The sequence below is a fragment of the Microcoleus sp. B7-D4 genome (assembly GCF_036705125.1).
In the GTDB taxonomy this organism is placed as follows: domain Bacteria; phylum Cyanobacteriota; class Cyanobacteriia; order Cyanobacteriales; family Microcoleaceae; genus Microcoleus.
Window position 1 is genome coordinate 1 of record NZ_JAUBTT010000067.1, and the last position, 50239, is coordinate 50239.

The 50239-nt window shown below is 44.6% G+C and carries 27 protein-coding genes and 3 pseudogenes; 12 read left to right on the forward strand and 18 right to left on the reverse strand.

The annotated features are described in order from the left end of the window. Positions 1–128, reverse strand: a pseudogene (locus QUB12_RS24710) (photosystem II D2 protein (photosystem q(a) protein)); the annotation flags it as partial. A 124-nt stretch (positions 129–252) separates the two neighbouring features. On the opposite strand from QUB12_RS24710, the gene QUB12_RS24715 reads away from it, so the two are divergent. The 8 genes from QUB12_RS24715 (at position 253) to QUB12_RS24750 (ending at position 9723) form a co-directional block, all read left to right on the forward strand. Continuing rightward, positions 253–423: a hypothetical protein gene (locus tag QUB12_RS24715; RefSeq protein ID WP_333139181.1), complete on the forward strand. Its 171-nt coding sequence runs from the start codon at positions 253–255 to the stop codon at positions 421–423. A gap of 32 nt (positions 424–455) precedes the next feature. Continuing rightward, positions 456–1022, forward strand: a complete 567-nt coding sequence (locus tag QUB12_RS24720) for a photosystem I assembly protein Ycf4 (RefSeq protein ID WP_333139179.1) — start codon at positions 456–458, stop codon at positions 1020–1022. Positions 1023–1338: 316 nt separating this feature from the next. Beyond that, entirely contained in the window at positions 1339–2124 is a 786-nt protein-coding gene (locus QUB12_RS24725) for a peptidylprolyl isomerase (protein ID WP_445252062.1), read from the forward strand. A 247-nt stretch (positions 2125–2371) separates the two neighbouring features. Continuing rightward, positions 2372–3685 (forward strand): beta-ketoacyl synthase N-terminal-like domain-containing protein, encoded by a 1314-nt coding sequence (locus QUB12_RS24730; protein WP_333139175.1) that lies wholly within the window; start codon positions 2372–2374, stop codon positions 3683–3685. Positions 3686–4020: 335 nt separating this feature from the next. Beyond that, on the forward strand, positions 4021–5130 hold the full coding sequence (locus QUB12_RS24735) for an ATP-binding protein (protein WP_333139173.1): 1110 nt from the start codon (positions 4021–4023) through the stop codon (positions 5128–5130). Between the two features lie 182 nt (positions 5131–5312). Further along, positions 5313–7211, forward strand: a complete 1899-nt coding sequence (mutL, locus tag QUB12_RS24740; protein WP_333139172.1) for a DNA mismatch repair endonuclease MutL — start codon at positions 5313–5315, stop codon at positions 7209–7211. A 401-nt stretch (positions 7212–7612) separates the two neighbouring features. Next, positions 7613–8437, forward strand: coding sequence for a SirB1 family protein (locus tag QUB12_RS24745; RefSeq protein WP_333139169.1), 825 nt, complete (start codon positions 7613–7615; stop codon positions 8435–8437). A gap of 599 nt (positions 8438–9036) precedes the next feature. Continuing rightward, positions 9037–9723, forward strand: coding sequence for an alpha/beta hydrolase (locus QUB12_RS24750; RefSeq protein ID WP_333139167.1), 687 nt, complete (start codon positions 9037–9039; stop codon positions 9721–9723). 311 nt (positions 9724–10034) lie between these two features. On the opposite strand, the gene QUB12_RS24755 is transcribed toward QUB12_RS24750, so the two are convergent. Then, positions 10035–10499 carry an SRPBCC family protein gene (locus QUB12_RS24755; protein ID WP_333139165.1) on the reverse strand — a complete coding sequence of 155 codons (465 nt, stop codon included), beginning with the start codon at positions 10497–10499 and terminating at the stop codon, positions 10035–10037. Between the two features lie 147 nt (positions 10500–10646). Between QUB12_RS24755 and QUB12_RS24760 the strand changes: the two genes are divergently transcribed. Both QUB12_RS24760 and QUB12_RS24765 read left to right on the forward strand, forming a co-directional pair. Continuing rightward, positions 10647–11846: a transposase gene (locus QUB12_RS24760; RefSeq protein ID WP_333139163.1), complete on the forward strand. Its 1200-nt coding sequence runs from the start codon at positions 10647–10649 to the stop codon at positions 11844–11846. A gap of 101 nt (positions 11847–11947) precedes the next feature. Then, complete coding sequence (locus tag QUB12_RS24765) at positions 11948–13624, forward strand: mechanosensitive ion channel (protein ID WP_333139161.1); 1677 nt, start codon at positions 11948–11950, stop codon at positions 13622–13624. A 1010-nt stretch (positions 13625–14634) separates the two neighbouring features. Here QUB12_RS24765 and QUB12_RS24770 read toward each other — a convergent pair. The 16 genes and pseudogenes from QUB12_RS24770 to QUB12_RS24845 all read right to left on the reverse strand — a co-directional run. Then, positions 14635–16161, reverse strand: coding sequence for a response regulator (locus tag QUB12_RS24770; RefSeq protein ID WP_333139158.1), 1527 nt, complete (start codon positions 16159–16161; stop codon positions 14635–14637). An 84-nt stretch (positions 16162–16245) separates the two neighbouring features. Beyond that, the gene (locus tag QUB12_RS24775) at positions 16246–17295 is read right to left on the reverse strand and encodes a chemotaxis response regulator protein-glutamate methylesterase (RefSeq protein ID WP_333308828.1); all 1050 of its coding nucleotides are present in this window, start codon (positions 17293–17295) and stop codon (positions 16246–16248) included. 225 nt (positions 17296–17520) lie between these two features. Continuing rightward, positions 17521–20640, reverse strand: a complete 3120-nt coding sequence (locus tag QUB12_RS24780; protein WP_333308831.1) for a hybrid sensor histidine kinase/response regulator — start codon at positions 20638–20640, stop codon at positions 17521–17523. A gap of 18 nt (positions 20641–20658) precedes the next feature. After that, positions 20659–21387 carry a chemotaxis protein CheW gene (locus QUB12_RS24785; RefSeq protein WP_333308833.1) on the reverse strand — a complete coding sequence of 243 codons (729 nt, stop codon included), beginning with the start codon at positions 21385–21387 and terminating at the stop codon, positions 20659–20661. Between the two features lie 32 nt (positions 21388–21419). Further along, positions 21420–21704 carry a hypothetical protein gene (locus tag QUB12_RS24790; protein WP_333308835.1) on the reverse strand — a complete coding sequence of 95 codons (285 nt, stop codon included), beginning with the start codon at positions 21702–21704 and terminating at the stop codon, positions 21420–21422. A 30-nt stretch (positions 21705–21734) separates the two neighbouring features. Beyond that, positions 21735–23333 carry a methyl-accepting chemotaxis protein gene (locus QUB12_RS24795; protein ID WP_333308837.1) on the reverse strand — a complete coding sequence of 533 codons (1599 nt, stop codon included), beginning with the start codon at positions 23331–23333 and terminating at the stop codon, positions 21735–21737. A 16-nt stretch (positions 23334–23349) separates the two neighbouring features. Continuing rightward, the gene (locus QUB12_RS24800) at positions 23350–24669 is read right to left on the reverse strand and encodes a CheR family methyltransferase (protein WP_333308839.1); all 1320 of its coding nucleotides are present in this window, start codon (positions 24667–24669) and stop codon (positions 23350–23352) included. Beyond that, positions 24650–25129 (reverse strand): chemotaxis protein CheW, encoded by a 480-nt coding sequence (locus QUB12_RS24805; RefSeq protein ID WP_333139145.1) that lies wholly within the window; start codon positions 25127–25129, stop codon positions 24650–24652. The genes QUB12_RS24800 and QUB12_RS24805 overlap by 20 nt, the downstream gene beginning before the upstream one ends. Before the next feature lie 259 nt (positions 25130–25388). Beyond that, positions 25389–26474: a hypothetical protein gene (locus QUB12_RS24810; protein WP_333308841.1), complete on the reverse strand. Its 1086-nt coding sequence runs from the start codon at positions 26472–26474 to the stop codon at positions 25389–25391. Positions 26475–26529: 55 nt separating this feature from the next. Further along, on the reverse strand, positions 26530–28149 hold the full coding sequence (locus tag QUB12_RS24815) for an NHLP bacteriocin system secretion protein (protein ID WP_333308843.1): 1620 nt from the start codon (positions 28147–28149) through the stop codon (positions 26530–26532). A 5-nt stretch (positions 28150–28154) separates the two neighbouring features. Continuing rightward, positions 28155–29186, reverse strand: a complete 1032-nt coding sequence (locus QUB12_RS24820) for a cyclic nucleotide-binding domain-containing protein (RefSeq protein WP_333139139.1) — start codon at positions 29184–29186, stop codon at positions 28155–28157. A 752-nt stretch (positions 29187–29938) separates the two neighbouring features. Continuing rightward, entirely contained in the window at positions 29939–32686 is a 2748-nt protein-coding gene (locus tag QUB12_RS24825) for an NHLP bacteriocin export ABC transporter permease/ATPase subunit (protein ID WP_333308845.1), read from the reverse strand. Then, complete coding sequence (locus QUB12_RS24830; protein ID WP_333308847.1) at positions 32676–34925, reverse strand: NHLP family bacteriocin export ABC transporter peptidase/permease/ATPase subunit; 2250 nt, start codon at positions 34923–34925, stop codon at positions 32676–32678. The genes QUB12_RS24825 and QUB12_RS24830 overlap by 11 nt, the downstream gene beginning before the upstream one ends. Before the next feature lie 238 nt (positions 34926–35163). Further along, positions 35164–36036 carry a hypothetical protein gene (locus tag QUB12_RS24835; RefSeq protein WP_333308849.1) on the reverse strand — a complete coding sequence of 291 codons (873 nt, stop codon included), beginning with the start codon at positions 36034–36036 and terminating at the stop codon, positions 35164–35166. Positions 36037–36130: 94 nt separating this feature from the next. After that, positions 36131–43873 (reverse strand): amino acid adenylation domain-containing protein, encoded by a 7743-nt coding sequence (locus tag QUB12_RS24840; protein ID WP_333308851.1) that lies wholly within the window; start codon positions 43871–43873, stop codon positions 36131–36133. Beyond that, positions 43870–47283 (reverse strand): annotated as a pseudogene (locus QUB12_RS24845) (amino acid adenylation domain-containing protein); the annotation flags it as partial. The gene QUB12_RS24840 and the pseudogene QUB12_RS24845, both read right to left, overlap by 4 nt. Before the next feature lie 1340 nt (positions 47284–48623). On the opposite strand from QUB12_RS24845, the pseudogene QUB12_RS24850 reads away from it, so the two are divergent. Both QUB12_RS24850 and QUB12_RS24855 read left to right on the forward strand, forming a co-directional pair. After that, positions 48624–48776 (forward strand): annotated as a pseudogene (locus QUB12_RS24850) (Uma2 family endonuclease); the annotation flags it as partial. Between the two features lie 925 nt (positions 48777–49701). After that, on the forward strand, positions 49702–49920 hold the full coding sequence (locus tag QUB12_RS24855; RefSeq protein ID WP_333308855.1) for a hypothetical protein: 219 nt from the start codon (positions 49702–49704) through the stop codon (positions 49918–49920). Positions 49921–50239 lie beyond the last annotated feature (319 nt).

Sequence of the window (50239 nt, forward strand, 5' to 3'; positions counted from 1 at the left end):
AGGTAGGCGCAGGGGAATAGCAGGATGCCAGACCAGCCTACGAAGACGAAGCGATCGCGTTTGAGCCAGTCGTCGAGGACATCAAAGATGCCTCTTTCGTTCTGGGCGCGTCCGACTGCGATTGTCATTGGGGTAAAATCCTTTTGCTTGTTAAAAGACCAAGGTTTCTAATTAAAGTTAACATAACTATATATTAGAAGTTCATAATTTTTCAACTAGAACAGTAGAGTTCCCCCACTAGAGGCGTAGTCGATGAAAGCGTGGTTGAGAGGAAGGCCATCTTGGTTGACGATGCTCAGCAACAATCCAACTGACCCTTCGTCGCCAAGCGGCGAGGTGGCGGTGGTTGAGGAGTTGATACACAATCCCGATCAGTCGATCGCGATCGCCTCAGCGAAGCGTCACGCTCGGTGGACTAATTGAATTAAGATTTGGCTTTAAGGCTGTTTAATTTTATGACTGCAAAAACAATGACCTCGATCGATCCTGTCCTGCGCTACCCGGTTTTGGGCTCCCGCCGCTTCAGCAATTACTGGTGGGCGACGGTGGTCAGCATTGGAGGGACTGGTTTCCTGCTGTCGGGCATTTCCAGCTACTTGCACGTTAACCTGCTGCCTTTTGCTGACCCGACTCAGCTTGTTTTCATCCCCCAAGGCATTGCGATGGGTTTCTACGGTGTCTGTGGCGTGCTGTTGGCGCTTTACCTGTGGCTGACTATTCTCTGGGATGTCGGTGGCGGTTACAACGAGTTCGATCGACAAACTGGTAACATTCGGATCTTTCGCTGGGGATTTCCCGGCAAAAACCGCAAAGTTGATTTTACTTGCAAGACATCGGACGTGCAATCTGTGCGGGTGGACATTAAAGAAGGTCTCAATCCCCGCCGCAGTATTTATCTTAAGCTCAAAGACCGCCGTCAGTTTCCCCTGACTAGAGTCGGACAGCCGATTGCTTTGTCTGAAGTGGAAAATCAAGCGGCCGAATTGGCTCGATTTTTGCAAGTTCCCCTAGAAGGACTTTAGGGATTTTCGATTGGCGATTTGATATCTGAGATTGGTAATGTCTCGTAGGGTGCGCCGGGCCGCGCACCTTACCTACCTGGTAAGTGAAAAAGATTGATCGGCGAGTAAGCCCGTTACCAATTTTGGAATCTATCAATTAACCATACTTGCGAAAGTTTTTGATTGCCAACCGTAGAATAAGGGTTTCAAGGCTCCAAAGCAAGTTCGCTATCCAAGGAAAATCGCTGGTTTTAGACTACGAACTAAAAACAGTTCGGACTATTGAATTAAAATCTTTAGTTGCAAAGTCCGTAATTGACTCAAAGTGAAAATACAAATGCAAATGCAAATCAAAATTCAGCGGTGGTTGTTCTCACTTTTAATAATTGGCGCGTTGTTTGTCGGAGGATGCAGTAGTTCCCCTGTGGCAAACTCGACTCCGACACCGAATCCGGTGTCGGGTGAAAATATTTCTTTGTCTCCGTCTCCTTCTCCTGCTGCTGTAGCGGCGAGTTCGCAATTTAGCAATTTGCCACGATTGCAAGGAAAAGCAACGGTGGTGATGACGGTTAAAGGTGCTCCAATTACGATCGAGCTCGACGGCACAAATGCGCCAATTACTGCGGGCAATTTTGTCGATTTGGTTCAGAAAGGAGTCTACGACGGGCTGGTATTTCACCGAGTCGTGCGGGAACCTCAGCCTTTTGTAGTTCAGGGCGGCGACCCCCAGGGTAAAGACCCTAAATTCCCTACGGCGCGGCTGGGAACTGGTGGTTTTATTGACCCGAAAACTACTGTAGAACGCAGGATTCCTCTGGAAATTAAAGCTAAAGGTGCTGCCAATCCGACTTACAGCGCGACGCTACAAGAAGCTGGGGTTAAGGAAAAACCCGTGTTGATGCACAGTCGTGGGGCTGTTGCTATGGCTCGATCGCAAAGTCCTGATTCGGCTTCTTCTCAGTTTTACATTACTTTGACCGATGTACCGTTTTTGGACGGTAGCTATGCGGTTTTTGGGTACGTGAAGCAAGGGATGGATGTGATTGATAAGATTGAAGCGGGCGATCGCATTGAGAAGGCTACTGTTACTCAGGGTTTGGAAAATTTTAAGCCGGTTAGCTGAAGGTAGTCATTAGTGATTAGTCATTAGTGATTAGTCATTAGTGATTAGTCATTAGTGATTAGTCATTAGTCATTAGTCATATCAAATCCGGTAGCATCGGAATTAATCTTACCCACAGTCAGGACACGGCACTGCCGTGTCCCTACAATTAATCTGGCGCGCAAGAAACGGCACTGCCGTGTCCTCTATACCATTCCGGTGTAACCGGAATAGATATCATTAGTCATCAGTCATTAGTCATTAGTGAATGGATGTTGTTGTTACTGGAATTGGTCTAGTTTCGAGTTTAGGCAGTCTGGAAACTAGCTGGATAAGACTGCTGTCTGCAGAGTCGGGAATTCGGGAACATCAACCTTTTCTAAAAATTGAGCCGCAACCTTTGGCTTTAATTCGCACAAAACCTGCGGATTTAATAACTTTAATTCGGCAGGTTTTAGCAGATGCTTTGCAAGATGCTAATTTGACTTTGCCTTTGCCAGATTGCGGGATTGCGATCGGTTCTAGCCGAGGTTTCCAGGCAAATTTGGAACTGTTGGCGAGGGAAGGAAGAGGGAAGAAGGAAGAAGGAAGTTCAGCAACGAGCACTGTACAAGATGTAACGGATGGATGGAAGACCGAAGTTGGAAGACCGAAGTTGGAAGAAGGAAGAGGGGAGAAGGAAGAGGAAAGAGAATTCTCAATTACCGATTCTCAATTCCCTATGCCCCATGTCCTATGCCCCATGCCCCATGCCCTATGCCCGATTCCCAATTCTCAATTTGTGAATTTTTTGCCTCACATGGGGGCGATGGCGGCGGCGAGGGCAATTGGCTCAATGGGGCCGGTGCTGGCGCCGATGGCTGCTTGTGCGACCGGCCTACAGTCGATCGCCCGTGCTGTTGATTTAATCCGCACTGGTGAGTGTCAGCGGGCGATCGCAGGTGCTGTGGAAGCGCCTATCACACCGCTTACTCTGGCTGGATTTAGCCGGATGGGTGCTTTGGCAAACAATGGGTGCTATCCCTTTGATGAAAATCGGGAAGGCTTTGTGCTCGGTGAAGGCGGGGCTTTATTTGTATTAGAATCTGCCGAGTTGGCAAGGCGTCGTGGCGCTAAAATTTACGGTCGAGTTTCCGGTTTTGGCTTGACAAATGATGCTTGCCATGCTAATGCCCCGGAGCTGGGGGGGAAAAGTGCGATCGCGGCGGTAAATCAATGTTTGAAACGCAGCAATTTATCGGCGATTGATATAGATTTTATTCATGCTCACGGTACTGCAACTGAGTTAAACGACCGACACGAAGCACTGTTAATTGAGAAGTTATTTCACCCAGGAGTTGCTGTTAGTTCGACTAAGGGGGCGACGGGTCATACTTTGGGAGCTTCGGGAGCTTTGGGCGTGGCTTTTTGTTTGATGAGTATTAAATATCAGATGTTGCCGCCTTGCGTGGGAATGAAAAAACCGGGGTTTGAATTAGATTTTGTTCGCTGTGCGCGATCGGCTATTGTCAGAAATGCGGTTTGTTTAAGTTTTGGCTTTGGCGGGCAGAATGCTGCGATCGTTTTAGCGGGCGATCGTTAATTTTTGTAAACTCGGTCGATCGGCATTTAAATTACACGATCTCTCTACAGTTAAAATCTTCTGAGGAGGCCGGAGAACCCCCGCACATCCAATTTAAATCTCAAAAATACTACAATACTTATGTATTTTAGTCAATTAACTGAGAATTTTGGTGAGATTGCTGGTGCTGCTATGCTAGTCTGGCTCTGCATCCCGACGCTAATCCTTGCGTCAAAGCCTCGGAGGCTAGAAAAGAGAGCCAGATTAAAGCAGTATTGTATTTTATTAACGCACCGATGGTGATCAGCGAAAATAGAAGAAAGAAACTGTTTAAATTAAGTCTCAGGTATTTTCACATGGATCTGGCCTCTCATCGATTTATGTCTTATTTTGAACCAGAGCAAGCTGCTCACCTTTGCCAAATAGCTGTTTTGGAGAGTTTTGCTGAGGAAACGCTGGTTTTTGAAGAAGGAGAAACAGCGGATTTTTTATATCTAGTTTTAGAAGGTAAAGTCGAGTTTAGCAAGCGGATCGAAAATCATAAATATCAAACTGTTGCTGTCGCTAACCCAGACGATTATTTTGGCGAACTCGGAGTTTTAGACGGAGAGCCTCGCAGTGCTAGAGCTGTGGCAGTTACCGGCTCGACTTTGGCCAAAATAGACCGTGAAGAACTAATAACAACTCTCCAGTTTGCTAAAGGCAGTTCGGTACTGCAAATGTTTAGTTTCATTACTAAAAATTTACGGGATACCACGGATCAATATGTTAGCCAGTTGGTACACAAACAAAAAATGGTATTGGTAGGAGAAATGGTGAGTACAATTATTCACGATTTCAAAAGTCCTTTTACCGGAATTAAACTCTCCAGTGAAGTGCTCAAAGAAATGCACCCGGATGAGGAAACTCAGGAGTGGTGCGAACTTATTCAATTGCAGGTTCAGCGAATGTTGGGGATGGCTGAAGAAGTGTTAGAATTTTCGCGCGGCAATTCTGTATTAAATAAAAAACCAGTTAATCTAATTCAGACGTTGCAGCAGTTTCAAAAGTTGAACCGAGTTTATTTTGAAGCAGCAAAAGTAGATTTGGTAGTACGGGTGACAGAAGTGATAGTGGAAGCGGATGAAAATAAGATTTTGCGCGTTTTACAAAATTTAGTTGGGAATGCTGTTGAGGCTTTTGGCGGACGAGGGGGGCGGGTGGAGATTGCTGCGTGGCAAAGTGAGGATTGGGCAGAAATTAGCATTTACGATAACGGCCCCGGCATTCCACCTGCAATTAAGGAAAAGTTATTTGAACCGTTTGTGACCTATGGTAAACGGACTGGTACTGGGTTGGGAACGGCAATTGTTAAGTCGATGGTTGAGGCTCACAAAGGGCAAATTACTTATGAGTCGGAGGACGGAAAAGGGACAACTTTTTACATCCGCTTGCCGAAAACCGAGGCTTTAGCAGATCAAAATTAAGTAGGTTAGAAGATATATACTGAGGACTTTTTCACTAAGCCTCAGAGACTTGGTTGATGAGTAGATATTTTGTAATCAAACAATATTTTTCTAAGAAACCGGCTGGAAGAGCGTAAGTCCTAATACTGTGTAGCGACTTGCAGAATAAAGTAGAATTGAATTAACGAAATGCTAAAAATCTGATGCCAGTTACTATTCAAACCTTACCCACAGAAGTTATCAATTTAATTGCCGCCGGCGAAGTGATTGACTCGATCGCCGCAGCGGTACGAGAATTAGTTGAAAATTCTCTGGATGCTGGCGCAACTCGCATCGTTGTTTCTGTCTGGCCCGAACAGTGGCGGGTGCAAGTTGCAGATAATGGTACAGGAATGGATCTGGAAAATTTGCGGCAGGCGGCTTCCCCTCACAGTACGAGCAAAATTACCACTGAAGCTGACCTTTACAAAATTGATACTTTGGGATTTCGTGGGGAAGCTTTGCACAGTTTAGCTCAGTTGGGCTGTTTGGAGGTTTTGAGCCGATCGAATGATTTGGGATTAGGGGATTTTTCGGAAAATCGAGATTCGGCGCAAACCCCCGCTAAATCTTCCTTTAACAAGGGGGGAGTTGAAAATGCTCGATCGGGCTGGCGGGTGGTTTACAATAACGCAGGCGTTGCTGTAGAGCTGGAAACAGCGGCGATCGCTCCTGGTACGGTGGTGACTGTTGATAATTTGTTTGGCAATTGGCCTGTGCGCCGCAGTTTTTTGTCGCCGGCACAGCAAATGCGATCGATCCAATTAACCCTTCAGCAAATTGCTATTTGTCACCCGCACGTTAATTGGCAGTTGCGTCAAGGAAATACGCCTTGTTTGCACGTAACTCCTGGTAGCACAGCGGAACAACTTTTACCTCAATTCGTGCGGGGAATTCGCTTGAATGATTTGCAGTATTTAAAAGTAAATTTGCCTTCATTTCCTGAAAGGAATAAATCGCCAGATTATTTCGCACACACGCAATTGTTTTTGTCAAAAACACAGCCGAGTTACCCATGCCCAATTCCCGATGCCCAATGCCCAATGCCCAATGCCCCATGCCCAATTCCCAATTCCCAGTTTTTAGAATTAGTAATTGGTTTGCCCGATCGCTGTCACCGCAGGCGGCCGGATTGGGTGAAGGTTGGGGTAAATCGGCGAGTTGTGCGATCGCCCGAATTAGAGCAAACTATTCTCAGCGCCTTTGCCCGCACTTGTCCGCGCGATCGCTATCCCGTGTGTTTTGTTCACCTGCAAATCTCCCCTTCGGAAATCGACTGGAACCGCCACCCGGCTAAGGTTGAAATTTATCTGCACGATCCGAGTTTTTGGCAAGAACAAGTTAGCGCGGCAATTGCTCGTGCTTTGCACCTGAACGATGAAGTTTTGCCGTCTGCCCCAATTCCCGATCGAGTGGGAAAATTGCTGAAGGCATCGGAACAAAAAAGTGCTTACAGTGTCGGGATTTCGGCTATACAAAATGAGGAAGGCGACGAACAGGAAAAAGCTAATAAAATAGGATTGATGGAATTGAGGGCGATCGCTCAAGTTCACAATACTTACATTGTTGCAGAACATTCCAGCGGCATGTGGTTGGTGGAACAACACATCGCTCACGAGCGCGTTTTATACGAGCAATTATGCGCGGCTTGGCAGCTAAAATATCTGGAAAAACCAGTAATTCTCAGTCAATTATCGGCGCTGCAAATTGAGAATTTATCCCGCTTGGGTTTGGAAGTAGAAAGTTTTGGCGAACAGCTATGGGCTGCCCGCGAAGTTCCTGAATTGTTAGCCGAGCGAGATGACTGTGCGGATGCGCTGTTTGAGCTCAGTAAAGTCGCAGATTTACAAGCGGCTCAAGTTGCGACTGCTTGCCGTAGCGCTATGCGAAACGGTACTCCTTTGAGTCTTTCCCAAATGCAAAATTTGTTGGATGAATGGCAGCAAACTCGCAATCCGCGCACTTGTCCTCACGGCCGCCCTATCTATTTTGCTTTGGAAGAATCGACTCTGGCTCGGATTTTTCGCCGCAGTTGGGTGATTGGTAAAAGTCACGGGATTTGAAAGTTCATTTGACATCCGAGGGCGTTCACGTCAATCTGGCTCGATCGAAAAAAACATCGTGAAGCTTTATTAAAAATAGGGGCTGATTTAGATAAAACAACTTAGAATATATTAAAATTTAAATAATGCAGTGTTTTTAATATCTTTTGGGCAACAGGCAAGATGCCTGTTCCACAAGAAAAAATGCCTCTATTACCAGCATAAAAAGTTTCATTGTACTACAAAAAGCTGCAACAGGCAAGATGCCTGTTCCACAAGAAAAAGTTCCTGCTTTACCATGAAAAAGGTTAATTATACTACAAAAAAATGCCGATTTACCCGAATAATCTTTGTTGTGGAACAGGCATCTTGCCTGTTCATGATATTAGTCCAATAAGTAAATTAAAAATAAATCAATAAATATGGATTTTCCGATCGCCCGACAACTCTTTTATCGAGAAATAAATCAGCCTGATGGCTCGATTGACCTGGCGAAAGCTGCTCTTTACATGGCTTTGGAAGAATACCCAAATTTAGATCCACACGAGTATCTCAACGCTCTCGACACGATCGCAGATGAGGTGCGCTCACGCCTGCCGGCACAGAATTATCCGCTGCGGATTATTCAAACTATTAATAGCTATTTATACGGGGAGTTGCAGTTTGGGGGCAATGATGCGGATTATTACGACCCCCGCAATAGCTTTTTGAATGAAGTGATCGATCGGCGTACTGGCATTCCCATCTCTTTATCTTTGGTTTATTTGGAGGTTGCTAAGCGCATTGATTTTCCGATGGTGGGAATTGGGATGCCAGGACATTTTTTAATTAGACCGGATTTTGAAGATGCTGGTATTTTTGTTGATGCGTTTAACGGCGGCGAAATCTTGTTTCCTGAAGATTGTCAAGCCAGACTTTCTCAAATTTATGGTCAACCTATGGAGTTGCAGCCGGCTTTTCTCGCCCCGGTAAGTCGCCGACATTTGTTGGGGCGAATGCTGGGAAATCTGAAGGCGATTTACTTGCAACAGGGAGATGCTGTGAGGGTACTCTGGGCGATCGAAAGGATTTTGCTGCTGTTTCCCGAGGCGCTGGGGGAACGGCGCGATCGCGGAATTCTCTATTATCAACTGGGACGCTTGGTCGAAGCGCGCCACGATTTGGAACTATACCTGAGAAATGCTCCGAATGCTCCTGATGCTGCTAGAATTCGCCAATTGGTCGATCGGCTCGATCGGGATCTGTGAACGTGAACAAACCTGACGGTCAACTGAGTACAGTTAGACTGCAGGCTTCTTTTTCCTTTTTTTTCTCATGCTTTTTATAGTGAGGTAGTTCCACCCCCACTTGCTAATATAGTATCAGAGTATTTCCCGATCATGAAGGGGTATAAAAGAATAATTGTCGCTTTGGGTCCCTACACCCGACGAGCCTTTCATCACGCGGGCGTAATTTATTCGGGCTACGGGGCTCCGCGCTCAGATTAATCCCCTCTAAATATACGCCCGGGACTTCCCGGCTGGTAGTTAAATTTGGTATATGTCGCACAGCACACTATAAGACATAAAAGTGAGACTCAATAAACTGCTGACCGACGACCAAATTTCGCTTTTATAATTTTTGCAAAGGTATCTAAAATTGTCAAACAGCTAATTATAACATATTAATTCTCAATTAATACCTATCTTTTGATAGGTTAAATTTGCTTGACATGACTGTAAAATCATAGGTCATTTACCGAACTTCCGAGTCCACTTTCCCGACTGATACCCGCACTGATACCTGCACTGATACCCGCAATGACGAGCGATCGAAAAAGTATTTTGACGTAAAGAGGCACAAACTCATGAACTTTCAGTTTCAACAAGGTTATCTCAACGGAATGCAACCGCTGTCAGCCAATTTAACCAAAAGAATGTCAAAGTCTTTATCATTTGGTTTGGCGCTTTTGTTGGGAACAAGTGCAGTATTCCTAAGCAGCGGCAAAGCCTTGGCATTAGATAATGTCACCGTAAAATACGGTGCTGTTGACGTAACATTACCGATGAGCGACTTACAAAGCTTTGCACAAACCGGCAAACCATCATCTCAACTGCAAAGCGTTCTGAGTCTTGCGAAACAAACTCCCGAGTCGGTGCGCCAAATATTAACGCAAGAAGTCCCTTTAGATTCCCAATTAGTAGCGGGGCTGGCAAATACTTATTTTGGGGAAATTGTTTTCAAACAATTGGGGGAGGTTGCTTATACGCCGGCCACTCGTCTTCAAAGCGCGCCCGCACTGCGCGATGCTTTAGTCGCAGCTTCCAAAGATGGCAAAATATCGCTGATTGAAGTGATGCAAAATTACGGCCCTGCGGCCTTAGAAGTTGACGGGAATCAAGCTATGGCTATTTACCAACGAGTGATTAAAGACTTGCAAAATTTGCAAGCTATGTATCAGAATTCCCCTGCTTTGCAAAATACCGCCGGCCAAGCGGTGAATTCGGCCCGACAAATGATTTGTCAGCCCAGTCCATCAGGAAGTGCGAAATAAATAACTGAAGTTGGAGGGAATTGGGAATTGGGAATTGGGAATTGGGAATTGGGAATTGGGAATTGGGAATTGGTGCTTTTTTTCCTATTAGCTCTAGCTTTCAGCTATTACCAATTACTCATGACCAATTACCAATTATTCGGCTACGCGAGGGTAATAGTTTCCCAGGGAGCATCTCATATTTGCAAAAACACTTCTTTCTTCTTCCTTCTGACTCTTTTCTCCTGGCTCCTGACTCCTGACTCCTAATTCCAATTTCGAGCTTTGCTGCTTTCATTGAGATGCTCCCGTTTCCCATTACCCATTATCCATTACCCCTTACCCATTCTTTGAGATAGTTGCTCGGCTACCCGCTTGAGTCGGCGGAGTTGGTCTTTCATATCTTTTTCCGTCCAAGGGGCGGCAAAGCGATTGAAACCAAATCTAATTAAACGATTGGGAATTTGAAATTCAAAGCGGTTAATCAAGAGAGTTCCTTGGATTTGCGGCTGGCATTCCCAACGATCGCATCCTTTGAAAAATCCGTCAAACCCCCAAACAATTAAACCTGGTTGTCGCTCCAACACAACACTCTCTAAAGAGGGTTGCAAAACAGGAATTTTTATGATAAACAAGCTGCGACTTCCTACGGCAGTATCCCATTCGCCCTGGGGATCGCAGCGTAGCAAGGGATTGAGCCACTTGTGCATTAAAGTACGATCGACTATACAGCGCTCCACCAGAGTAGCAGCAGCCTGAATTTCAATGGATTGCTCGAAAACTTGACGAATTGACATGAGAACCTGCAACAACGAGGGTATTACAAAACTTTGCTTACTTGATAGTCCTTTATTTACTTGTAACGTCAATTTTTCCAGAAATTAAAAGATTGACACACTCATAAATACAGTGTATCATCTTCAAATAAAGTATATATACTGATTATGGAGTTAGTCGAAAGGCACATCATTAAACCAAATCATAGGTTTTATCGAGAAGGCGATCGACTGTCTTGGCTGTGCAAAAATCTTTACAATAGCGCTAACTACATCTACCGTCAAAACTTTTTCGCCAGCCAACAAACAAATGCTCTGGCTGTTTATCTCGCGCTCAAAATAAGTCCTGATTACAAAGCACTGCCCGCAAAGGTAGCACAAAGCACGATCGGCTTAGTCCTCAAAGCATGGACTAGCTATTATCTGGCGGTGCGAAACTATCAGGAATACCCAACTAAATTTAAAGCCGCCCCGAAAATCCCTCATTACAAAGGTTCAAGAGAGCGAAAAAGAGAGGACGGGCGCTATGTAGTTGTATTTAATTGTCAAGCTGTCAGCAAAAGAGCCTTAAAAAAAGGATATGCTCGTCCCTCTGGGACTAATATTTGGTTGCCCTCAAAAGTCAGCTCGATTCTGGAAATCCGGATTGTTCCCAAAGTAGGTTGTTATGTTGTCGAGGTGGTCTATGAAAAGTTAGAACAGCCTTTACAAGTTAATCAGAGAGCAGCAGCCATAGATTTAGGATTAAACAATCTGGCAACATTAACTTACAATGTTCCTGGGTTAGTACCGACAATCTTCGATGGACGGGCTGTTAAGTCAACCAACCAATACTGCAATCAAGTTTCATCGGCATTGAAATCATTGCTGCCCGCAGCGCAAAAAAACAGTAAAAAACTTGCCCCATTGTGGCACAAGCCTAACTGTAAAGTGGATTACTACCTCCACACGACGAGTTCCGCAATTATTAAAGAACTCGTTAATCATCAAAGGGGCTTGCTAGCGATAGGCTGGAACCATGATTTTCAAGATGGGATTAATACTGGTAAGGTTAATAATCAAAATTTTGCCTGTATTCCCCATCGCCGATTCGTGCAAATGTTGCAGTACAAAGGACAACTTGCGGGAATTAAAGTTGTGTTAGTTGAGGAGAGTTACACATCCAAATGTTCAGCTTGGGATTTGGAACCAATTCAACAACATTCCGACTACATTGGCAGTAGGGTAAAAAGAGGATTGTTCAGAACCCAAACTGGACACTTCATAAAGGCCGATGTAAACGGTTCTTTGAATATTGGCACAAAAGCAGTCGGAGATGGGTTGATCCCAAATTCGATAGAGGGTTTTGTAGTTAACCCAGTACATTAAAAGTGTACAAACATTAAATTTAGGCGATGTCTAGATTTTTTGGAACTATTATTAAAGTTTCGTCTTCTCCTTGTCAAATGTGACGTTAACCTGAGAAAAAAATGAATGAAACTTGGCAAGAAATAACTCAACCGATATCGGGCCCCATAGCGGCTTTGTCCGATCGCCTTTTGGCACAGGCCCAGCCCGCAAATCCGCTGGCACAAGCCGAACGCGGAATTAACAATCTCTTTCAGGGCTCAAACATTGAAAATCTCCTCTGGGCCGTCGGTATCCTGCTAGTTGGCTTGATAGTATCAGCCGTCGTCTCATCTATAGTCGGGGGATTGCTCAAGAAGACGACGATCGACAATCGGCTGGCGGCTTGGATTACCGGCCGCCCGGAAGGAGCTGAAACCCCGCAAGTGGAAAAATGGATTTCCACAGCGGTGTTCTGGATCATTTTTATCTTTTTCCTAATTGCCTTTTTCGATCGCCTGAATCTAACGGCTGTCTCGCAACCGCTCAATACTTTTCTCAATCAAATTACCGGTTTCTTGCCGAAGTTAGCCGGCGCGCTAATTTGGTTGGGGATTGCTTGGGTGTTGGCGACAGTCGCCAAAATGGCCGTATCGCGCGTGATGCGGACTTTTAGCGTAGACGAGCGCTTGAATCAGGAGGTGGGCGCAGCGCCCACTGAGCGCCCTTTGCTGCTGAGCGATACTGTGGCGAATGCGCTGTACTGGTTCATTTTTCTGCTGTTTTTGCCGCTGATTCTCGACTCACTGGAAATGCAGCAGGCTCTGCTGCCGGTTAATAATTTACTCAACCAAATTCTGGCGGCAATTCCGAAAATTCTGGAAGCTGTGCTGATTGGGTTTGTGGGCTGGCTACTGGCTATGGTGGTGCGGCGGATTGTCACGAATCTGTTGGCTGCTGCTGGGGCGGACGGTTTGGGCGCTCGGTTTGGAATTTCGCGGACTTCTGGCGGACAATCGCTGTCGTGGATTGCCGGGACGATCGTCTATGTTTTGATTTTGATTCCAACCGCGATCGCAGCTCTCAACGCTTTGGACATTCAAGCGATTTCGCAGCCGGCAATCGCGATGCTCAACGACATTTTGGGCGCGGTACCCAAAATCTTCACGGCAGCCCTGATTCTGGCGCTTGCTTACATTTTGGGGCGCTGGGTAGGCGATTTGGTTACTAATATCCTGACCGGAATTGGCTTTAACAATGTCTTTTCTTGGTTGGGAGTGCAGGCACCGAAACAGTCGCTGAGGCTACCGCCAAGTTCGATCGATCCGGAGGCAACGATTCTTCAGGAACCGGAACTTCCGGCCCGCACACCTTCTGAGTTTGTCGGTATTGTGGTGCAGGTGGGCATCATCCTGTTTGCTGTGGTGGCAGCTACCGACGTGCTGCAAATTCCCGCGCTGACGGCGATTGTTAGCGGTATTGTCCTGGTTGCAGGTCGGGTGCTCGCCGGTTTGGTGGTATTTGCGATCGGCTTGTATTTGGCGAATCTGGCGTTTAGTTTGATTGCCAGTTCTGGAACTCGTCAAGCGCGGCTTTTGGGCCAAGCGGCTCGGATTGCTATTATTGCCTTTGTTTCGGCCTTGGCGCTGCAACAGATGGGCATTGGCAGCGATATTGTGAATTTGGCTTTCGGGCTGCTGCTTGGGGCGATCGCAGTTGGTATTGCTCTAGCTTTTGGTTTGGGCGGGCGCGAGATTGCGGCCGACCAAATTCGCGAATTGTTAGCGTCGTTTAAACAAGATAAGACGCCGCGTTCGTAACTCTATAAAATGGCGTTTGTCAAGTACAAACGCCATTTTTTTATGATTAATTTCATTGTAAGGGTCGCGAACCAATCGCAAAGCCTTTGAATTTGAGGATACAGCTATAGCAATCCTCGCATCATTTGCATAATTATTGTAGGGGCAATCCCACGCCCGGTTGCCCGATAGATAGGGGGTAGGCACTCTTAGCACTACCCGTACAAATTTATCTGAATCATTTAGGATTGCTATAGCGCGTCGCGTGAGAACCCCGGTCTTTCCCGCAGGGTATGAAACGCAGTTGCAGCCTTTAGGCTGCGAGTAATCTGTGTTATAATCTAACAATGCGGAACAAGTAGGCGTATCAACTACGTGTTGAACCATTCCTAGAACGGTGAAATTCCGGGCAGTAAGACACCCTCAGCATTTTTGACCGAAGAACGAGCCCGCCTGGCCCCTGGCTTTAGACGGGGGGATAAGTCGGTAGCGGTTTCAACCGCCTTCAGTTTTTGATATAATTCAAACAGCAAGTAAGAATAACCATCTACGCGAAGAATCATCAAGCGTGCGGAGAAATCCCGGCAACGGAGACATCCGCCTTTGATGCGGAATACTTAAAGGGCGAATAATGGCAGGGTGAGGAGCGTACCTATCTGGCTCGTGCGATGGACTCTGAAAGTAAGAAAAACTCTAAAAGTAAGCGCAATTGCAATATCTTTGATACGGGTATTGTTTTGAGCGTCTAGGGGGACTTTTGCCTGTCCCTTCCAAGTTTAGCTTGGAGAATCCCCAGGCTTCAGCCGTGGGGAGTGTCAAATCACCATAATCAGTGGTTTTTATTAGCCCGTTTGGAGCGAGCCTTTGGGAGGGTTGGGTAATTTTTGATTTTAGATTGACCAGCGCAAAAGTTGAGGTAGAGCAACTCAACCATTCTTAGGCCGCTTTTTGACAATTTTTTCAACTTTCAGGTCCATCAAATTAAGGAAGTATTTATTACGTTCAGATAAATTTAATTCAATCCTCACAAATCACTTTTCTGTAAAACTCCAAACACCATTCCAGTTATCAGGCACACCCTCCCTCATCAATTGCTCAATCCTCTCCAAATAAAGGAGAGCAGTTTTATCAGCAGGATGTACAGCAATCACCTTCTCAAAACTTTCTCTCGCAGATTCCAGCCGATCTTTGTGCCGATATAATTCCAATCCTTGTTCAAAATCCAGTTTGGTTTTCAACTTCAGTACCCTGACATCCTCATGTTCTGCATCCAGGACCTCATAAACCGCAATCGGCTCATTTCGTCCCTTCACAATCGCCCGGTCTAAAAAGCGCAATTGGTATTCATCGGCATTAGTTGAATCGTCTAGCACTTGCTGAGAAATCAGAAGAGAAACGCCGTAAAACTTTGTTAGCCCTTCCAACCGTGCCGTTAAATTAACATTGTCAGAAAAAGCATCACCCTGCATCCGGTTCTCTTCGCCGACCATGCCCAGCATCATGTGACCCACATGAATACCAATCCCAATCTTAATAGGTTGCTCACCTGCCTGAAGTCGCCCCTGATTAAATTGCTCAACGACTCTAAACATAGCAACGCCCGCCGCCAAAGCATCATTGCCTCCATCTGGAAAAACAGCCATCATACCGTCCCCCAGAAACTTGACAATCAAACCATGATTAGTACGAATTTCTGGACTAACTTTCTGCAAATAAGTATTGACAAAAGCAAAATTTTCCTTGGGAGTCATTTTTTCAGACAGCGTAGTAAAGGAGCGAATATCAGAAAACATCACTGCCATAACTTTGCTGACATGATCCCCTAATTGCACATTAGTAATACTTTTCTTCCGCAGAAAACGCAGATAATCATGAGGAACAAAGCGACCATAAGCTGTCAGCAGCTCTTCCAAATTTTGATTTGCCCTGGTCAATTCCTTCTCTCGTGCTTTGACCGTATTGACCATCTGAGTAAAGACTCGTGCCAGTTGTCCTAGTTCGTCACTGCGTTTAGCAACCTCTGTTAGTGCATCCGGTTGAAAAGCATCTCGTTCCACCTCAGAAGCAGCACTTGTCACCTTACCAACTTGCTCAATATATGCTGCTTGACGTAAAATTTCAGCTTTGAAAAGTCCTTCAGCTTCCTGTCGCTTGAGGAAATTCAAATAGGCATTGGAGTGATAGCGGATGCGAGCGATCAGTTCCATGCGATCTGGCAGTTTCACTAGGTAGTCATTGGCGCCAAGTCCAAAGGCCTTAGCTTTGATAGTAGGGTCTTCTTTACTGGACAGCACAATTAGCGGAATATTACAGGTAAAACTGTCTTTGGATCGTAGAAATCGAACTAACAGCAAGCCATCCATTTGGGGCATAACCAGGTCTTGCAGTATGACAGTTGGCTGGCACTCCTCCGCAATGTCAAAAGCTTGAGTTGGATCGCTACAGTAGTGAAATACGATGTCCGGTTCGGAAGCCAACATTCGACGAATGGCTTCACTAATGATGGGTTGATCGTCAATTAATAAAACTGTTATTTGCTCGTGTATCAAAGTTGTCATAAGTGGTAAAAAGAATAAAGTCAGTATAGAGAGCCAGCTTTTAACTAATCCGTGTTTGACGTTTTATTAGATGTATTTACTTAATTAGCGGTTTAGTATGAGATTTTGGCGGAGGGTAGTGCCGATCGCATCTGGTGATAAAACCTCTACAGCAGCATTCAACTCAACCGCTGCTTTAGGCATTCCATATACCACACAACTGTCCTTATTTTGAGCAATCGTGTGCCAACCTTGAAGCTTCAATACGCTTAATCCCTCCGCCCCATCTCTACCCATTCCTGTTAGCAGAATCGCAGTTCCCTTGCGCGTCCAATGTTGAGCAACACTCTTGAAAAATACGTCAACTGATGGACGATAGGGATAATTAATCGGCTCTTTGGTGTAGCCGAGAGTCAAGTCCGGTTTTAAATACAAATGATCGTTAGTACCTGCCACTAAAATAGTTCCCTTTTCCAATCGATCGCCCGCAACCGCAATTCTTATGGGCAATACTGTTTGTTGTCTCAACCAATCAACCAATCCACTAGAAAACTGATCGTCTATGTGTTGGACGATCGCGATCGCTGCACCAAAACTAGCAGGTAGCTGCGAAAGGATGGTTGCTAATGCTTTCGGGCCACCTGTAGACGATCCAATCGCCACTAACGGGACAGTAGATACAGTAGATGAAAGTCCACTTCGTCGATCCAATTCCAGCGATGAAATGGACTTTTTTGCTTGTATCTTTGTTGAAGAAGGCTGTTTTAGCAGTTTGCGAATTGTGCCAACTTTAGCGAGTAGCGCGTTTGCTGTATTAACGCTGTCTGCTCCACTCAAAACGGGTGTATCAACTGCATCTAAAGCGCCGTGTCCCATCGCTTCATAAACTTTTGCAAGATTTTTATCAGCACTGGCTGTAACAATCAGAATGCGACAAGGAGAGTGTTTCATAATCTGACGGGTTGCTTCTACTCCATCCATGACAGGCATCAGTAAATCCATTAAGATTATGTCGGGCGTATCTTGAGCGCACTTAGCAACTGCTTCTGCTCCATCCCGTGCAGTCCAAATCACCTGGTAGTCAGAAACTGTCTGCAAAACCCGTCGGAGTGCAGCAGTTGCGATCGCCAAATCATTAACAATTGCAATTCTCATCAGCAAATCCCCCTAAATTAAACGTAAAACACGGATGAGTCAGTCGATTTTAGATTTTAGATTTTAGATTTTAGATTTACCCCACAGATAAATCAGGGATCTTGAACTTTGGTCTAAATTTTTTATCTTTCCACGACAGGAGTACGTGGCACGGTATCCGTTTTTGGGCTGGGTCAAAAGCTCGGTGTCTATGCCTTCTTCCTTCTGCCTTCTTCATTCTACTTATCAACGCCCAATTAAATTCACGACGGCATCAATCAGGGTGGCATCATGAAAACTACTTTTAGTTAGATAGTAATCTGCACCCGCTTCTAAGCCCTGAATCCGATCCTCCTCGCGATCGCGATAAGACACAATAATCACAGGAATGGAATACAAACGGGAATGGTTCTTCATTTGCTTCACCAGTTCAATCCCATTCATGCGTGGCATATCAATATCACTAATCACTAAATCGTAGTGGTTAGTCCGAACAGCATTCCATCCCTCCATCCCATTGACAGCAATATCCACGCTATAGCCGCGATTTTCTAGCAGCTTACGTTCCATTTCCCGCACCGTGATCGAGTCATCCACAACCAAAACTTTCTTGCGTTTGTCTTTAACGACATCCGTTACCTCGCCTCCCACCTTTGTTAATCGTCCGGCGTTGAGGATAGCATCGATCGATCGCACCAGATCCGATACATCAACAATTAGAATCGGCGAGCCATCTCCCATTATAGATGTGGCACTAATATCAGGTACTTTGCCCAAACGCGGATCGAGTGGTCGAACCACTAAATCGCGCTCACCTAAAAACTTGTCCACCACCAAACCATAGGGATTAGATTGATCGCTGATCACCACCACAGACAGCGAACCTGGATTAGAGGATGGTTCAGGTAATTCTAGAACTTGATGGGCAGCGATTAAACCAATATTTTGTTGATTCATCGTAAAGTATTGGCGATTTTCCACCTCCGAAATGTGCGATCGCTCCACAGTAACAATCTGATCGATGCGAGCCAGGGGCACCGCATACGGCTTGCCAGAAACTTCCACCAACAACGTGCGAACCACCGACAGCGTTAGCGGCAGTTGAAAGTGGAAACTCATTCCTTTGCCCGGTTGCGATATAGCACGCACCGTTCCGCCTACTTCCTGTGCCATACTTTTAGCAATATCCAGACCCACACCTCTTCCAGAGATTTCCGTTACCTGTTTAGCGGTGGAGAATCCAGGTAAAAACAGAAACTCCATCAATTCAGCATCCGTAAGCTGGGCTGCCATTTCCGAAGTTGCCAGGTTTTTGTTAATCACCTTTTGGCGCAACTGCTCTGGATTGATACCTCGCCCATCGTCGGAAATGGTAATTGCTAGCATTCCACCTCGATGAAATGCCTCCAGTCGAATCATACCCACCGCCGATTTTCCAACAGCAGTCCGTTCGTCTGGTAGTTCAATTCCGTGATCCGTTGCATTTCGCAAGATATGAGTCAGGGGAGCTTCCAGCTTTTTGAGAATGTCGCGATCGACCGGCGTTGCCTTACCTACAATTTCTAACCTAACTTGCTTATTCAACTTGCGTCCCAAGTCGCGGATCATGCGCGGAAAGCCTTGTACGCCATCCACAAAGGGACGCATATGCGAGGTAATGACTTCCCGGTAGAGGCGATCGGACAGATTAGCAGTCCGTTGGGCATATAGCTCCAGTTCCCCCAAGCGCTCGCCCAGAAAGTCTAGACACTCTTGTTCTTGGTTTCTTGCTGTTTCTAGATACTCCTTTCCTTCTGGCTGATAGGCACCGTGTTCAAGGCTATCCTGCAACTGTTCTAGCGTTCTGGAAATTTCGACCATCCGCCGTTTCAGGGACATCATGGAGTCTGCGTAGGGTTGCAGCCAGTTGGCTTCAATCAGTGACTCACCTGCGAGCCCCATAATTCGATTTAAGTTCTCAGCACTGACTCGCACTACGCGATCTTGAGTAGCCGCGTGTTCTGATTCTGAAGAGGAAGATTTACCCCGCTCTGGACTTTCCTGCACCATCACGTCTGATGGCGATGATTCAGCTTGATCGATCGCGATCGCGGTATATGAAGATGTGGACTGAATGCTAGATTGGTTGGAAATTTCTAGGGATGATTCGGAAACTGTAGAAGCGACTGAAACACGGGACTGAGAAACTATATTTTCCTCTTCTCCATCTCTAACTCTCGCGCGATCGAGTTTGGGTGCAGATTCTGGGGTCAAAATAGCAGTGATCGCCCCTCTTGTTATTTCAAATTCGGCATTATGTTCTGCTAACCAACTGGCTAATTCTACATCGCTTACTTGACCTATACCTTCGAGCAAATCCACACCTTGAAGCAGCACATCGACACAATCGGGATTCAGTACCACTGTCTTGTTCTGTGCTGCCACAAAACAGTCCTCCATCACATGAGCTATATTGACTAACGCATCGAGCCCAACAATGCGAGCAGCCCCCTTAATCGAGTGGGCTGCTCGCATTAATGTTTCCAATGCCTGCGTCGATTGAGAATTGCTTTCCAATGCCAGCAATCCCTCATTCAAGATAGCAACCTGTGCTTCTGCTTCCAGGCGAAATAAGTCCATCATGGAGTCATCGCCAGTCAGCGTCGCTGTTACATCTGGGGGTGCTGTAGGGGTTGTTTTTGTAGTATCCAGTGCCGCTGACACAACTGGGGGTGCTGTAGGCGTTGTTTTTGTAGTATCCGCTGCCACTGTTACATTTGGGGGTACTGTAGGCGTTGTTGTGATAGTTGGGTTGGAGGAAATGGCGATCGCCCTTTCTTCGTGTCCTGCGTTATCAGAAGGGATAAGTTCAGAAGGGACAACTAAAGTTGTCTTCGGTACAGACTCAGAAGATGTTGTCTCCTGACTAAATGAAGACACATCAGTACCCACTTCGTTCGCCTGAACTGAAGGAACAGCCATCATGTTAACTTCAGAGGACAAGACGATCGAAATAGCTTTTTGGGTCGTTGCCAAATCCCAGGAATGCTCCCTCATCCACCGCTCCTGCTCCTCCTCTGTCACTTTGCTCATACCCAAAAGTAAATCACCCGCATGAAGTAAGACATCAATTTGCTCATCACCTAGGGTAACGGTCTTGTTCTGAGCGGTAATCAAACACTCCTTAATGAGTTGTGCCAGATGGGAAATCGCCTCCATCTTTACAATTCGAGCAGTTCCCCATACCGAGTGGGCTGCCTGAATTGCTTGCCCAAGTTCGAGCATAGAGAATGGTTGCGTTTTGAGTATAGGAAGCACTTCCTTGAGGATGGTGACCTGAGTTTCAACTTCCTGACGAAATAGCTCCAACTTCGAGTGATCGCTCATAATCCGCTCCGTGTTCTGCTACAAAATTTTGTGATTGAGGGTGTAGAACAACAATTCAGAATCGAGATAATTGACTTGATTGCCATGCCAATGAATAATTCCCTGGGTGTAAGCCTCAGTGGCTTTAGTAATCACAATAGGGGCATCTCGTAATTCATTTAGGTGGAAGCGGTAAACTCCATGAACTTCATCAACCGGAAAGACCCACTTATCGTTTCCCTGCCCTGCCATTATCATTCGTTTGGCATTGGCGGATGTGACAGTGGAGGAAGTCTCCTTAGCCGATTCTAAATTCAACAAATGACTCAGGGAAGCACAAAGCAACGTTTCCCCGCGAATGTTCACCAGTCCCAAAAATAACTCGTTGCTGCGATGGGGCAGGGGTTGAATGACACAAGGAGGGGTCACTTCTTGCAGAATTCGGACTGGAAGAGCTAATCGCTCATTCCCAAGTCGAAAGATCATGACCGAAATAGCATCCGCTGTGTGGATGACTATTTCATCGCCTTCTACATCCTCGTGGTCTACGGGTGTTTCTGCCAGAATATTGAGCCACTCATCTAAGTAATTCAGTGGTGGTTCGCGTTCTAGCAAACTATCGCCAGCTTCTGCATAAACTGGGCATTCATAGCAATGTATCACAGTTGCTAATTGACCGCATGAGCGATCGCCCATGACCCCAATTTGATTCCAGCAGTCATTCAGGGAGCTTTCTACAGTCAATGGTTCACTCCAAGGGTTAGTCATAACTAATTTGGTTGTTAAGTAAATCCACCTAATTAAACGTAATGTCGGGCTAAATGTCGGGCTAAAAAGTTTGCTGTATAAGCATTCTTCACCTCGATATTCTTCCTCATTCCTTCTATAGCGGTTCTCAAGCGTTGTGATGTATGGGGGCGAGTCCAATGCCTATGCCCCATGCCCGATGCCCCATGCCCCATGCCCGATGCCCCATGCCCCATGCCCCATGCCCCATGCCCGATGCCCCATGCCCCATGCCCGATGCCCCATGCCCCATGCCCCATGCCCCATGCCCCATGCCCCATGCCCAATGAGTACCTCATGTTACTGAGAAAGGCTATAGTTAACCATCTTTACCGATAAGTCTTAGACCGGGATATCTCTTTCCGTAATCCTTGGGCTGCATCATCCAGTTGTTCCAAGGCACTATTCGTTTCACGTAAAGCATCCACTGTTTGATGAGAAGCTTGACCGAGTTGCTCCATTGCCTCGCTAATTTGCTGCGCCCCCTCCGATTGGTCTTCAATGCTTTGACTGACTTGTTCAAATCGAGGTGGCAAACTCTGTACTTGAGTGATGACTTTCGCAACTTGGTCGCTAATCTTGCTGACTCGATCTACACTATTGTTCACCGAGTTGTTGAATTTATCCATTTCCATCACACCAACCGTAACCGCCGATTGCATATCTTTTACGATTTGCTCAATTTCGAGCGTAGCGACTGCCGTCTGATTGGCAAGTCGTCGAATTTCTCGCGCAACAACCGCAAAACCCGCACCATATTCTCCCGCTTTTTCTGCTTCGATAGCTGCATTCAGTGACAGGAGGCTGGTTTGGTCTGAGACCTTTGTGATTGTGGTCACAACATTGCTGATGTTTCCGGCTTTTTTATTCATCACTCCTAGTTTGGAGGAGATAGAAGTCGTTGCCTCCGCCAGTTGCCTCATGACATTTTCCATCTCGGCGAGTTCATCCTGACTGTCGTTTGCAGAGATGGCGGTTGTTTGAGCCATCCCAGCAACTTGTTCCATTGTCTTTACCAAAGTTCTGGAGGTTGCAGCAATTTCCTGTGCAGTGGCGGTGACTTCATTGGTGGAAGCAAGTTGTTCAGCAACAGTGGCCTCTAATTCTTTACCAGATGCTGCAATTTGAGTTGCAGAGGTTGTAATTTGCACCACTGACTGTTGCAAGCTCTGAATCAGCGCATTACTGAGAAATCGGCCTAAAAGAATTGCTACCCCAGGGCCGATCAGCATAGCAATAATTGTCCAAAACTGTGATTGGCTAATAGCTTGAGTGGCATTTTTTTCGGCTATAGTAGCAGTGTCTTCATTAATTCTCAGTGCTTCTAGAATCGCTGCTGTTGCAGTATCAAAGGAGGCACGATTGGTCTTGGCACGATTGCGTAGCTGCTCGAAAACACCAAGGGCTTTTCGAGTATTGGCTATTTCTAGAGGATTAATTGGTCTCTGACCAATTAACTCCACCTCTCTGGCATAGGGATGCAGAATTCCTAAACTTTCAAATTGCTGGTTTAGTTTGAGAAAATCTTCATGATCGTTTTTCCATCTATCCCAGTTACTCTGAAGGTTTTTATAGTTTCTATTCTCTTCTTCCGTTCGAGGAGTGGCTTCATACTGCTTAAACCCTTCCTCGATTTGATTCCAAGCTTTTTTGATTCGCTCTAACTCAGCTTGTCGTTCCTGGGCGGTTAGTCCAGCAATCAATAAAGCTCGTTCTGACGATTCAATCTGGGTTTGGCCTTCGTTGACTTTCCACAATCCAACCAGGCTCGGCAAACTATTATTGCTTAATGTATCGATGTTACCACTTAAGCGCAACGTAGAGATTAAGCCCACTAGCCCTACGATAAGAACCAATGCTCCCATGAAATTGAAAGCGGTCTTAATGCGACCTTGTAAAGATTGATCTTTGAACACGTTATTCACCATAAATACTGCCTCATTGTTATCCGCATAATTGGGTATTTTGCTGTATCTTCTGAACTCGCTGCTTAAGAATTTCTGCACCCACAATATCGCCCCGATGTTCTTTCAAAAGAGATAGATGTATCAGGGCTTCGTAGCAGTTAGGATTAAGGTAAAGTGCTTTCTGAAAATATCGCTCAGCTTGAGCATTTTCAGTTTTTGCTTGATACAATGTACCCAGTAAAGTATAGGCTTCAACATTAGTAGAGTTGCCAGCCAAATATTCTTGGCAATGATTAATTGCCTTTTCTACTTGCCCGACATCCGCTAATTGTCTAGCCAGTTCCAGCCCCGAATGAGTTTTTGTGCTGCTGACTTTATCTGTTGATTGGATTGCTTTAGAAGGCAATTGAGAAGTAGACTGACGGGTAACGATCGCGGTAGATGAGGTATTGCCTGCTAGAGTTCGGGGCTGTTCTATCTGGGTTATGTGACTTTTGTTCAACGGTAAGCTTTGCTTTAATTCAGTAGATGCTGAAGTCTCTCTCAATGGCGACTGCAATTGAATGATATCAGATTTCCGGTACGCAAATGTAAAGGATTGTCGAATTGAAATAAAGGGATGGCTGGGAACTTTTCCGGTTTCAGCCGATCCGACGCAAAGTAATCCGTTTGGAAGTAACAAACGATCTAGGGTATTGAAGACTTGAGTACAGGCAGTGGGTTCCAAATAAATTAATAGATTGCGACAGAAGATAATGTTATACTTGGTTTCGGCATCAGAAAACACATCTAAAAGGTTGCCCTGGCGAAACTTAACGGTATTCCGAACGGGTGCAATGACTTCATAGCCGGCTACTGTTTGTTGAAAATAACGATCGCGCTCAATCCAGTCTTCGCCCCGAAATGAGTTTTTCCCATAAATGCCTCGCTGCGCTTTGGCGATCGCCTGTTTGCTAATATCGATCGCATCAATGCTGAACCGATTTACAGACAAGCCAGCCTCCAGTAGCGCGATCGCCATTGAATAAGGTTCTTCGCCACTGGAGCATGGTACGCTTAACAGACGCAGTTTGGTCGAACCTGATTTGTTTAACCATTCAGAGCGGACGTAGTTGATCAGGAAATCAAAGGGTTTGCGATCGCGAAAAAACCAGGTTTCTGGAACTACAATTTTTTCAATGAGTTCTTCTAATTCTTGGCGTGAGGTTTGTAAAACTTTGAAATAGGTATCAAAATCGGGTAAACCACAAGCTGTTTGACGAGTTTGGACGGCTTTGGCAATTTTGTGAGAGCCGATGATATTAGCGGCAATTCCAATTTTTTGACTTAACAAGGTTTCAATTTTTGCTAGGCTCATCAGTATTGGGCGCTCCTGCTGCTAAATAAAGGTGTCGTGCATCAGTGAATAGTTGCTCCAGATGAATCCGCTGAATCATGCCGTTTTGATCGAGAATCATTCCGCCTAAGTAAGGTGCTACGTTCATGCGAGCATCGGAATTTACTAATTCAGTTTCTGGCTTATCCAATGTCTTGATTACCCGTTCCGCCATCAATCCCAGGTATTGCAGCCTATTATCATTAGTGGAAGAGCTGACCATAATAATCCGCGTACTCAATTTAAAGCCGCTTGGTTTTCCCTGAATCAGATGGCAAAGGTCAATAACAGGTGCGATTTTACCTCGGTAGTTAAATAATCCTGCGACATACTCCGGTACATGATTCATCTTCCTGAGAGGAACTCTAGGTATTACTTCTACCACGCGAGAACTCTCGATGGCATAGGAATCTTTTCCAATATAGAAGAGTAACATTAACATGGTAAGACCTCTTGCTTCCTCAAATAGTAGGTAAAAATACAGAAGTTTTGAAGTTAAAAATTACACATAAAACTGTTTAAAGTCGGCTAAGTTTTTGACTGTAGTCGGGAGCATATCACTTGTGCAGCCCAGCTAGAAATTGGAGTTTGGAGACACGAGACAGGAGGCAAGAGTCAGAAAGAAGGAGCCCGAAGAACTGTTTTTACAAATATGAGATGCTCCTTGTAGTAACCAATATAGTCAATATTAATTGTTACACTCATTCCCTAGGAATGTCAAGGATATTCTGGACATTTTGACCACAAATAATGGTGAGCTCGTTCTCAACACCTGTCTTTTCAATTATACTACTTATGTAATGCTCCAACTTGAAGAATGTAATCAATGCTTCAAGTGGTGTATCTTCGGCGGTAGGAGTCCTTGAATCAATCTCTTGAATCGTTGTCGGATTTAAATATTGAAAGACCTGATAAGTCAGAACTTCAATTGCATCTGCTGGCAAATGTTCAATCTCACGGGCATATCGAGTCAGCCGTGACTTGGCAAAGCTGATTTGGAAGCGAGCACGCCTCAGAAGGCGCTGCCGGATATTCTCATAAAGTTCTGGATTTTCCGAAGCCAAAGTTTTATGATTTAATAAGATGGGAATGACATCGGGATTTTCTTCTAAGAACAAAAGACTACCTTCTCGCTCATAGGCGGCTACTCCTTCCATTCCCAATGCTCCAATATCTGCTAAGGCAATAATTATCGCTAGAGGTGATAGAGGTTTGCTGGAGTCATAAAGAGCAGGTTGATAAATCGCTTGCTCGGATGGTTCGTATATGCAAATGGTGGCTTCGATGGCGTCTTGAATAATCAATAAGTCTGCATCCGAGAACCGTGCAAGACTATTCAGATTTTGTTCGCATTGCTGTTGATTTAGGATGTTAATGTATTCAAACAACTTTTCAATTGTTGCTGCCTCACTTACACCCATCTCGCGTCGTCTGGACTTGTGAGGTTGGGTTTCAGGAACAAAAAGTTGCAGCATATCATGGGCAGTTGCACAAATATCTAGTAGAAGTTGCATTCGTGCCATATAATCTGGCGCAGCATTGTCCTTTAGGGATGTTTCCCAATGAGGACGGATTGCTTGAAAAATAATGTTCGCTCGGTGCTGTACGTTATTAATATGCTCGCGGGTGTGATAGTAAAGCTGCTTTTGAGCAATTTCTCGATCGAACTCCTCAAGAGCTAAGTTTGTGAGTTTAGCAATCGCCGACGCAAAGGTAATGGGAGTCCGTTCTAAGTTTTCTTCAGAGTGGTGTGGTGATTTAAAATTTTGAGAATTTAACGAACTCATGTCAGGTCAACTCCAAAACTAAGTTGGCAAAAATAAATTTATTAACAGCTATCATCTATTGAATTCCGGTCCACTCGCGTAAGAACGGTAGCAAAAAGGTAATCGGCGCTTGTTCTTCCACCTTTACCCGCAACGCTGTTGTAGTTCCCGGTGTCAACTTCATATCTGGTCCCTTCGACGATGACCACTGGTAGCCGCTGACATTACTGGGTTCTGATATTAACTCTGCAATCACCTCCACCTTGGCGGTTTTTTCGGTAAGCCTATCTGCCAGTTCAGCATTACCTAATTTTGAAGCTGCTCCGGTTGAGGTAACAGGATAGGCAGACACGGATTTCACCATTGCGACAATACCTCCAAATCGCTCCCGCTTGACCGTATCCGGTGTAATTTGAATTTTCATTCCGGGCTTGATCCGCTTACCATTTTTCACATCAAAGTAGGCGATGCTAGTCAGATGAACTTTTCCTTGCTCTTGAGTTTGCAGAGCACCGAAGCGCATACCCGGACTGACAACTTGTCCAACTACAATACTGACTTCTAGAATGCAACCTTCTTGGGGACTTTGAATTAAGCTCCGCTCCTTAATTTGCTGTTCTAGTTGGGCAACAGCGCGAGAGCTCTCCGCAATTTCGTTTTCTCGATCGTTAGATGCTTTTAAATTGTCTTGTTCTAAGCGTTTGCTGCGGGTGTTTAACTCTTGTAGCTGAGATTGAATTTCTGAGATTTGACTGCGATTTTCTCTAAAAGAATTTTCAACTATAATCTCCTGGCTATTAAGTTGCTGCAATTGAGCTTGAATGTCAGAAATTTGGTTGAGATTCTCTCGAAAAGATTTATCAATCCCTACTTCTTTACTGCTTAATTCTTTTAACTGAGTTTGAATACTAGAAATTTGAGTACGGTTTTCTCGATAATCATTTTCCGCCTCCAAAACTGTATCCTGTGATATCGCGCCTTCAGTTAGAAGAGCCTTTCGACCGTCTAACCTCTTTTTGAGCACTGGATTTATCTTAGAAACATCCTGAAGACTTTCCTCAAGGGAAAGACGCTGCTGTTTAATAGCACTTAACTCTCGTTCTTTAGAAACAGACGCTAATGCCTGCGTATTCTGAAACCTTTGTTGCAGAGTTTGGCGTTGCTGCCCAATAGTAGCTAAAGCTCGCTCCTTGAGAACCCCAGACATGGCTTGAACATCTTGCAACCGTTGGGTCAGATTTGCTCTCATTGCTGCAATCTCTTCTTGCTCCAGTTGGGTACGCTGCTTTTGGAGTGAATTAGTTTTGATATTTTGTACAATTAATTGCTGGCGTTTAGCTTGTTGTAGTTTCAGTTGTTCCTGTAACTCGGTGGGTTTAATCGTCGCTATAATTTCTCCTTTTTTGACGCATTGATTATCTTTAATGAGTAAAGATTCTAACTGTCCGGCAATCGGTGATTGTAATTCTACAACTCGTTGCGGTGAAATCAATACTCCTTGTCCTGTCACAGTGATAGGAATTCTACCAACCACGCTCCAAACTAGCGCCATCACCATAAATCCCCCCACAGCTATAGCTGGGATAAAGTCTTTGGTTTTGACCACTTGCATGAGTTGGTCAAGGCGTTCTGGGGAAGCAACAGATTCTAGAGATTGCTGTTGCTCTGGGGTATCATTTATATCTGAAGCAGTCATAACAATTAATTCCTTTGTAGCCGATTCATCATCCACTTAAACCGAGTACCTGCCAGGAGGGTTGGTTCTAGCACGTCGAGAGGAATTTCATCTTCATACTCAATGTCCTCGGCTAGTTGTTGGTCTTGGCTGTAAGCTTTTTGACCAAAACCACGTTGTATTAAGCCTTCACGCAACCGATCGATTAACACCAGAGAAATGGCGCGATAAAAGCGAGTTGCAAATCCGCGATCGCGTTGTATTTTCTCTCTTAGCATCTGTTGCGGTACGGCTAATACCACTGAATTCTCCGCACATTTAATACTTGCAGAGGCGTTCCCTGCTTCTACAAAAGACATCTCACCGACAATTTCTCCACTCGCCCGTCGTGCCAATTCTTTTTCCACTGGTTTTCCCTCTACCATCATGGAAAATATTACTGCCAAATTGCCTTGTAACAAAAAGTACAAGGCTTCTACGGGCTGATCTTGTTGAATTAACGAGGTTCCAGCGGGAGCATTTTGTTTTTTGCCACGAGTTACCATCCAGTCGATATCATTGTCATTCAGGATGGCAAAGAGAAATAGGACTTTTCGCAATGCTTGTCCTGGGACGATTTTGTTTTGCGCTAGTAATTTAGAGACACTTCGTAGGCGGGAGGATAAGATGGCAGTCAGTTCTTGGTAAAGTCTAGCCCCAAAATCTGGATCTCGCTCCATCTTTATTTGTAACTGCCGTTTAGATAAAGCTAATACTAGCGAGGGTTCTACGGTTTTGACAGTGGCGGAGGGGAGGCGATCGTCTATGAAGGACATCTCGCCAACTACTTCACCTTTACTGCAACGAGCAATTTCTTGATCGTCTTCGGAATTGTTCTGCGAAATTAAGACTGCTACAGTACCGTCGAGGATAAAGTAAATTGAGTCTGAGTGCTGACCTTCTTGAATCAGCACTGTATCAACCGGCATTTCTTTGTGAGTGCCCGTTTGAACCATCCACTCTATATCGGGTGGTTCGAGAACTTTTAAGTTGTTGAGTTGGGTAAGTACAGGTGGCATGGTTGAAACTAATGAGAGGGCGGTTTTGTTTATATGGGCGATCGCATTGTAAAGCGTGGATAAAAGCGGTAAAAAGGTGGAATAATTGCAGTTTTGGCTGATAGATACAGTAAAATCCGTGGAGGCAGGTTATCGAATTTTTCCCTTTTTCAGTTTTTCACCTTTCCTTGCTTCGCTATCAATTTGGCAAACATACCCTCCTGAGAAGCTAATTCTTTAAACGTCCCCTGCTGAACCACTCGACCGGCTTCAATCACGTATAGCAATCCTAAATCATTTGTAAAAATATGTAGGGGTAGTGCTACCCCTACTCCCCGTGCCTACCCCAGCCAAGGCGGGGCAACCACGGGGGGTTTGCCCCTACAAGAATTACACGAATCATTTAGGATTGCTATAGATGCGATCGGCATTACGAATGGTACTAAGACGGTGGGCGATCGCGTCTCTTAATTTCCAGGTTTCGCCCCAACTCACCCTTATAACTGAGATATTGCACCATTCTCAATTAGCCGTAGGGGCGGGTTCGCCAACAGCCTTAAAGCTTGCAAATAGGTTCTATAGACCCGCCCGACCCCACGAAAAATCCTCTTATTGATATTGCTGCAAGATGTCAGTTATAACCAACTCACCCTTCTAAGTATAAAATAAAATCTTTCTTTTGGTAGATGACTTTTGAGGCTTATAAAAGTATGCCACGCTTGGTTAGTCTTTGCCCTCCGAGAAATTACGTAGGGGAGTGGCAGGGGTTCTCCTTAAACTTGCGTGCTATCCGCAGTGAATCTCTTGGTTTTCCCCTGCTTCGCTATCAATTTGGCAAACATACCCTCCTGAGAAGCTAACTCCTCAAAAGTACCTTGCTGAACCACACGACCGGCTTCAATCACGTAGATGCGATCGGCATTACGAATGGTACTAAGACGGTGGGCGATCGCAATTCGCGTCACCTTCAGGCGATCCAAACTCTCACTCACAATTGCTTGGGTACGATTATCTAACGCACTGGTCGCTTCATCAAAAAAGATGATTCGCGGTTTCAATACCAACGCACGGGCAATCAGTAACCGTTGTCGCTGTCCGCCAGATAAGTTTGCACCCCCCTCTGATATCACCGTGTGTATCCCCATCGGCATATTTTCAATATCTTCGGCAAACCCTGCCATCCGCGCCGCATCCCAAGCTTCCTCCATACCGATTAATGCACCACCGCTAATATTTTCAAACACGCTTTCGCTATTGATGCGCCCGTTTTGTAACACCACACCCAGTTGACGACGCACCGCAGCAACATCTAAACCCGATAAATCTTGTCCGTCGTAGTAGACAGTACCCTGTTCGGGAACGTCGAAACCCAGTAACATCCGCAGAGTGGTAGATTTACCGCTACCAGAAGGACCAACAAAAGCAATAAACTCACCCGGTTTGGCTTCGATGGTCACATCATCCAGATTTAATGGCCCATCTTCTCGATAGCGGAAGGTAACGTGGTCTAGCTTAACATATCCCGAAAGTCGCCCCGGATCGGCTTTATTTAAATCTACCTCTGGCAATTCGTCTGCGATCGGCTTGGCGTGTTCCCACAACACCCCAATTTCTAACATATCGATCAGCGTGTTGCTGAGAGTTGTTACTCCTGTAATAAAGATAGCAAACGCGGCATTGAATGCTAGAAAGGTTCCGGTAGTAATCCTATCTGTTTGTGCCTGATTCAGCAAGCTAGCAGTCATCCAAAAAATGAGGATAAGGGTTAGGTTAGACTGCAATAGATTAAAAGTAGCGATCGCATCTTCAATCCATTGGTTATCCTGCATCAATTTCAGTTGCTGTTGATAATACTTCGCCCAATAAGCAAAGGCTCGTCCTTCCGCGCCTGTAGTGCGAAGTTTTGAAATTCCGCCGACTAGCTGAATAGTAAGTCCACCAATTTCACCTTCCAGTTCTTCCAGACGAGCAGTTTTCTGGCGTTTGAAATAACCGGCAATACTTGTGACAATAACAGTGAGGAAGACTATTACAGCCGCAATAGATGCTAGTGGGGGACTGTAGACAAACAGCAGTCCTAAATTTAGCAAGGAAAATAAACTTCTGAACAGAATATCTAACTTTTCAGCGCCCAATTTGTCGCGAATTTGGTTAATCGCATTAACGCGGGACAGCATCTCTCCAGAGGAATACTGGCGGAAGAAAGTAAGCCGCAGTTTGAGCAGCCGATCCCACATGGCACTCTGTAAGCTGAACACGGAATAGACTTCAAACCGGCCCAAATTAACTCCTTGAGCCAGTCGAAAAATTGCTACACCAAAACTAGCAGCTACTAAGGCCAAAGTGAGCTGAAGTAACAACCCGCGATCGGCATCGGGAATGGCAGTATCAATTAAGATACCTGTTGCTTGGGGAACCACCATCCCCGCTAAAGCCCCAGCAATCCCCAACACCACAATACTAAGAATTTCCCGTCCTCTACCGCGCAGGGAATACTGAAACAGCGTTAGCAAATCTATCTTTTTTTCCGGGAAAGGCGGATAAAACATATAGGCATTGGCAGCCAGTAATTTAGCAGTGCGATCGCTCAATAAAAGTCGCTGTCCAGTTACCGGGTTGTAAATTTCATAGTTGCGCTTGTTATTTATTAGTAGCGCCACTGGGGTATTATCTGCTTGAAGATAAGCGAGCATTGGGCCACAATCGCCTCGCCACCAACGTTCTGTCAGAAGTACCCGTCGAATTCGCATTTGGGAAGCACGGGCGATCGCCTCCAGTGGCTCCTTTACCCGCTGCATATTTTCCGACTTACCCGCCGGCTTAATCTCAATCCCCATCGCGTGTCCTACGGCTCCTGCGGCTGCTAGGAGGGGATCTCCGATAAAAGTAGCAATAGCTTGTTTGGGCGCAATTAGAGAAACAAAATTCGCCAACGCACCCACAGTTGCAGATTGGTTCAGGCGTTCCCGTTCTTCAAACTGCGCCAGAGTCTCTAATTGAGACTGCTGTTCTAGTTCTTGCAAGCAGCTAAAAAACTGCTGATGGAAGTTATCTAAAACAGTGAGTTGAGTTTGCCACGGTGTATGGCTCGAAAGTTCAGGCGCGGGTAGCAAAATTCCGCTGAGGTCAAATACGGAACTCAATTGTCTAAACCAAGCGGTTAGAAGATTGCTGGCAGATGGCAAAGTGGGATCGGGGTCGGGATTGTTATCTAATTCTGAACGCTGGGAATGTAGCAAGGTCGAGTCTGTAACGGGAACTGCCAGAATACATAAAGTGTTGGGACTTTTGAATTTTGATAAATCATCAATATCCGTTGCAAATCCAAACAAAGCTTCACCCGCTTCTGCTGTGAATAAATACCGCCGATTTTCTTGCAAAGTTCCATCTTTAACTGGGCTAACAAACACAGCCACTGAGCCAGATTGAATTGTCGAGACTTGTTGCGGATTATCCAGCAGCAATACCTCACCTTGGGAAACAAATTTGGGGGAATTAAAAGGGGTATATTTATTCTTCATTTTCTTGTTCTTCCTCACCTTGAGCCAGTTCAGCGTAGAATCCACCTATTTGAATTAATTCTTCGTGCGTTCCTCGCTCCACTACAACACCGCGATCTAACACGATGATTTCATCGCAGTCTTTAATTGAACTGAGGCGATGTGCCACAATCAAACAACTACAGCCACGTTGCCGCAGGTTATTGTAGATAAACTGTTCTGTTTCTCCATCGAGGGCACTGGTTGCTTCATCCAAAATCAAAATTGAAGGGTTATAAATTAGCGATCGCGCAATTTCTAACCGTTGGCGTTGTCCACCACTTAAATTCGCACCCCCTTCCAATAGTTCGCCGTTATAGCCACCCGGTATCGCTAGAATTACATCTTGAATTTTGGCATCAATGCAGGCGCGACGAAGTTGGGAATCAGAAACTGTTGTATCCCATAGTGTTAGGTTATCGCGCACGCTTCCTGAAAATAGGAAAACTTCTTGTTCAACAGTAGCCATCGACGTTATTATAACCGAACGGGGAATTGCATTTCTCAGCTTACCATCAAACAAAATCTCGCCCGACCAAGGTTCATAAAGTCCCGCGACTAATTTAGCAACCGTCGATTTTCCAGAGCCACTGCCCCCCACCAAAGCCACCCGCCGCCCCGGTTGAATCGTACAGCTAAAGTTTTCGATTAGGGGTCGATTGACTTTTGCATACCCAAAAGTAACGTTACGAAGTTCGATATGTCCTTGCAGGCGAATTGTAGAGGAATCAAGGGTAGAAGATGAAGTTTTAGGTTTTTTGTTTTGAGGTGTAACTTTTGAAGTCTGACTTTTGGTATCGATACTGCTTTTTGCAAGTGATGGATCTGTATCATTTGCCAGTACGTCATCTAACCGCATCAGGTTGCCTGCTAAGGTTGGCAGAGTAATACCAAACCCCATCAACTGATTAATGGGTGTCTGAAAGCTTATTAGCAGCGCTTGAAATGCTACCAACATCCCGATAGTTATCTTCCCCTCCATAACTTGCCAACCACCTACTGTCAGCACTAGCGTGGTTGTTAATGCTGTAAGTAAGATAGGTAGGACTTGCAGAATCTCATAGGGTACGGCTATTTTTGTATAGGAATTAACTGATTTGGCGAAATAACCCGACCATCGGGCAAAAAAGTCCGATTCTAGCGCTGAGGCTTTTAAGGTTTCCATGCTTTGAATTCCGGCGATAGCTACCCCCTCCTCCTTGCCAAGGTCCTTATCAAGCTCCATGAAAGCTTCTTCTAGCCAACCTCCGACTCCTAATAGCGCCACAATGTTTACAACTGCCAAGACCAGAGCGATCGCTGTTAGCAGTGGGTTATAAGCAAACATGACCAACAGGTAGATAATTGTCATCACTATGTTGATGATCGTCTCTGCCATACTGCCGGAAATGACCTGGGCAACTTTGTCGTTTAGCTTCACTCTTCCGCCGATTTCACCGGGGAACCGTTGGGTATAAAATCCGACAGGGAGTTTCAACATATGCCAGAAAAATTGACTGGACATACTGGCGGCTAATTTAATTTGCAACTGTCTTAAATAGCGTCGCTGCTGGGAGAACAAAAACGCCTGAATTAGGGCGGTGAGGAGCATTCCCAGCAGCAATGGACGCAGCCAGTCGGTGCGGTCTTCAACGAGGATTTGATCGACAAATACTTGACTGAACACAGGTAGTACCAGTCCGGGAAATACTAGCAAAAAGCCAAGCAAGACACTGAGCGAAACTGCTCCCACCGAGCTTTGCAAGCGTTGTAGGAGCGATCGCAATACGCTAGGCGGTTGTCCCCCCCGCTTGAACTCCTGCCCCGGTTCCATTGCTAGGATAAAACCGATATATGCCTCGTCAAATTCCTGTAATGAAACCGTGCGCGGTCCAGTTGCTGGGTCGTTGATGTAAACTCGGTCTTTTTCAAAGCCTTCGACTACTAACAAATGGCTGAAATTCCAGAATGCGATCGCTGGTAGTCGCATTTTAGCCAACTGGGAAGTTTGTTTTTTAAAGGCTTTTGCCCGCAGGCCGTATTGTCTAGCAGCTTTGACGATGCTGGCAGGTTGGCTGCCGTCACGAGAAACGCCACATTCCTGCCGCAGTTTGGCTAGGGGGACAAAGAGTCCGTAATAACCCAGCATGATGCCCAGTGCTGCTGCCCCGCATTCTACTTCTTCCATTTGCAATATTGTAGGCGTTTTAACACGCTTCTTGGGCTGCTGTTCATTAAACACTGCGTTACTCCTCAATGCTTTCAAGCAAGAACTTAAAAAGGTTGTCTATAAACTGGTTATTTTGTCAAGAAAGTAGAGTAATGGTTTGCTTCTAGCGCCAGAAAATGGAAGTTCTAGAGAGAATTGGCTAACTGAACCTGTACGCTGGTACACCCACACTCCCAATGCAAAGCTTGTCAGACCTGACCCGATGAGGGATATCAGTTGTCCGAACCAGACGAGAAGGAAAACGCACATTTTATGGAAGAGTATTTTTTTCTAAAATTGGTTCGGAAATTTCTGGAATTACTAAACCGTCAATGAAATCTCTCTTTGAGAATCTCATTTCATATTCAACATATGTATTCTGCATATCAATAAATTTTTGAGCTAGATCGGGTTGTTTTTTTTGGTATACCTTGATTTGATGTTGCAACTTGATATTTAAGCCTGTCATATAATTCAGCAATTGTTGAGGTGCTTCTTTACCATACAAACGCACAAACATTCGATAGGTATTAATAACATTGCGCTCAACATCTTTTTTGTAATCTTCAATATCAGTACATATTTTACAAATTTGGCAAAAGAGTTGGCACATTGACAGAAATTCTTCATCATAGGGTTGGTTGATTATTTTCAATAAAATCCGTTGAAGGATACCTATGTCATAACATTTGAATAAACTGGCTTTATCAATATCATCTTGGGTTGGCCTTGCTCCTAAGCAAAATTTTTGTTCTAATCTGTAGTAAATCAATCCTTCTTCAAGTTCCTTAGCTATTTCATTATCAAATAGATTAAGCTGGCTTAATACATTTTGCAACACTGATATATGTTTCGATATAAATTGTGGAGTGTTAATATGATTTTCATATTCTTCGTCAATCTGATAAATTGTAGCCTCAACAAATATAAAAAGAGGCATAAATTGAGGAATATCTCCTTCTGAAACTCCACGTAATGGAAAATATAACTGAGTTAGACCTTGCAGATTTGAAAGAGATTTTTGAAGTGACCAATATGAAATAGTGGGTATAAGCTGTTCATCACTTGCAACAGCTTTTTGAATTTCTTGGATATGATTTTGTAGAGCATCAATATTATTTTGAGAGAACATTGAGTAAGTCATGACATTAACCTTAGTGATTGAATTGATAAATGATTTGGACAAGTTTTGTCTAGGAACCTAGCCTTAATAACGCCGAGTTACTTCGGATATGTTATTATGTAAAGCCACTAAATTTCTGTGCTAGTTTCAAGCTAGTTTTTAATTGTGCAGCTAATACCTGTACATAGGGCTTTTGCATCATGGTCATGTGGTTTCCTGGAATAACATAAGTTTCCTTAATTGTAGAAAAGTCGCTCCAGCCTAATACTGGATCTTTTAGCAATTCAGGTAGCTCCTCCATAACTGCATAAATTGGATCTATTGTACTGGCGCGGAAAACAGAAATTTGAGTTGGTACTACCTCTTTTGGACAATAATTACGATGAGCTTTAGTATTAGCTTTGTAAACTTCCAATAAACCCCTAAATGATTTACTTGCTACATCTTTAGGGAAGAAATTCAACTCGCTCCATTTTTCTTTAAGATAATCCAATTGTTTTTCTCGAATAAGGGTAGCGAGAGTCTGTTTGGACAACTCCCATTTGGGATAAAACGTATACTCCATATAGGAAGCGAATTCAGTATAATCTAGCTCATTTTCATTAACTCCGATTAAGTTTTTACTAAAAATTGGCGCTACAGTATCCATAATTGCCACAAGAGCAACTTCATGCCCTTGTTTCTGTAACTGCTGGGCTATCTCAAAAGCAACTACACCACCAAACGAATGCCCTCCTAGTAGGTAGGAACCTTGGCTCTGAACAGCTTGTATGGCTTCTATATAGCAAGCAGCCATATCTTCCACTTGGGTGAAAGGTTCTGATTCTCCATCAAGACCTCGTGCTTGGAGACCGTAAAATGGTTGGTCAGAACCAAGATGACGCGCTAGCTCGTAGAAGTAAAGAACGTTTCCACCAACTCCAGGTACGCAGAAGAAAGGTCGCTTGGAGCCACTAGACTGAATCGGTATCAATGGAGACCAGTTCCCAGAATCTGTTGACGAGCGAAGATGAATTGCTAGTTGTTCGATAGTCGGACTAGAAAAGAGCGTTGCTAAAGGCAGATTTTTTCCAAACTGCTGTTCCAGACGTGCCATCAGGCGTACAGCTAAAAGAGAATGACCTCCCAAGGTAAAAAAGTTGTCTTGAACTCCCACTGAATCTACACCAAGCACCTCTGACCAAATTTGTGAAAGCTGTAATTCTACAGTGTCGTGGGGAGCAACAAGACAGGTTTTATTACAGAAGCTGAAACTATCTGGTACCGGTAGGGCGCGACGGTCTATTTTACCGTTAGGGCTTAGAGGCAATGCTTTCAGCAGCACAAACGCGCTCGGTATCATGTAATCAGGTAGCTTTTGTTTCAGGTAGTCGCGCAGGTTGCGAGCTACAGTGCGCTGCAAAGTTTTCCACAAGTCTTGAGTGTCCAACTGATAATCTACGCTTTGCTCAACTTGAGCTTGTTCGTTCGGGGTAAGATGAAAGCGAATCCCCGCCTGTGGTGGACGTGACCAAACTACTGTCCCAGAAAGCCAGCGCGGTTCGCTCTCTCCAGGTAGTTGCATATGCACGCGGACGCTCTTACCTTGCTCGATAGCTGGCATCCCCACCAAACCAACACCGCCAGTGGAGATATCCTGTGTGTGGATTGCGATCGCGTTATTGTTTAGTTCTAGTTGGCATTCACTGTGATAAGGAATGCGGTCTGGAATAAGATTAGAGACTAAATAAGCTACGAGACGCTTGTTTCCAGGTGCATCTTCTCGGTCAAGGACTGTCACTGAGCGCACATTCGGATGTTTTGCCAGGATCGCCTCAATTTCTCCTAATTCGACGCGAAACCCACGAATCTTAACTTGATTGTCAATGCGGGACATATATTCTATGTTGCCATCTGGTAAGTAACGAGCCCAATCACCAGTTTTGTAAAGGCGGGAACCAGGCTCATTACTGAAGGGATTGGAGATAAATTTCTCTTGGGTCAACTCAGGACGATTCAGATACCCCCGTGCCAAACCAACGCCGCCGATATGCAACTCACCCGGAACGCCAATCGGTACAGGTTGTTGGTTTCGATCTAAGATGTAGGTACAGACATTCCCAAGAGGACGACCGATGGGCAACTCCCTCAATGCCGCATCGTCTACTGATAACCCGTAGATCGTCGCTCCTATAGTGGCTTCTGTTGGGCCGTAATTATTCAATAGACCTACTTGTTGTCCTACACATTCAAACCAGGTTTTCAGTCGTTCTGGCAATGCTTTTTCTCCCCCAAGAATGACCAAACGTAAAGAAGGGGGTAATGCAAGAGTTTTTTGGCTCAAGAAAGGGGTCAATTCATGCCAGTAGGCTGTTGGCAAAGCAAGTACAGTTATTTCCCAGTTCTGGCACTTCTGCAAAAATCCCTCAAAGGAGTCCAGCATCGTATCGGTACGCAATACCAGTGTTGCACCCGATGCCAAGCTAGTATAGATTTCTTCGGCGCTGACATCAAAACTAATTGAGGAAAATTGCAGAATGCGATCTGACTTCTCGATTTGATATTCAGCGATCGCAACCGTCGTGTAATTGACTAGCGATTTGTGTTCAATTAAAACGCCTTTAGGTTTTCCAGTAGATCCTGATGTGTAGATAACGTAAGCTAAATTTTCTGGCTTCACTTCGCTTGAAGGGTTTTCTTGACTGTGGCAATAGATTTCTTCCCCATCAGAATCTAAGCAGACAACACGAGCCGAATTAGGAGGAAGTTTCTCGAGCAGCTTCTGTTGGGTCAGTAGCACTGGTACTGAAGAATCTTCTAGCATAAAAGCTAAACGTTCTTTTGGATATGCTGGGTCTATGGGAACGTAAGCACCACCAGCTTTGAGGATGCCCAACAAACCAATTATCATTTCGAGTGATCGCTCTACACAAATTCCCACTAAAACTTCAGGTTTTACCCCTAAAGTTTGCAAATAATGTGCTAACTGATTGGCTTTTGCATTCAATTCTCCATAACTTATTTTTTCCTCTTCAAAATTTACCGCCACAGCATCAGGAGTTAATTCCACTTTTCCTTCAAACAACTGATGGATGCACTTATATTGAGGATAATATTTCTGAGTATGATTCCATTCTATTAACAACTGATGTTGTTGGGTTGCATTCAGTAAAGGTAACTCGGAAATTCGCAGTTTTGGATTGGCAACAATTCCTGATAATAATGCTTGAAAATAATCTGTTATCCGAGCGATAGTGGAATGATCAAACAAGTCAGTATTATATTCCCATAGACCTATCAACCCGTTATTATTATTTTGGAATGACAAATCCAATTCAAACTTAGCCCAGCTAAATTCTACAGCCATCGGACTGATATTTAATCCGGGTAAAGATAAGTTAGATTCTGATTCATTCTCAAACCCAAACATTACCTGAAATATAGGTGAATGGCTTAAAGAACGTTCCGGGTGCAATAATTCCACTAATTCCTCAAAAGGCATATCTTGATGAGTATATGCTCCCAAGGTTACTTCTCTAACTTGATTCAGTAACTCTTCAAAACTAGAATTTAAGGATAAATTACTAGCTCTCAAAGCTAAAGTATTGACAAAATAGCCAATTAATCCTTCAATTTCATGATAATGACGATTAGCTACTGGTGTCCCTACTACAATATCATCTTGACCTGATAAGCGATAAAGCAACGTTTTAAATGCTGCTAAAAGCAACATAAATGGGGTGACTCCCATGCGTTTACAAAGTGAAATAATACCTTTACTTAGTTCAACAGGAAGTTGAAAAGATTGGTGTGCGCCTCGGTAACTTTGAATCGCTGGTCTAGATCGGTCTGTCGGTAATTCTAATAAAGCAGGAATCCCTTTGAGTTGTTGTTGCCAATAGTCAAGTTGTGTTTCCAATACTTCACCAGTTAACCAGTTGCGTTGCCAAACAGCAAAGTCGGCATATTGTATAGGTAATTCTGGTAAAACCGGAGTTTGATTATTACATAATGCTGTATAAATTGTACTTAATTCTCTTTCAAGTACCTCAATTGACCAGCCATCAGCAATAATATGGTGTAAAACTAATACAAAGATATAATTTTGTTCGCCTAATTTCAGCAAAAAACTTCTTAGTAAAGGTTCTTGTTGGAGGTTGAAAGGTTGATTTGCCAACTGCGTAACTAATCTTTTCGTTTCAATTTCTCTCTCTTCTTTAGATAAACTTTCTAAGTCTATAATTGGCAATTTCAGCTTGAGACTTTCCTGAATAATTTGAACAGGTTTGCTATTTTGAGTAGTAAAGTTAGTCCGTAAAGCTTCGTGACGAATAATAATCTCGTTGATACTATTCTCTAAAGCGCTGATATTGAGTTGACCGTTCAACCGTAAAATATTCGGAATGTTGTAGAATCCACTTCCTGGTTGTAATTGGTCAAGGAACCACAATCTAGCTTGGGCAAAGGATAAGGGGATTTCGGTTGTGCGTTGAACTGGTAATATAGGCGGTCTTTGTACAGAGTTTTCGTTACTTAGTAAAATTTGAATCTGTTCTGCTAGTGAAGCAATAGTAGGAGATTCAAATAGGTGGCGCAACGGGACTTCCACAGCTAAACTTGTGCCAATTCTAGAGATAATTTGAGTCGCTAATAAGGAATGTCCTCCCAAGCTAAAGAAATTATCATTAATTCCTATTTGTTTAATTCCTAGTACCTCTGCCCAAATGTTGGCTAATATTTCTTCTAAGGGAGTGCGCGGTGCAACAAAAGTTAATTCGAGTTCCGGTCGAATTTCCGGGGCGGGTAAAGCACGACGGTCTACTTTACCATTTGGGGTAAGGGGCAAGTGTTCCAGTGTGACAAAAGCACTGGGTATCATGTAATCGGGGAGTTGCTGTTTGAGGAAATGACGTAGGTCGCTAATGCTGAGTAATACTTCTGTTGGGGGAACGAGATAAGCTACTAATTGTTGGGTGTCTGTGGTATTTTCAGTGGCAACAACTACAGTTTCTCGTATAGCTGGGTGTTGGATTAATGTTGCTTCAATTTCGCCTAATTCGATGCGAAAACCTCGTATTTTTACTTGATTGTCAATCCGGCCGAGGAATTCGATATTGCCATCTGGTAAATAACGAGCCACATCACCAGTTTTATAGAGGCGAGAACCCGGTTGATTACTGAAGGGGTTGGGGATAAATTTTTCATCAGTTAAATCGGGACGGTTCAAGTAGCCTCTGGCTAGTCCATCACCACCAATATATATTTCTCCAGAAACACCGAGCGGAACAGGTTGCAACTGAGTATCTAATAAATAAACCTGTGTATTGGCAATAGGACGACCGATCGGAATAGTTGTAGCTTCTTCGGAAACATCCTCTACCAAGTACCAGCTAGTAAATGTTGTGTTTTCGGTAGGTCCATAAACGTGAAGCAAGCGCTGAGGAAAACCTTTCTTGAGTATCTCTTTCACCCATTTAGGCTCGACAGCTTCTCCTCCAAATAGAAGGTGTCGTACCGATCTCAAAGCTGAGGGTACTTCTCTCGCTAGTAGATTAAATAAGGCAGTAGTTAAAAATAATACGGTGATGCCTTGCGAGTGGATTTGAGCGACAAACTCATCAGGAGAAAGTGCTACATCTTTGGTGATAACAACAAGTTTCGCACCGTTCAGTAAGGCTCCCCAAATCTCAAATGTAGCTGCATCGAATGAAAAGTTTGAAGCAAAAGCAACTACATCTAGAGGTTGGAAGTAAATGTAGTTTGTATTGATTACCAAACGGTTTACTGCTCGGTGAGGAACACCAACTCCTTTCGGTTTCCCTGTTGACCCAGAGGTATAAATAACATAAGCTAAGTTCTCTGGTGCCACGCTAGTGATAGGAGAAAGGTCACTCTCAGTAGAGATTTCTTCCCAATTTGAATCTAAGCAAATTACTTGCGCTTGATGTTCTGGTAACGAGGCAACCAGTTTTTGTTGAGTCAGTAGAACTGGTAGTTGCGAATCATCCAGCATATAAGCGATGCGCTCAGATGGGTAGGCAGGGTCTATCGGGACATAAGCACCACCCGCTTTGAGAATGCCTAATATTCCTACAATCATGCCAAAGGAACGGTCAACGCAGATGCCCACTAAAACTTCTGACCCGACTCCCAAGCTTTGCAGGTAGTTAGCTAATTTGTTGGCGCGTCGGTTTAATTCCCCATATGTGAGTTGTTCTCCTTCAAATACCAGTGCCACCGCATCAGGTGTCCGTTCTACCTGTTCCTCAAATAGCTGGTGGATGCACTTATCTTGGGGATATTCAGCCCAAGTATTGTTCCATTCGTGGATCTGGTGGCGCTCGGCTGGTGTCAGCAGAGGCAATTGAGAAATCTTCTGTTGTGGATTGGCTGCGATTGCTTCCAGTAAAGTCTGGAAATGTCGAGTCATCCGAGCGATTGTGGCATCATCAAACAGGTCGGTATTGTATTCCCATTCCCCAATTAGTCCAGAGGCGGTTTGCTCCACACATAAAACCAAATCAAAGCGCGCCATGCCAGTTTCTACCGCCAATGGACTTACCGTTAAGCCTCCCATCTGGATTTCGGGTAATTCATCAAGCAGCACCAACATCACTTGCGCCAGTGGTGTGTAGCTCAAAGAGCGTTCTGGCTGTAATATCTCTACTAATTTTTCAAACGGTAGGTTTCGATTAGCGTATGCTCCGAGCGTTACTTTCCGTACCCTAGACAGTAAATCCTCAAAGCTTGGGTTCTCTGACAAAGAAGTGCGTAATACTAGCGTATTAACAAAAAATCCAATCAAACCCTTAAATTCGGCGCGATCGCGATTAGCTATCGGTGTACCTACGCAGAGATCGCTTTGCCCTGTATAACGGTAAAGTAATGTTTGAAAAGCGGCTAGTAGCGTCATAAACAGTGTCACTTTTTGCCGCCGACTTAAACTTATAATATTCTCAGTTAGCTCCTTTGAAAGTGCAAATCTTTGATGCGCTCCCCGAAAAGTTTGAGTTATTCCTCGCACTCGGTCAGTTGGCAGTTCCAATAAAGCGGGTGCATCTAACAGTTGTTGCTGCCAATAAGCTCGTTGGGAATTTAGCACCTCTCCAGTCAAATACTGACGTTGCCAAACCGCATAGTCTGGGTACTGAAGCGGTAGTGAAGGTAGCTCTAGAGATAAGTTATTGCAAAAAGCTGAGTAGAAAGCTTCTAACTCTTGTAGCAGAATGCCTAATGACCAACCATCCCAGATAATATGATGAATTTTGAGAAGCAGTATGTGTTCTGTCTCTGTTAGCTTAAATACAGTTGTTTGGATTAAGGGGTCGCTAACTAAGTTAAAGGGTTTTTGGGCTTGTTCCGTTGCTAATCGCTGGACTTCAACTTCTCTGTCACTAGCAGGTAGATTGCTTAAGTCTATGACTGGCCCTGCCAAAATCAAACTTTCAGCAATCACCTGAACTGGCTGCCCGTTGACAGTTGTAAAGTTGGTTCGTAACGCTGCATGGCGAGCAACGATTTTATTAAGGCTTTGCTCTAATGCGACAATGTTAAGCCAACCCAAGAGCCGTAGAGCGAATAGTTCGTTGTAAGAAGTATTATTTGGCTCTAACTCGGTCAAAAACCACAATTGTTCTTGGGGAAAAGACAGAGGTATGTCCCGTTGTTCTGAGACGGGTACAATTGTTTGGCTAGTACCGTTCGCGCTTGTATTGTTTTGGGACAGCAACGAGATAACTTTTGCTTTATGCAATACCAGTAAGTCCCGCTCTTCTGATGTCATTGCCCCCTTGGGAGCGCGAAAACGCAACGTATCGCCTTCTACCCACAATTTGATACCGCGTTCGGCAAGTTCAGCTAAAAATTGATTGAGGTTCATAGTGCACCCTCCTCCATCTCATAGGAACGGAGTTCGCCACGTCGGCGGACATCCAGCGTCGCGCAATGGAAAGAACCCATGAAAGGATAGTAACTTTCAAACTCGCAAGGAATCGGTTTAAACCCCCAGTCTTTTAATGCTTGAATCGTAGATTCCTGTGATTTTTCCACGATAACTCGCTCTTCGTCGAGACTGAGTACATTCATATTGACCCACTGACTGATCACTTTTGTGTCATAAAGTGTCATCGGCGTTCGGTTCGGTTTAGGTGCGAGCAGGATATCCCAAGATTTGAAGTAGTCAGGCAAGTTGTCAACATCTATGAAAAGCGGGTTTACTAACACCTTTCCAGGAGCGAGGGGAACTAGAGTGGTATCAATATGCAAGGCTTGTGGGCAAAGTGACTGAAGCTCGTGAACTCGGTATTCATCACCCAGGTGCCGTCGCACCCATTCGATCCCAAGACTGTTAGTGACATGACTCTTCTGTACAAAAATATCCCGTCCAAAGCGTACAAAGTCTGCGGCATCAAACGTTGGCTCAAACTCAGTGATTACAAAGCGCCTTTCCTCACCTGGAGCGGGAGTTTTGTAATCTGGGTCGTATTGTGTATCGAGTAGCTGCGGTTTTGGTGCAGCGACCCACTTGGCTCCTCCCTTTAAGTATTCTTTGAGTAGGGAGCGGTAAGCCCACGACTCGAAATAACGACTGCGATCGGCCATCGGAGCTTCAATAATTTCATTTCCAATTACCAAGAAAACGTCGCGGGGATTGGCTGAACAGAAGCCATTCATTACTTCCCAATCTGGTGTGCGAAAAGAGGCAGAGTAATCAACAATATCTGGACGACGGACAATAACTCCTTCGGATTCAAGAATATGAGCAAATCCATCTACACACTTGGTAGCAGCCTGAACGAGCCACTCTGGATAGGGAAGCGGCTGTTTCTGTGTTCGCTTGGCTAAGCTCTCCATTTGTTTTTCTTGACCGGGAAGCACTGTAGCGCGATGGATGGTATGCCAGGAGGGAACCATCGCCCCATCGACAATGCCAACAATTACCTCTTCAAGTGGGTCCCATTCATTGTAAGAACACACGGGAGATGGATTAGTAACTGTGGCTGATTGATGGAACGATTTGGGGGAGGCGAACTCAGTTACTGTAGTTTTTTCGTTATGCGATCGCTCCGTGCGTGGCCGCTCACTGCGTAAAAGTTCTAGCTGTTGAGACATTAGTTGAGACATTACTTGAAGCTGCTGGGAGATGATTTTTTCTAGATTCGTCTCCGGCTCTACGTTTTTATTGGGTCTATTCATTGGTTTATCCTTGGGAAAGGCTATGGGTAAGTTCAATGCTTTTGTCTGAGCTAATTGTGGGGAGGTTTTACTAGATTCTAAATTGGATGAATTTGCGCTAAGGGGATATAATTCGTTTGCTTTATAGCTTTTTTGTGACGGTTCCAAAAACATATTCTGCTCAATATAGGTAGCCAAAGCATCAATTGTTTCCAAGTCTTCAAAAAACTGATGAGCTTCTACGTGAACTCCAAAGGTGGTTTGAATGTTTCGCATAGCTTCCAAAAGAAGTAGTGAATCAATCCCCAGTTCTAAAAAAGTGGCAGATATATCTATTTCATTGACCTCTATATGTAGCAATTTTGCTACTAAAGAAAGTAAAGTTGAGCCAATGCTATCTGAGCGTGTGATTTTTAATTCTGTATCTTCCGGTTGATTTTGTGCGGTGATGTCTATCCTTAAATTAGATAGTTCAATCTCTGATTCCTTTAGAGCCATCTTTTCAGCATATTTATGTAAGGCCCGACGATCTACCTTGCCATTAGGTGTTAATGGCAGAGTGTCTAACATCAGGAACACTCCTGGAATCATGTAATCTGGCAGTTTTTCAAAGAGAAAACCGCGCAGCTCGCTGCGAGAAATTGGTTGGGATTTTATTGGGATAATACAGGCTGTTAGATATTGGCGGTCTGTATCTTGTTGCACGACGACCGCAGTTTCTAAAACTGCTGGGTGTTGAGACAACACGGCCTCAATTTCGCCGAGTTCGATGCGGAAGCCTCGAATTTTTACTTGATTATCGATGCGACCAATAAATTCGATGTTGCCATTTGGGAGATAACGAACTAAATCTCCAGTTTTGTATAGGCGAGAATTTGGTTCGTGGCTAAATGGATTAGGAATGAACTTTTGCTCGGTTAAATCAGGACGGTTGAGATATCCTCGGGCTAACCCAACACCTCCGATATGGAGTTCTCCTGCTACTCCAATGGGGACGGGTTTGTTCTCAGTGTCGAGAATATAAATGTTGGTGTTAGCGATCGGACGCCCGATAGAGGGCTTTTGACTTCCATCACTGCAAAGGGCGACGGTAGCGCAGACGGTGGCTTCTGTTGGCCCGTAAGCGTTGAAGAACTGACGCCCTGGTGCCCAACGCGCCACGAGGTCTGCGCTGCAAGCTTCTCCGGCGACAATAATTGTCTGCAATGCGAAAAACTCTTCGGGAGACAGAACAGCCAAAACTGCTGGGGGTAGGGTAAAAGTTGTGATGGCTTCATCGCGCAACAGCCCAGCCAAAGCCGACCCCGGCATTAAAGACTCCCGCTTTGTTATGACCAGTGTCGCTCCCGATACCAAAGCCATGAAAATCTCCCAAACCGAAGCATCGAAGCTAAAGGAGGCGAACTGAAGAATGCGACTGTCTGCCTGCACATTGAATAACTGGATTTGTGCTGTGGCTAGATTACACAGCCCCTGGTGCGCCAATAACACGCCCTTGGGCTTGCCTGTAGACCCTGACGTGTAGATAAGGTAGGCCAGATTCTCGGGGGTAACAGTGGTGCTGGCGTTTTCATTGCTGTGGAAAGCAATTTTTGCCCAGTCAGAGTCCAAGCATATAGCATACGCCGAGTGAGGGGGAAGTTTCTCAATCAGTTTCGATTGAGTAAGCAGCACCGGCACAGAAGAGTCCTGTAGCATGAAGGCCAAGCGCTCAGACGGATAGGCAGGGTCGAGAGGAACGTAAGCGCCACCGGCTTTGAGGACGCCCAAGACTCCCACTATCATTTCAATAGAGCGTTCGACACAAATTCCTACCAAAATTTCTGGCACTACACCCAGCCCTTGCAGGTAATGTGCTAGTTGGTTTGTCCTTGCGTTCAATTCGAGGTACGTCAGTTGCTGTTCTTCAAAGACCACCGCCACAGCGTCAGGTGTCCGTTTTACCTGTTCCTCAAATAACTGATGAATGCAGCGATCGTGGGGATATTCTCTTGTAGTGTTATTCCACTCTACTAATAACTTATGCCGTTCGGTGTCTGTTAAACTTTCTTCGCTTCTAAATTGCTGTTCTGGATTAAATACTGAAATTTCTGATTCATTGAAAGGAGATACCATGTGTCTAAGTTCAATTACAAATAAGAGAGCTGTGAGAGCGAGCGTCAAATTGAGGGCAATTTTGTAGTAGCAATTTAATGGCTTGCCCTAACCGAGTATAAATGCGTAAGTTTTAGGAAAGCTAAACGAGAAAACCTAGGCGTAACGCCCTATCAAGCAAAGAAACGGAGAACAGGATACCGCTCTCGGTATAAGAGGTTTACAACGGCCAACAGGAATATCCGGGAAGTTTTTTATCCAATCAAGTTAAACCTTATCCAATGCTAAAACTTGTTGGGAATAATGCCTGAAGCGACAGCTTCCATCACCCCTGGATTTTCTTGCGGATAGGTGCTTTCGTTGTAGTTAAGAATGGTCATAATCCTGGCCATTAAATAATTTGTGTGGTCAATTGGCAGGGGTCTAATCAATGCTCATTTCAGTTCCAATCGCAGCCAATTTAGGCACGTTGCTATTGTTGGATAATTTTGTTAAGCAATAGGTGAATTATGCTATTGCTGTTGTGTTCGTAGATCACTCGCTTTGACTTGGAAGACAGCTAACTGCACCCACTGTCTTCCCAAATCTTTCGGTACCTTTCAAAAAGTTAGCTCAGTACGAAATTTCTTGCCGGACGTTGCTATTGCACCCTACGTCCGCTCTTGAACGCCTTGATCACACTAAGAATCTGATTTTGTGAGCCACTACCCCCTGTAGATTCAATTTAATCTTTTTGCTAGCCTTAATTATCAGCTTGTTTTATTTGTCATCTATCTCTAGACATATTTAATATAAGTCTTTGGATAGATGCTTGTCAAGGGAAATCAATAAAATTTGTGTAAAGAAAACGTCATAGAAGGTAAAAATTCAACATTTCCTGGTTTGGGCCTGAGTAACGTAGAAAAAGGTTGAGAAGAAATGCCCCAATTTACATTCACCTCTAGAGCAAATAGTTCTTGAGATAATTGGTACATCCTTATATCCCTCCGTCCATAGGGGATTTACTGATATAAAAATGATGGACGCACTATTCTGTAAATTACGAGCTAAAAAATAGCCGTAATTTCACGCTCGACGTGCGATCGTACACGCTCTGAACAATATGGTAGTAATTAAGTAGAAGTCCCTTGTGTAGCGTGAAACCCTGATTATAACTGTATCGTTCAAAAGCTATGAAAGTCTATTAATTGCTTCCACAGGTTGTGAAACGGCATCTGATCTCTATAATACTTCCTCTCCCCCGCCTTTGTAAGTCGGAAAAGTCGGATCGTAAAGTCGGAAAAGTCGGATCTTGCATAATCTCTCGAACTCAGGTTCCTACAACTTTAGGGAACAGTGTAGGACTGTTGCAGGACAGCTAGCAAAACCAGACAATGCTATGGCTGCGGTGGTGGGACACCGAGGGCAATTTGCTGCTGACAGGTGCAGAACGAGCCTCTAGAACCCAACAAGCACTTTTTGATGCAATTCCTCGGCTGTTGGGAATGGGATTGAATGCAGAGCAAGTGGGATAAGCCCTGGGTTTATCAGTAGAGTTCGTCAGGCAGCATTCCCAACCTTGATGCAGCTAAATTTGGCTTTCCCGCACAAGAATTGTGGATTCTCAATCTAGCAAACCTTGCACTGCATCCGGCTATCGCCGTCACTCCCTAAAAAACCAAGGACTCTCGTGGCCAGGGGGTAAATTTTTACCCGACTGTCAAGCTCTGCGAGACAACAACATTTTAGTCGATTGATTGTCAGGTTAGCCAGACAACAACATTTTGCCTTATTATCGAAGTCAGCCTTACACTCGTTTTCAGCCTCAACGGAGCGCAAAAACCAGACAGGCCAGCCTCAACTTTATGGCTGGCATAACGGCTGCTATGCTACAAAATCGCTTCATAAATTTTAGCTACCTGCCAATTTTCTCAGACTTCGTAAACTTGATTTTTTATTCAATTTAGATACGGTAACTTGACTATTTAATCAATTCACTTGTTGTTAAAAAGGCTAAAAAATAGCTAATTTTTGTGCGCCCTAAAGTCAGGCAAGTGCAGTATAAAGTCAGACGGAAAGCAGTATAAAATCAGTGAGATTACAGGCATTTGCAGGGGCTGCACTTTACCTGCAAATGCCTCTGTAAATATCCTGCAAATGCCTGCAATTTTATGCCAAATTACTGCTTTTTTGTGTCGAGCGTACATTTGCCTGTTGGGACTGGTTATGGCTGTTCTCAATCGTTAGCAAGCAATGGTTTTGTGATCGCAAACTCTGACTTTTACGTGCAAACAAAAAATAATGCACCTTTATGAATGGGACATCCTAGGTGTCAAGGCGCTTGATTTTTATCCGATATTCGACTGTGCCGGCTGTTCACATTGCTCCTGCTGTTGTGACAACTTCGTACCAGCACTGGCATCAATTCCTGCCGTCACACCTGGGTAGCGAGCGATCGGCTTGAGCGACAGCTCGATCGCCCATGACGGAGCTCATAGAATCAAACAGGCGATCGGCTACTCATCTCGCGCCGTAGCTTCAGCTATTAAGAAGATTTTGCGATGGCAACCGACGTGGGTCTTTCTTGCATCCACCGATGTTTTGGCGATCGTCGGCAAGACGCAATTTGAAGAGTTTAAGCAGCTAAAAGGTGATGGGCGATCTCATAAAAACGCATAAAAACGCATAAAAACGCATATTGCCGAAAGTTTTCCTAGGTCTGCCACTCTTTGATTTTTCCGTGCTGACCACGGAGAAACCAGGAGCGATCGGCTTCTTCGGCAGCCCGATCGTTTCTGATTGATTCCCCGGTAAATCGATAGGGAATAAGAAATTACTATTTCTATAAATGGATAGGCGGGGAAACAACACTTTCCCCCTTTAAAGCTGGAGACTGTTACAGCTCCCTCAGCCTATTCATATACAGCAAATTCCATGTAAATGTGGTACACTACATTCAGTACATCAGCAGAAAAAATGAAAGCTTATTCGCTCGAGT

Excerpts from the sequence above, each read along its gene's own strand:
- QUB12_RS24715 (WP_333139181.1), top strand. The coding sequence starts at position 253 with ATGAAAGCGTGGTTGAGAGGAAGGCCATCTTGGTTGACGATGCTCAGC.
- QUB12_RS24720 (WP_333139179.1), top strand. The coding sequence starts at position 456 with ATGACTGCAAAAACAATGACCTCGATCGATCCTGTCCTGCGCTACCCG.
- QUB12_RS24725 (WP_445252062.1), top strand. The coding sequence starts at position 1,339 with ATGCAAATGCAAATCAAAATTCAGCGGTGGTTGTTCTCACTTTTAATA.
- QUB12_RS24730 (WP_333139175.1), top strand. The coding sequence starts at position 2,372 with ATGGATGTTGTTGTTACTGGAATTGGTCTAGTTTCGAGTTTAGGCAGT.
- QUB12_RS24735 (WP_333139173.1), top strand. The coding sequence starts at position 4,021 with ATGGATCTGGCCTCTCATCGATTTATGTCTTATTTTGAACCAGAGCAA.
- mutL (WP_333139172.1), top strand. The coding sequence starts at position 5,313 with ATGCCAGTTACTATTCAAACCTTACCCACAGAAGTTATCAATTTAATT.
- QUB12_RS24745 (WP_333139169.1), top strand. The coding sequence starts at position 7,613 with ATGGATTTTCCGATCGCCCGACAACTCTTTTATCGAGAAATAAATCAG.
- QUB12_RS24750 (WP_333139167.1), top strand. The coding sequence starts at position 9,037 with ATGAACTTTCAGTTTCAACAAGGTTATCTCAACGGAATGCAACCGCTG.
- QUB12_RS24755 (WP_333139165.1), bottom strand. The coding sequence starts at position 10,499 with ATGTCAATTCGTCAAGTTTTCGAGCAATCCATTGAAATTCAGGCTGCT.
- QUB12_RS24760 (WP_333139163.1), top strand. The coding sequence starts at position 10,647 with ATGGAGTTAGTCGAAAGGCACATCATTAAACCAAATCATAGGTTTTAT.
- QUB12_RS24765 (WP_333139161.1), top strand. The coding sequence starts at position 11,948 with ATGAATGAAACTTGGCAAGAAATAACTCAACCGATATCGGGCCCCATA.
- QUB12_RS24770 (WP_333139158.1), bottom strand. The coding sequence starts at position 16,161 with ATGACAACTTTGATACACGAGCAAATAACAGTTTTATTAATTGACGAT.
- QUB12_RS24775 (WP_333308828.1), bottom strand. The coding sequence starts at position 17,295 with ATGAGAATTGCAATTGTTAATGATTTGGCGATCGCAACTGCTGCACTC.
- QUB12_RS24780 (WP_333308831.1), bottom strand. The coding sequence starts at position 20,640 with ATGAGCGATCACTCGAAGTTGGAGCTATTTCGTCAGGAAGTTGAAACT.
- QUB12_RS24785 (WP_333308833.1), bottom strand. The coding sequence starts at position 21,387 with ATGACTAACCCTTGGAGTGAACCATTGACTGTAGAAAGCTCCCTGAAT.
- QUB12_RS24790 (WP_333308835.1), bottom strand. The coding sequence starts at position 21,704 with ATGAGGTACTCATTGGGCATGGGGCATGGGGCATGGGGCATGGGGCAT.
- QUB12_RS24795 (WP_333308837.1), bottom strand. The coding sequence starts at position 23,333 with ATGGTGAATAACGTGTTCAAAGATCAATCTTTACAAGGTCGCATTAAG.
- QUB12_RS24800 (WP_333308839.1), bottom strand. The coding sequence starts at position 24,669 with ATGAGCCTAGCAAAAATTGAAACCTTGTTAAGTCAAAAAATTGGAATT.
- QUB12_RS24805 (WP_333139145.1), bottom strand. The coding sequence starts at position 25,129 with ATGTTAATGTTACTCTTCTATATTGGAAAAGATTCCTATGCCATCGAG.
- QUB12_RS24810 (WP_333308841.1), bottom strand. The coding sequence starts at position 26,474 with ATGAGTTCGTTAAATTCTCAAAATTTTAAATCACCACACCACTCTGAA.
- QUB12_RS24815 (WP_333308843.1), bottom strand. The coding sequence starts at position 28,149 with ATGACTGCTTCAGATATAAATGATACCCCAGAGCAACAGCAATCTCTA.
- QUB12_RS24820 (WP_333139139.1), bottom strand. The coding sequence starts at position 29,186 with ATGCCACCTGTACTTACCCAACTCAACAACTTAAAAGTTCTCGAACCA.
- QUB12_RS24825 (WP_333308845.1), bottom strand. The coding sequence starts at position 32,686 with ATGAAGAATAAATATACCCCTTTTAATTCCCCCAAATTTGTTTCCCAA.
- QUB12_RS24835 (WP_333308849.1), bottom strand. The coding sequence starts at position 36,036 with ATGACTTACTCAATGTTCTCTCAAAATAATATTGATGCTCTACAAAAT.
- QUB12_RS24840 (WP_333308851.1), bottom strand. The coding sequence starts at position 43,873 with ATGAACCTCAATCAATTTTTAGCTGAACTTGCCGAACGCGGTATCAAA.